At 69.6% G+C, this 57,671-nt stretch carries 49 protein-coding genes and 5 pseudogenes (1 of these 54 running past the window's edge); 29 read left to right on the forward strand and 25 right to left on the reverse strand.

All coding sequences use genetic code 11. The features are described 5' to 3' along the window. Positions 1-412: 412 nt before the first annotated feature. The 8 genes and pseudogenes from ACQP17_RS00005 (at position 413) to ACQP17_RS00040 (ending at position 9,703) form a co-directional block, all read left to right on the forward strand. Positions 413-727 carry a hypothetical protein gene (locus tag ACQP17_RS00005; protein ID WP_433854280.1) on the forward strand — a complete coding sequence of 105 codons (315 nt, stop codon included), beginning with the start codon at positions 413-415 and terminating at the stop codon, positions 725-727. 254 nt (positions 728-981) lie between these two features. Further along, positions 982-3,671: pseudogene (locus ACQP17_RS00010) on the forward strand (Helicase associated domain protein). A 294-nt stretch (positions 3,672-3,965) separates the two neighbouring features. Continuing rightward, the gene (locus ACQP17_RS00015; RefSeq protein WP_433859795.1) at positions 3,966-5,162 is read left to right on the forward strand and encodes an IS701 family transposase; all 1,197 of its coding nucleotides are present in this window, start codon (positions 3,966-3,968) and stop codon (positions 5,160-5,162) included. A gap of 613 nt (positions 5,163-5,775) precedes the next feature. Then, on the forward strand, positions 5,776-6,300 hold the full coding sequence (locus tag ACQP17_RS00020; RefSeq protein WP_433854281.1) for a hypothetical protein: 525 nt from the start codon (positions 5,776-5,778) through the stop codon (positions 6,298-6,300). A gap of 827 nt (positions 6,301-7,127) precedes the next feature. Then, positions 7,128-7,634 (forward strand): nuclear transport factor 2 family protein, encoded by a 507-nt coding sequence (locus ACQP17_RS00025; RefSeq protein ID WP_433854282.1) that lies wholly within the window; start codon positions 7,128-7,130, stop codon positions 7,632-7,634. A 620-nt stretch (positions 7,635-8,254) separates the two neighbouring features. After that, complete coding sequence (locus tag ACQP17_RS00030; protein ID WP_433854283.1) at positions 8,255-8,851, forward strand: Vgb family protein; 597 nt, start codon at positions 8,255-8,257, stop codon at positions 8,849-8,851. A 50-nt stretch (positions 8,852-8,901) separates the two neighbouring features. Further along, positions 8,902-9,564, forward strand: a complete 663-nt coding sequence (locus tag ACQP17_RS00035) for a hypothetical protein (protein ID WP_433854284.1) — start codon at positions 8,902-8,904, stop codon at positions 9,562-9,564. Continuing rightward, on the forward strand, positions 9,560-9,703 hold the full coding sequence (locus tag ACQP17_RS00040) for a helicase associated domain-containing protein (RefSeq protein ID WP_433859796.1): 144 nt from the start codon (positions 9,560-9,562) through the stop codon (positions 9,701-9,703). The genes ACQP17_RS00035 and ACQP17_RS00040 overlap by 5 nt, the downstream gene beginning before the upstream one ends. A 901-nt stretch (positions 9,704-10,604) precedes the next feature. On the opposite strand, the gene ACQP17_RS00045 is transcribed toward ACQP17_RS00040, so the two are convergent. From ACQP17_RS00045 to ACQP17_RS00060, 4 genes and pseudogenes are all read right to left on the reverse strand, one after another. Next, positions 10,605-10,856, reverse strand: a complete 252-nt coding sequence (locus ACQP17_RS00045; protein WP_433854285.1) for a hypothetical protein — start codon at positions 10,854-10,856, stop codon at positions 10,605-10,607. Between the two features lie 394 nt (positions 10,857-11,250). Continuing rightward, positions 11,251-12,072: pseudogene (locus ACQP17_RS00050) on the reverse strand (winged helix-turn-helix domain-containing protein); the annotation flags it as partial. 168 nt (positions 12,073-12,240) lie between these two features. After that, positions 12,241-12,567: a winged helix-turn-helix domain-containing protein gene (locus tag ACQP17_RS00055; protein WP_433854286.1), complete on the reverse strand. Its 327-nt coding sequence runs from the start codon at positions 12,565-12,567 to the stop codon at positions 12,241-12,243. Further along, entirely contained in the window at positions 12,554-13,069 is a 516-nt protein-coding gene (locus ACQP17_RS00060) for a hypothetical protein (RefSeq protein ID WP_433854287.1), read from the reverse strand. Before ACQP17_RS00060 ends, ACQP17_RS00055 begins: the two co-directional genes overlap by 14 nt. A gap of 290 nt (positions 13,070-13,359) precedes the next feature. On the opposite strand from ACQP17_RS00060, the gene ACQP17_RS00065 reads away from it, so the two are divergent. Next, positions 13,360-13,635 carry a hypothetical protein gene (locus tag ACQP17_RS00065; RefSeq protein WP_433854288.1) on the forward strand — a complete coding sequence of 92 codons (276 nt, stop codon included), beginning with the start codon at positions 13,360-13,362 and terminating at the stop codon, positions 13,633-13,635. Between the two features lie 150 nt (positions 13,636-13,785). Here the strand turns inward: ACQP17_RS00065 and ACQP17_RS00070 are convergent. Continuing rightward, a pseudogene (locus tag ACQP17_RS00070) lies at positions 13,786-13,905 on the reverse strand (IS701 family transposase); the annotation flags it as partial. Between the two features lie 331 nt (positions 13,906-14,236). On the opposite strand from ACQP17_RS00070, the gene ACQP17_RS00075 reads away from it, so the two are divergent. Further along, the gene (locus ACQP17_RS00075) at positions 14,237-15,070 is read left to right on the forward strand and encodes a PIG-L family deacetylase (protein ID WP_433854289.1); all 834 of its coding nucleotides are present in this window, start codon (positions 14,237-14,239) and stop codon (positions 15,068-15,070) included. Between the two features lie 269 nt (positions 15,071-15,339). Here the strand turns inward: ACQP17_RS00075 and ACQP17_RS00080 are convergent. Then, positions 15,340-15,462, reverse strand: a pseudogene (locus tag ACQP17_RS00080) (DNA-binding response regulator); the annotation flags it as partial. Positions 15,463-16,241: 779 nt separating this feature from the next. Here ACQP17_RS00080 and ACQP17_RS00085 point away from each other — a divergent pair. Then, positions 16,242-16,793 (forward strand): RICIN domain-containing protein, encoded by a 552-nt coding sequence (locus tag ACQP17_RS00085; protein WP_433854290.1) that lies wholly within the window; start codon positions 16,242-16,244, stop codon positions 16,791-16,793. Between the two features lie 824 nt (positions 16,794-17,617). Here the strand turns inward: ACQP17_RS00085 and ACQP17_RS00090 are convergent. Genes ACQP17_RS00090 through ACQP17_RS00100 form a run of 3 tightly spaced genes read right to left on the reverse strand, consistent with a single transcriptional unit; the run spans position 17,618 to position 20,567 of the window. Then, positions 17,618-18,412, reverse strand: a complete 795-nt coding sequence (locus tag ACQP17_RS00090) for an ABC transporter ATP-binding protein (protein WP_433854291.1) — start codon at positions 18,410-18,412, stop codon at positions 17,618-17,620. 5 nt (positions 18,413-18,417) lie between these two features. Then, complete coding sequence (locus tag ACQP17_RS00095; protein WP_433854292.1) at positions 18,418-19,485, reverse strand: FecCD family ABC transporter permease; 1,068 nt, start codon at positions 19,483-19,485, stop codon at positions 18,418-18,420. Then, positions 19,482-20,567, reverse strand: coding sequence for a FecCD family ABC transporter permease (locus tag ACQP17_RS00100; protein WP_433854293.1), 1,086 nt, complete (start codon positions 20,565-20,567; stop codon positions 19,482-19,484). The genes ACQP17_RS00095 and ACQP17_RS00100 overlap by 4 nt, the downstream gene beginning before the upstream one ends. 160 nt (positions 20,568-20,727) lie before the next feature. On the opposite strand from ACQP17_RS00100, the gene ACQP17_RS00105 reads away from it, so the two are divergent. The 7 genes from ACQP17_RS00105 (at position 20,728) to ACQP17_RS00135 (ending at position 30,296) form a co-directional block, all read left to right on the forward strand. Beyond that, on the forward strand, positions 20,728-21,708 hold the full coding sequence (locus ACQP17_RS00105; protein WP_433854294.1) for an ABC transporter substrate-binding protein: 981 nt from the start codon (positions 20,728-20,730) through the stop codon (positions 21,706-21,708). After that, positions 21,705-22,502, forward strand: coding sequence for a 2,3-dihydro-2,3-dihydroxybenzoate dehydrogenase (locus ACQP17_RS00110; protein WP_433854295.1), 798 nt, complete (start codon positions 21,705-21,707; stop codon positions 22,500-22,502). The genes ACQP17_RS00105 and ACQP17_RS00110 overlap by 4 nt, the downstream gene beginning before the upstream one ends. 106 nt (positions 22,503-22,608) lie before the next feature. Then, positions 22,609-23,823 (forward strand): isochorismate synthase, encoded by a 1,215-nt coding sequence (locus ACQP17_RS00115; protein WP_433854296.1) that lies wholly within the window; start codon positions 22,609-22,611, stop codon positions 23,821-23,823. Next, complete coding sequence (locus tag ACQP17_RS00120) at positions 23,820-25,478, forward strand: (2,3-dihydroxybenzoyl)adenylate synthase (protein WP_433854297.1); 1,659 nt, start codon at positions 23,820-23,822, stop codon at positions 25,476-25,478. Before ACQP17_RS00115 ends, ACQP17_RS00120 begins: the two co-directional genes overlap by 4 nt. 13 nt (positions 25,479-25,491) lie before the next feature. Then, the gene (locus ACQP17_RS00125) at positions 25,492-26,124 is read left to right on the forward strand and encodes an isochorismatase family protein (RefSeq protein WP_433854298.1); all 633 of its coding nucleotides are present in this window, start codon (positions 25,492-25,494) and stop codon (positions 26,122-26,124) included. A 6-nt stretch (positions 26,125-26,130) separates the two neighbouring features. Further along, entirely contained in the window at positions 26,131-26,361 is a 231-nt protein-coding gene (locus ACQP17_RS00130; protein WP_433854299.1) for a phosphopantetheine-binding protein, read from the forward strand. After that, the gene (locus tag ACQP17_RS00135; RefSeq protein WP_433854300.1) at positions 26,358-30,296 is read left to right on the forward strand and encodes an amino acid adenylation domain-containing protein; all 3,939 of its coding nucleotides are present in this window, start codon (positions 26,358-26,360) and stop codon (positions 30,294-30,296) included. Before ACQP17_RS00130 ends, ACQP17_RS00135 begins: the two co-directional genes overlap by 4 nt. Before the next feature lie 121 nt (positions 30,297-30,417). Here the strand turns inward: ACQP17_RS00135 and fes are convergent, their stop codons facing one another. After that, a complete protein-coding gene (gene fes, locus ACQP17_RS00140) occupies positions 30,418-31,677 on the reverse strand; it encodes an enterochelin esterase (protein WP_433854301.1) in 1,260 nt (419 codons plus the stop codon). Between the two features lie 238 nt (positions 31,678-31,915). On the opposite strand from fes, the gene ACQP17_RS00145 reads away from it, so the two are divergent. The 6 genes and pseudogenes from ACQP17_RS00145 to ACQP17_RS00170 all read left to right on the forward strand — a co-directional run bounded on the left by ACQP17_RS00145 (position 31,916) and on the right by ACQP17_RS00170 (position 39,488). Next, positions 31,916-32,971 (forward strand): YncE family protein, encoded by a 1,056-nt coding sequence (locus tag ACQP17_RS00145; RefSeq protein WP_433854302.1) that lies wholly within the window; start codon positions 31,916-31,918, stop codon positions 32,969-32,971. A 328-nt stretch (positions 32,972-33,299) separates the two neighbouring features. After that, a pseudogene (locus ACQP17_RS00150) lies at positions 33,300-34,867 on the forward strand (RHS repeat-associated core domain-containing protein); the annotation flags it as partial. Between the two features lie 842 nt (positions 34,868-35,709). Further along, positions 35,710-36,030 (forward strand): hypothetical protein, encoded by a 321-nt coding sequence (locus ACQP17_RS00155; RefSeq protein WP_433854303.1) that lies wholly within the window; start codon positions 35,710-35,712, stop codon positions 36,028-36,030. 383 nt (positions 36,031-36,413) lie between these two features. Next, entirely contained in the window at positions 36,414-36,851 is a 438-nt protein-coding gene (locus ACQP17_RS00160) for an amidase family protein (protein WP_433854304.1), read from the forward strand. Positions 36,852-37,363: 512 nt separating this feature from the next. Next, complete coding sequence (locus tag ACQP17_RS00165) at positions 37,364-38,509, forward strand: ABC transporter substrate-binding protein (RefSeq protein ID WP_433854305.1); 1,146 nt, start codon at positions 37,364-37,366, stop codon at positions 38,507-38,509. 226 nt (positions 38,510-38,735) lie between these two features. Then, entirely contained in the window at positions 38,736-39,488 is a 753-nt protein-coding gene (locus tag ACQP17_RS00170) for a nucleotidyltransferase domain-containing protein (RefSeq protein WP_433854306.1), read from the forward strand. A 160-nt stretch (positions 39,489-39,648) separates the two neighbouring features. Here ACQP17_RS00170 and ACQP17_RS00175 read toward each other — a convergent pair whose 3' ends face one another. From ACQP17_RS00175 to ACQP17_RS00185, 3 genes are all read right to left on the reverse strand, one after another. After that, a complete protein-coding gene (locus ACQP17_RS00175; RefSeq protein WP_433854307.1) occupies positions 39,649-40,614 on the reverse strand; it encodes a GNAT family N-acetyltransferase in 966 nt (321 codons plus the stop codon). A 91-nt stretch (positions 40,615-40,705) separates the two neighbouring features. Then, a complete protein-coding gene (locus ACQP17_RS00180; protein ID WP_433854308.1) occupies positions 40,706-41,161 on the reverse strand; it encodes a PaaI family thioesterase in 456 nt (151 codons plus the stop codon). A gap of 105 nt (positions 41,162-41,266) precedes the next feature. Continuing rightward, positions 41,267-41,884 carry a LysE family translocator gene (locus ACQP17_RS00185; RefSeq protein ID WP_433854309.1) on the reverse strand — a complete coding sequence of 206 codons (618 nt, stop codon included), beginning with the start codon at positions 41,882-41,884 and terminating at the stop codon, positions 41,267-41,269. Positions 41,885-41,995: 111 nt separating this feature from the next. On the opposite strand from ACQP17_RS00185, the gene ACQP17_RS00190 reads away from it, so the two are divergent. Further along, on the forward strand, positions 41,996-42,448 hold the full coding sequence (locus ACQP17_RS00190) for an Lrp/AsnC family transcriptional regulator (RefSeq protein WP_189099464.1): 453 nt from the start codon (positions 41,996-41,998) through the stop codon (positions 42,446-42,448). A gap of 86 nt (positions 42,449-42,534) precedes the next feature. On the opposite strand, the gene ACQP17_RS00195 is transcribed toward ACQP17_RS00190, so the two are convergent. The 9 genes from ACQP17_RS00195 to ACQP17_RS00235 form a co-directional block, all read right to left on the reverse strand. Further along, positions 42,535-43,410, reverse strand: a complete 876-nt coding sequence (locus ACQP17_RS00195) for a geranyl diphosphate 2-C-methyltransferase (protein ID WP_433854310.1) — start codon at positions 43,408-43,410, stop codon at positions 42,535-42,537. Between the two features lie 35 nt (positions 43,411-43,445). Further along, on the reverse strand, positions 43,446-44,504 hold the full coding sequence (locus tag ACQP17_RS00200) for a family 2 encapsulin nanocompartment cargo protein terpene cyclase (RefSeq protein ID WP_433854311.1): 1,059 nt from the start codon (positions 44,502-44,504) through the stop codon (positions 43,446-43,448). A 15-nt stretch (positions 44,505-44,519) separates the two neighbouring features. Next, positions 44,520-45,962 (reverse strand): family 2B encapsulin nanocompartment shell protein, encoded by a 1,443-nt coding sequence (locus ACQP17_RS00205; protein ID WP_433854312.1) that lies wholly within the window; start codon positions 45,960-45,962, stop codon positions 44,520-44,522. A gap of 559 nt (positions 45,963-46,521) precedes the next feature. After that, positions 46,522-47,529: a DUF1259 domain-containing protein gene (locus ACQP17_RS00210; protein ID WP_433854313.1), complete on the reverse strand. Its 1,008-nt coding sequence runs from the start codon at positions 47,527-47,529 to the stop codon at positions 46,522-46,524. A 451-nt stretch (positions 47,530-47,980) separates the two neighbouring features. Continuing rightward, the gene (locus tag ACQP17_RS00215) at positions 47,981-48,181 is read right to left on the reverse strand and encodes a DUF1918 domain-containing protein (protein WP_433854314.1); all 201 of its coding nucleotides are present in this window, start codon (positions 48,179-48,181) and stop codon (positions 47,981-47,983) included. 300 nt (positions 48,182-48,481) lie between these two features. Continuing rightward, positions 48,482-48,754, reverse strand: a complete 273-nt coding sequence (locus ACQP17_RS00220; protein WP_433854315.1) for a hypothetical protein — start codon at positions 48,752-48,754, stop codon at positions 48,482-48,484. Between the two features lie 603 nt (positions 48,755-49,357). Continuing rightward, on the reverse strand, positions 49,358-49,603 hold the full coding sequence (locus ACQP17_RS00225; protein ID WP_433854316.1) for a hypothetical protein: 246 nt from the start codon (positions 49,601-49,603) through the stop codon (positions 49,358-49,360). A 212-nt stretch (positions 49,604-49,815) separates the two neighbouring features. After that, complete coding sequence (locus tag ACQP17_RS00230; RefSeq protein ID WP_433854317.1) at positions 49,816-50,298, reverse strand: lamin tail domain-containing protein; 483 nt, start codon at positions 50,296-50,298, stop codon at positions 49,816-49,818. 534 nt (positions 50,299-50,832) lie between these two features. Next, positions 50,833-51,774, reverse strand: a complete 942-nt coding sequence (locus tag ACQP17_RS00235; RefSeq protein WP_433854318.1) for a cation diffusion facilitator family transporter — start codon at positions 51,772-51,774, stop codon at positions 50,833-50,835. A gap of 331 nt (positions 51,775-52,105) precedes the next feature. Between ACQP17_RS00235 and ACQP17_RS00240 the strand changes: the two genes are divergently transcribed. After that, entirely contained in the window at positions 52,106-52,516 is a 411-nt protein-coding gene (locus ACQP17_RS00240) for an ATP-binding protein (RefSeq protein WP_433854319.1), read from the forward strand. Positions 52,517-52,713: 197 nt separating this feature from the next. After that, positions 52,714-53,577, forward strand: coding sequence for an RNA polymerase sigma factor SigF (locus ACQP17_RS00245; RefSeq protein ID WP_433859797.1), 864 nt, complete (start codon positions 52,714-52,716; stop codon positions 53,575-53,577). A gap of 164 nt (positions 53,578-53,741) precedes the next feature. Here ACQP17_RS00245 and ACQP17_RS00250 read toward each other — a convergent pair whose 3' ends face one another. The 3 genes from ACQP17_RS00250 to ACQP17_RS00260 form a co-directional block, all read right to left on the reverse strand. Continuing rightward, on the reverse strand, positions 53,742-54,179 hold the full coding sequence (locus tag ACQP17_RS00250; RefSeq protein WP_433854320.1) for an ATP-binding protein: 438 nt from the start codon (positions 54,177-54,179) through the stop codon (positions 53,742-53,744). 105 nt (positions 54,180-54,284) lie between these two features. Beyond that, the gene (locus tag ACQP17_RS00255; RefSeq protein WP_329154587.1) at positions 54,285-54,458 is read right to left on the reverse strand and encodes a CsbD family protein; all 174 of its coding nucleotides are present in this window, start codon (positions 54,456-54,458) and stop codon (positions 54,285-54,287) included. Positions 54,459-54,548: 90 nt separating this feature from the next. Further along, complete coding sequence (locus ACQP17_RS00260) at positions 54,549-54,719, reverse strand: hydrophobic protein (RefSeq protein ID WP_189099500.1); 171 nt, start codon at positions 54,717-54,719, stop codon at positions 54,549-54,551. A gap of 316 nt (positions 54,720-55,035) precedes the next feature. Here ACQP17_RS00260 and glgX point away from each other — a divergent pair, with 316 nt between their 5' ends. Together glgX and ACQP17_RS00270 are read left to right on the forward strand one after the other, a co-directional pair. Next, positions 55,036-57,177 (forward strand): glycogen debranching protein GlgX, encoded by a 2,142-nt coding sequence (gene glgX / locus ACQP17_RS00265; RefSeq protein ID WP_433854321.1) that lies wholly within the window; start codon positions 55,036-55,038, stop codon positions 57,175-57,177. A gap of 116 nt (positions 57,178-57,293) precedes the next feature. Continuing rightward, positions 57,294-57,671, forward strand: partial view of a glycoside hydrolase family 15 protein gene (locus ACQP17_RS00270; protein WP_433854322.1) — the 5' end (the start) only. It continues 1,521 nt past the right edge of the window; only the first 378 of its 1,899 coding nucleotides appear in the window; it begins with the start codon at positions 57,294-57,296; the stop codon falls past the right edge of the window.

The raw sequence follows: 57,671 nt of genomic DNA on the forward strand, positions 1-57,671 counted from the left end.
TACCACAACGCTGCGCGCTATGCAAGCGAACACCCCCCCTTCGCGGGGTGTTCCGCTCACGCTCCGCGTGAGCGGAGGCGGCCGGCTGCGCCGGCCGCTCAACCTGCTCGCTGCGCGAGCAGGTTGACGTCGAGTCCGCTGCGCTCCCTCGACGGGCCCGGATTCTCCGGGCCGTCCGGGGATTCCGCTACGCTCCACCCCCGTCCAAGCAGGGTCGCTCCGCTCCCCCGCCAACGGGCCTTCCAGCTACGCCTCCAGACCCTCGGGCCCGCTGACGCGGGCCAGGCTGGCTACGAAGAGGGCGTGTCGCTCGTTCGTGGCAGAGTCTGGTGCATCAACTGATACACCATGTACCGTTGGCGGAAGTAGGGCACACCCTATTCGTTGCTGGAGCGGCAGGGAGGATATGCGCGTGTGGAGTGCTGAGGACGTGGCGCGGGATCAGGTCAGGCGTCAGGCGAACGGGCTGGGTGTCGCGGCTCTTGCCGAGAAGGTCACCGAGGCAGACCGCCGCCGGCAGGAGACGGCGCGGGATGCCCGACTGGGCGTGTCCGCTGCGTTCGAGGACGTGGAGCGCCTGGCCGAGACGTGGGCGGCCAAGTCCGTGCACCGCTGCGCGTCATTCCTCCCGCTCCCGGGCCCACACCGCACCCTGGACGTCTCCCTCCGGGGCGTAGACAGGCCAGCCGGCCTGCGCCACCACGTCCCTGACGCGCCGCCACTCTGAAGGAAGCTGCGCGGCCGAGGTGCGGCGGCGGGAGGCGGCGGATGAACTGCGCACGCAGGTCTGGCTGTCGGCTGCGCCCAGCCGGCTCATCCGGGCGGCGGCCGCGCGGGCCGGCATTCAGCCCGACGAGGTGTCGGCGCAGTTGGCGGAGCGGGTGGCCGTAAGCGAGGACGGCACCGTTTCGGTTCCGTCCTTCACTCCGTGCCGATGAGTTCTCATATCCCCTCGGAAAACGAGTTAGCGGAGGTCCTTCAATGACGGGCATTAACCTTCGGCCCCATCAGGTGGAGCAGAAAGCGAGTTTCCGGAAGTGGGCGGGATTTCCCGCACGTTCTTCGGTGCCCGCTCAGGGGCGCCGGGGCACCCTCGTGTCCGCGACCGGATCGGGCAAGACGTTCACCGCCGCCGTGTCCACGCTGGAGTGCTTCCCGGACGGGCGGATCCTGGTCATGGTGCCGACCCTGGACCTGCTGGTGCAGACCGTCCAGGCGTGGCGCCTGGTGGGCCACCGCTCCTCCATGGTCGCGGTGTGCTCGTTGGAGAAGGACGAGGTTCTGGAGCGGCTGGGGGTGCGCACCACCACCAACCCGATTCAGCTCGCCGTGTGGGCGGGGGCAGGGCCGGTGGTCGTGTTCGCCACGTACGCCTCTCTGGTGGACCGCGAGGACGTCGAGGCACCCGAGGGGCCAGCGTAAGGTGCGCGGGCCGCTGGAGGCCGCCTTGGCGGGCGGAGAGCGCCTGTACGGCCAGCAGATGGCGGGCTTCGACCTCGCGATCGTGGATGAGGCCCACGGAACCGCCGGCGATCTCGGTCGTCCTTGGGCGGCGATCCACGACAACAAGCGCATCCCCGCGGACTTCCGGCTCTACCTCACTGCCACCCCGCGCATCCTGGGCGCGGCTCAGCCGCAGAAGGGCGGCGGCCAGGAAGTGGAGATCGCGAGCATGGCCAGCGACCCGGCCGGGACGTACGGCGAGTGGCTGCCTGGGGCCGAACTCGGGCTCTCGGAGGCGATCGAGCGCGAAATTCTCGCCGGCTTCGAGATCGACGTCCTGGAGATCCGTGACCCCTCCCCCGTGCTCGGGCTCTCGGAGGAGGCGTTGCGCGGCCGGCGCCTGGCGCTGCTGCAGACGGCGCTGCTGGAGCACTCCGCCCGGTGGAACCTGCGCACCGTCATGACGTTTCACCAGCGGGTCGAGGAAGCCGCCGCGTTCGCGGAGAAGCTTCCGGAGACGGCGGCAGAGCTGTACACCACGGAGGCCGACGACGAGGTCCTGGCGCAGGCCGAACAGATGCCGGCCTCGTCCATCGACGCCACGCTCTACGAGCTGGACGCCGGACGGCACGTCCCGCCGCACCGGGTGTGGTCGGCCTAGCTGTGCGGCGACCACCTCGTGGCCGAACGGCGCGAGGTTCTACGGCAGTTCGCGAACGGCCTGAACGCGGCCGGTCACCGGGTCAACCGCGCCTTCCTCGCCTCCGTGCGCGTGCTCGGGGAAGGCGTCGACATCACCGGCGAGCGGGGCGTGGAGGCGATCTGCTTCGCCGACACCCGCGGCTCCCAGGTGGAGATCGTGCAGAACATCGGCCGGGCACTGCGCCTCAACCGCGACGGCAGCACGAAGGTGGCCCGGATCATCGTGCCCGTCTTCCTGGAGCCCGACGAAGACCCGACCAACATGGTCGCCAGCGCCAGCTACCGCCCCCTCGTCGCCGTGCTCCAGGGCCTGCGCTCGCACGACGAGCGCCTGGTGGAACAGCTCGCCTCCCGCGCCCTCACCCGCAGCCGGCACGAGCGCAAGGTGCACGTCCAGCGCGACGAACAAGGCCGGATCACCGGCGCCGGCGGAGGAGAGGGGGACGGCGAGGACCAGGAGCAGGACGACACGCAGGCCGCCATGGAGTCGGCGCTGCTGCACTTCTCCTCCCCCCGCGACGCGGCCACGATCGCCGCGTTCCTGCACACCCGCGTCTACCGGCCGGAATCGCTGGTGTGGCTGGAGGGATACCAGGCCCTGCTCCGCTGGAGAGCGGAGAACGAGATCACCGGCCTGCACGCCGTCCCCTACGACACCGAGACCGAAGTCGGCGTGACGAAGGACTTCCCGCTCGGGCGGTGGGTCCACCAGCAGCGCAAAGCCCTGCGGGCCGGCGAGCTGGAGCCGCGGCGCAAGACCCTGCTGGACGCGCCGGAAGCCGGAATGGTCTGGGAACCCGGCGAGGAAGCCTGGGAGAACAAACTCGCCGCGCTGCGCTCCTATCAGCGGGCCACCGGACACCTCGCTCCACGTCAGGACGCGGTGTGGGGTGAGGGCGAGACGATGGCGCCCATCGGGCAGCACATGGCCAACCTCCGCCGAAAAGGCGGCCTCGGCAAGGACACGGAGCGGGCCACCGTACGCGCCCAGCAGCTGGCCGCCATCGACCCCGACTGGAACTGCCCCTGGCCACTCGACTGGCAACGCCACCACCGTGTCCTAGCGGACCTGGTCGACGCCGACGGAGTGCTGCCGGCCATCCCGCCCGGAGTGCTCTTCGACGGCGACGACCTCGGAATATGGCTCCAGCGGCAGAAGGATCCGGCTACCTGGGCGCGGCTGTCCACCGAGCAGCAGCAGCGGCTGACCGCACTGGGCGTACGCAGCGCTGAGCCCCCAGCTCCCGCCCCCGCGCCGAAGCGCGCGACAAAGAAGCCCCGGCAAAGCTCAACAGGCGTTCCAGCGCGGCCTTACGGCCCTCGCACAGTGGGTCGAGCGGGAAGGCGATCGGCCAGTGCCCCGCGGGCACAGCGAAGAGATCACCATTGACGGCGAGGGCGGCGGCGAGGCGGAGCCGACGGTCGTAAAGCTCGGCGTATGGGTATCCAACACCAAGAGCAGACGCAGCAAACTCACCCCCGACCAGCGCCAGCAGCTGGCCGAGCTGGGCATCGAATGGGCATGAAAGCGCCGTCGCGAGGCGGGTTCCCTCGTCGGCGCTCTTGCCGGCTCACGTAGCCGACGCCGGGCGGTGCTGTCTCGAAAAGTGCCGGAACTGGCGGGCAAGGCCGGGCGGTGTGGGAGACCAGACGCTACGGGCCGCAGGAAGCTGGCCCTGTCGGCTAGTACTCCAGTTGTAGTTCGCTATCGCTGCTGGTCAGGGCCGTGTTCCTGAGTGTACTCGGCTGACGTTGCATCAGGTTGCTGGAGTTCGTGACCTCGCGTGCGGCGGGCCGTTGTGCTTGTCGTGCAAGATGATGTGCAGCCCGATGTCTGGTCCGCGGAGCTGGAAGAAGTACTCGTGCGGGTTGGCCACCGGTTCGGTCGGATGGATCTGCGGCGGCGAATGCGCGCCTATGTGCATGGTCTGATCGGCCCGGTGGGCCGCAAGAACAGCTGGCAGCTGGCCGAACACGCCGGCTTCCGCACTCCCGCGGGTCTGCAGCACCTGTTGAGCCGGGCCTGCTGGGATCCCGACGAGATACGCGATGACCTGCAGGAATACGTCGCCGAGAGACTCGGGGACCCCGCTGGAGTACTGATCATCGACGACACGGGGTTCCTCAAGAAGGGCATGGTCTCAGCCGGAGTGCAGCGCCAGTACTCCGGCACGGCGGGCCGCACCGAGAACTGCCAGATCGGCGTCTTCGCCGCCTACACCTCGCCCAAAGGCCGGGCCCTGGTGGACCGGGAGCTGTATCTGCCCAAGTCCTGGATATCCGACCGGGATCGCTGCCGGGCGGCACGGATCCCCGACGAGCGGGAGTTCGCCACCAAGGGCGACCTGGCCAAGGCCATGGTGATGCGGGCACTGGCTTCACCGCTGCCCATCGCCTGGGTGACCGCGGACTCCGCCTACGGCCAGGAATGGCGGATGCGCCGCATGCTGGAGGAGGCCGGCGTCGGCTACGTCCTGGCCGTGCCGAAGTCCCAGCACGTCCACGCCCTGGGCCGCATCGACTTGGCCATCGCCCAGGCACCCGATGACGCCTGGGAGCGCCACTCCTGCGGCAACGGCGCGAAAGGCCCGCGCGCCTACGACTGGGTCGCAGCCCAACTGCCCGCCATCGACGACTTCGACGGCGATCAGCCCACCCACCAACGCTGGGTCCTGGCCCGCCGCAGCCTGGCCCGCCCGGACGAGATCGCCTACTACCTCGCCTACGCGCCCAAGGGCACCGCCGTCGCCGAGCTCGTGCGCATCGCCGGGACCCGCTGGGCGATCGAGGAAGCCTTCCAGGCCGCAAAGAACGAGTGCGGCCTCGACCAGTACGAGGTCCGCCGTTATCCGGGCTGGTACCAGCACATCACCCTGGCCATGCTCGCTCATGCCTTCCTCGCCGCCATGGCATCAGCGGCAGCCGAAAAGGGGGCGGCAGAAACGGTTCCGGCACTCTTGCACCGCTCGCCGTGGCAGAAATCCGGCGACTCATGGCAGTTGGCCGTCCATCGCTGACGCACCTTCAGCGCGCCGGCCACGCGCTGAGCTGGTCCCGCTGGCGCCGCCGTCACCAAGCCATCGCCAGACGCTGCCACTATCGCCGCCGCACGCGAGGTCACGAACTCCAGCAACCTGATGCAACGTCAGCCGGGTACACTCAGGAACACGGCCCTGACCAGCAGCGATAGCGAACTGCAACTGGAGTATTAGCCGTGCGGTGTGCGGCCGGTCGGGAGCGTGGGCAGAGCCGGGTTGGGATGGTGGGGTGCGATCCTCGGTCCGCAGCCCACCTCCGATCGGAAGAGCGAGAAATCCGAACCACGTCATTCCGGCGTGGTCCGTCACTCGTGGATCAGCTGCGCAGCCGGTGACAGTTTTCAGTCATTCTGGCTTTGGTTGAAATCGCGGCTAACTCACCCGGTGATTCAGGTGGGTAATGACCCTCTTTGGTGTTCTCCGACTGTTGACACGCCCCAAGGGCGGTGCGAGGGTGACGCCCGGCTGCAAGGCGTAGAAGCGGCACAAGTCGCCCCCTTGCAGGAGGAGGACTCTCATGAGAGTTGTTCCGCGGTTACTGTCACTACCACGTGTTCGGCCGGCCGTGGCATTGGCTGTGGGGGTGAGTGCAGTGACGCTGATGGCGCCGTCCTCGGCATCAGCGGCTGCAAGCGGCTCATGGACGTACGTCAGCCAGCAGGAGTGCACATTCAACAAGGCCGAGACGAACAGGTCTTCACCGGAACGAGCTGTCGCCTTCGGAAAGGCACAGGTGCAAGCCTGGAAGAGCGCCGCGTCGGGCAACTGTCGTCAAGTGAATCAGAGGCCTGCTGGCTTTCTGATGGCGTCCGCGGATCTCTATAAGTGGAACGACCAGCTTCGAGGCTGGCAACTGTGCCGCACATCCGGGCGTGTGACGAACAGCGCGGCCGCCAGCCAACTGGAAGCGACCGTCCGACTCGCCGCTGACGCCATGCCGTGCGGCAACGGCTGGTACGGCACGGTAGCCGGCGGATGGCAGTTCAGTGCGGTCAATCGGGCGTGGGTGGGGGGCACGGTCTGGTCCGGCTCTCAGCTCTTCACCGCGGATCCGCAGCCGGACGCTCCTGCGCCACCGGCCTGGAGCGGCGCTGACGGCATTATCGCGAGGGCGTGAGCGCCGGCTCGGCAGCCGTCGCACGTAGCGAAAGCGCCCGCTCAGGTTCCCGGCCGATGCGTCCAGCGGTCGAGAGCCCCGCGCACCGCCCTACCCCACGGTGACGCGCAGAGGGCCTGGAATCGTCGAATTGACGGTTCCAGGCCCTCACGCATGCCGCCCTGTCAGCGGTTGAGCTCCCCGAGTCGTGGTCGGGCAAATCCACCCATCGTCGGCGCGTCAGTCGCGGCGCCGGGCCCATCGTGCGTTCGGGAGAGTGATCAGCGGGCGAACAGCAGGCAATGCACCGCCGCCAGACCCACCACCTCCGCGGTGGCTCTCCCTGCCCCCGATACCTTGCCGACGTCCTGCGCCGCCTTGCCGGCTCCCTTGCCCACATCCTCCACGGCTCAGCTCGTGCCCTCCCCCACTTCTTCATCGGCCTTGCCGGCGCCCTTGCCCGCACTTTCCGGGTCACTGCTCCGACGCGCTCCCCCGGCTCGCCGACCCAGGGGCTCGGGGGAAGCCGGCCCCCTCGCGGGGGCCATCACGATGGACGGTCGTCCTGCGACGCCCGTTGAGCTGTGACCCGGACAAGTACCAGGCAGACAAGACGGCTGAAGTAGCGGTAAGTTACTCATACCAGGTGATTCATTCCGTGTGCGGGGTTGCCTCGCAGTGGGCACTCCTGAAGGCATGTCACCCAGCAGTACCTCTGAAGGCAGGTACTCCGCGATGCCTCACGAGCCGCATGGCACAGCGGCGTGCCGCCGCCGGTAGCGCATGGGCCGGATCGCCACCGTTAGCCGAAGAACCGGCTTCTTCCGAAGAGAAAACAGGTAATCCTCATGACTACGACGAAGACGAGAACTCGTTTCACGGTCGCGTCGACTCTGCTGGCCTTGTCCCTGAGCTCCTTAGCCGGGACCGCTGTTGCCCAGACATCCCCCGATCACCTCAGGGGTGCAACGGCGGCTCAGGCCTCGGAGGCGACGACCCGGGCCACGGAGGGGGTCTGGAAACGCCACATCGAAGCCTGGGACCATCACGACTTGGACGCCATCGTGCGCGACTACAACAAAGACGCGGTGCTCGTCCTGAACAACCAGACGTACGTGGGCAAGGCCGAGATTCGTAAGGTGTTCGAGCGACTCTTCGAGATCTTCGGCCAAGGCGAGAACCACATCGATACGCCCACCATCAAGGAACGCATCGTGTACATCACCTGGCACTTCGCGCCCAGCGGTCGCCAGGCCGTCTTCGGCACCGACTCCTTCGTGATCGAGGACGACGCCATTTCCTATCAGACCATCGCCTCGCCCCTCTACGAGACATACCCCGTGGCGGCCCCCTGACGGGACACACCGCCCGTCAACGAAGGCGTGCCCTGGCGGTCGACGAAGCGGTCCCATGTCCCGGCCTTCGCCTTCGGCGCCCTGCCTCATGCCGCCGTACGTGAGCGACTGGGAATGTGCGGAGCCAGTCGTGCGGTTCCCGCGGGCCGGGACCCGTCCACGCGACGTCGTTGGGTGAGTGCGCGTTGGTGCCGGTCTCCCAGGGGACTTGACGCGTACGAGGGCCTGGAAACCGTCGTTTTCCAGGCCCTCACGCATGACGTTGTTTCAGGAGTTGACCCCACGGCCCGGCCAGGCGCTCCGGAAGGTCCGCGGCAACCGTCAGCGGCATACGGAGGTGTGCAGCGTTGTGACACCGGCACAAAGGCGCTGCGCCGGTCGGGTGAACGTACTTCTGAAGGGTTGGTTGGCTGTCGTTCCGGACGCTTAATGGACTCGAATCGGTGGGCTGCCCATCCCTCCTGGAGGCGTGACCCCACCATGCGAACGTTCGGACCGTTCGTGCGGCGCAGTGGTCCTTCCGGGAGCGAGCAGTGTGACGTCGATGTGGTCTGGCGTCGTCCTGCTTCGGCCACATGGGGGAGGCCTGCCCGAGAACGTAGCGAGAGGCTCCCTTGGTCATGAACACAGACGTTCCACGACAGTTGACGCCGGAGGACTCGACTCCGCCCGTCAACCCCAGGATCCCCGCCGGCACCGGCCCGTTTGCCATGGCCACGGAACCGAACGGTAAACTCTACATCGCTAACACCGGCTCGAACGACGTGACGGTGATCGACAGTTCCGACAACACCGTCACCACCACCGTGCCAGCCGGCACCGGCCCGAGCGCGGTGGCGGTGGCACCCAACGGCAACGTCTACATCACCAACACCGGCTCGAACGACGTGACGGTGATCGACAGTTCCGACAACACCGTCACCACCACCGTGCCAGCCGGCACCGGCCCGAGCGCGGTGGCGGTGGCACCCAACGGCAACGTCTACATCACCAACACCGGCTCGAACGACGTGACGGTGATCGACAGTTCCGACAACACCGTCACCACCACCTTGGCAGCCGGCACCGGCCCGTATGCGGTGAAGGTGGCACCCAACGGCAACGTCTACGTCTCCAACTTCGCCTCGAACGACGTCAGTGTCTTTCTGCCCACTGCCACCCACGCCGCCGGCGTCGCGCCCCCTGCCGATGGCGACTCCGAGCAGCAGGCACCCTGACGGATGGGAGCTGCAGCTCGGCATCCGCCTACAAGCCCGTCCAGAAGGCCGTGCAGGGCCAGGAGAGCCGGGGCGAGGGGAACGGGTCCGGCAGGCCGTCGGCGTCCGCGCGGAAGCTGCTGAAGTTCAGCACGCCGCGCGACCCAGCGCAGCTGGCGGCGTTCATCAACCTGCGGGTGCTCAACCCCGAGCATGAGCACTGGCGGCGCGGGGTGGAGGCCGCCGTCATCTTCGCGCGCGAGCAGAACGCGCGGGCCGCCGCCCGGAAGGCTGCCGAGATCGAGCAGCGGCGTGCCGAGGGCCTGCCAGTGGAGTCGTCGGCCGGGGCGCTGGCGGCCGAGCGGCGTAAGCAGCTGGAGGACATCGACCCGTCCTGGTGCCCGGCCTGGCCGGTGGAGTGGCAGCGCGCCTTCCACCTCGTCCGGCTCCACCTGGAGGAGGGCGGCGGCGAGCTGCCGAGCGAGCCCGGCGACGTCCTGCACCAGGGCGAGGCCCTCGGACGGTGGGTGCGCTCGGTCCGGTTGGGTTGGGACAACCTGACGACCGTGCAGCAGTGGATGTGTGAGCAGGTCCTCGGGATCGAGCCCGTGGCCGAGGACGAGAAGCCGCCCCCGCGCCGTACGCAGGCCGACAAGTGGGCCATGAACTACAAAGGCCGCCAAGCAGTTCTACGAGCGCGAGGGACACCTTCGGGTACCGCGCAAGCACATTGAGACGATCCTGGTCGACGAGGACCAGGAGGAGCGGGAACTCCGGCTCGGGGCATGGACCAGCAACCAGCGCAGCCGGGCCGCGACACTGCCCCCGGAACGGGTAGAGCAACTGTCCGCGATCGGAATGCGGTGGTCCTGATGATGAGCATCGTCGTCACCGCGGACCCGCACTCGTGGTCGCTCTCTGCTCGGATGGCCGTTTCGGGTTCACGCACGAGAGCCTGGCCATCGAGGTCAACCGGATCAGTGACCGGATCTTCAGGCGCCCGGAACAGTGCACTGACCGGGAGGTGCGCCGGTGGATCTCCGGCGCGGTGCGATGGCCGACCGGGCGCTGCCTTCTCCCCTTGACCGAGATCTTTGAACGGCCGCCCGAGGCTTTGGGATTCGTACCGCACGGCAAGGCGAGCCGTCTGCCCGTCCCGCCGCGGCATCCGTGTTCATGTTCCTGGCAGCGCTGCTGGTCTGCGTACTGATCATCGGGCTCTCCGGCGGCTACCTGGCTGCCCAGGCGTGGCTGGCGGCAGAGGCGATGCTGCTGCGCTGCGCACTGATCGCCGGCACATTCCCGGGGCCCGGCCGGGCGTGGCTGTGGTCGCGCTGCGCCGCGATCGTCCGCGGCCTGGCCCTCCCCCGAGCGCCGCCTGCGGCTGCTTGCCCCATGGCGGGACCACCCGGCCCGGCAGGGCCTGTCGGTACACCGCCGATTCCGCCCTTGCCAAACCGACATCTGGCCGACCCAGCCGGCCCCACATACGAAGACTGCTCGCTACGCCCTCCTGGCGGCTTCCGAGGCAGGGAAACGTGTTTCGGTGACGGCTCCTCACGAGTATCGCAGGAGCCGCCACCGAGCAGCGCAAACCTCATGCACAAGACGGTGACGGAGCTGAACCGAAGGTGCTGACGCCAGCGCGTGACGGGTGACTGACACCACCTTGGATGTTGTGCAGCTCCCCGACCGGCCCGAGTCAATACTCTCCCTTCACCCCACGTCGGCCATTACCCCATCACCACCCGGATGTGCACGCACAGTGGCTCGACTAACGGTTGCTATAACCGTTGTTGATGGCCGAGGAGACGGCTGCGTTCAACACGTTCTCCGTCCCGAAGCCGCCCATGTTCGTGTAGTCGGAATCCGGGTGTGCGTTCAGCAGCCCCTGTCCCAGGGCACCCCACCCCGACTGCGCTCCCTGATCGGCGAGTTGCTGAACAAAGGCTGCCGACTCATGACCCGACTCAGTGCTGCCACCATCAGTGTCCGAAGCAAATGCCGGGCCTGCCGTCGCGAGCATCCCTCCACATAGCACTGCCGTCACCAAGCTGCGGCGCATGGTTACCTTCAACGGAATGTCCAATCTCTCTGTTCGGATTGCCACCACTCCAATTCCCCACAAAAACAAATAGATTACGCCAGACACATCGCACTGAAAACTTCCCTAGAGTGCGCTCACAAATGGAACTGGTGGCCGTGTACATGTACCGTAGCCTCGCCAACGCCCATCCCACGTCCTTGCAGACTTGCGCTCAACACAGCGTTGGCTAAACCCATCGGCGAGTCCACATGTTCACGCCCTGCCACAGTTACCCGACGCCCTGTTCCATCCTGGTCTGGCAGCCACCGCTACCACTCATGACAGCCCATCAGTGGACTCGTGATGATGGTGCCTGTATCCGGCTAATGGCTTCGGCGAACTCTCGCTGGACGGCGGCTTTGTGGACGATAAAGTTGTCCCGGCCCAGCGCGATCGGGCTGCCGAGCTGCTGGTGGGCTGCGATCAGCAGGTCCCCGTAGTCGCGCCAGGAGAAGCTTTCGCGTCCGTCACGGCGGCCGTCGCCCCGGCGCGGCCGGTAGATCAGCCGCGCCCGGTGGCCGGGTTTGTAGCAGGTCAGCGCCGCGACGGAGATCCGTCTGGCGGGAGCGTCCGCGGACCCGCACCACAGGGGTCCGGCCGCGCTGGGACCAGCTCTTCGCCTGCGGCGGCGTCATGGAGAAGCCGGCTGCGTCCTCGAAGACGAGCCATGACCCACGGGCCGCCGCGAGCCTTCCGCGCAGGGCCAGGTCTCCTCACCCAGCCGGCCACGACCTCGTCGTCCTGTTCCACGGCCCGGCGGGCGGGAACCGGGCAGGACCAGCCGATACGCACCAGCAGCTTGCGCACACCCCGGACCGTGTAGGTCAGATGGAAGCGTCAGCCGATCACCGTCTTCACACGGCCCAGGGGCCAGCGCTGGTCCTCCCAGGCGTGCGCAGCCAGCCCCTCGGCCAGCTCCGCCTCCAGCCGCGCGAACTGCTTCTCGCTCAGCCTCGGCAACGACGCCGGCCCCTGCGACCGCAAACCTCGTCCCACACCTGCCGCCACCGCTGCACCGACCGGACGCTGACCCGCAGGTCCTTGGCGATCACCGAGCTCGCCTCGCCCTGGGCGAACCTCCCGGCCGCCATGAGCCGTAACTCCTCGCGGAACTGCTGCCGTTCGGCAGTCAGCCCGCCCCCTGTGGATACCGCATGCCCCCGGTAATACCGCACGGGGGGCAACCCGTCAGCCCCTACAACGGTAGCGGCTCGCACGAATGGGCGTCGATGCCGCGGTGGTGTGACCTTCGCTTGGGTCGGCGGTCACCTTTCACGGCTACCTGGGCCTGATGGCAGGGCCCAGGCAGCCGTGGAAGGTGAGCTTACGGTGGCTGATGCGGTGTCAGGCGTTTGGAGGCCTGATCAGCGATGTGTTGGAGAGCGCGGATGTGGTGGTTCAGTGTTTGCAGACCTGCCCTCGTGATGTTGATCCAGGTGCGGGGTCGTTTCCCCACGTAGCCCTTCTTCACTTCGACGTACTGGCTCTTTTCCAGCAAGCTGACCTGCTTGGACAGGGCCGAGTCGGAAATTCCTACGCCATCGCGGACGAAGCTGAATTCTGGCCACTTGCTGTTCGCCAACAGGGCCACGATGGACAGCCGGGTGGGGTCAGTGAGCAGAGGCGTCAGGCTGCATTCAGGCTCGGGCATTTCGGTCCATCTTCCTCGCTGCCCACCGCTGGCCCACCAGGCTAACTCCCACCCAGGCGAGAGCCAGCACCCCGAAGAGAACCGTGGCGGGGACTGGCGGTTCGGACTGCGCCTTGTTTCCGCCCTGGGTGCTCTCGAGCATGCCGATGAAACTGACCGCTGCGAGGGTGACAGTAAGTCCCCAGACCACTATCAGCAGGGCCTTCGAGCGCGTGCTCCCGCGGTGGCCGGTACCCAGTACCGCAGAGCGAGGCGTCACGGGAAGGCGCAGCAGCACTTGGCCCTTTCGTGTACGCCCCACTCCCGCGACCAGCAGGGCTACGACGCCTGTCGAGAAGAAGTAGGTACTAGCCCACTGCGGTGCGAGATCTTCGACCAAGCCCATTCCCACCAGCATGGCGGCAGCGGCATACCACGTCCAGCTCCCGAAGTAGCTAGCCCAGGTGTAGCCCCGTGCACGCTCGATCTCCTGCAGGGTTGAATCCGTCTTATATGCTGACATGGCAACTACCTCTCAAAGAAATACTTTCTCTCAGGAAAGTACATCCGGGTGGTTGACATCGCAAACCGGGATAGATGCAGGTAGCTGGGGCACGGGGGCACCCACCCACACCAGCTTGCCCATGGCTGGCCCCGTAGCCCGCCGGCGACCGCCGCCACTCCGGGAAGACCACCCGGCCCTGCCTCACCATGAACCGTTCCGGGTTCGGTAGAGACTCGGCTCCGTTAAAGGGTCGAGTCATGGCACGCCCCACTTCCTATCCCGCTGAGCTGTGCAAACGAGCGGTCCGCATGGTCGCCGAAGTCCGCGGTGACCACCCGGATGAGTCGGCCGCGTTGAGGGCGGTGGCCCAGAAACTCGACATCGGCCCGGCCGAGGCTCTGCGGAACTGGGGCAAGCGGGACGAGATCGACTCAGGGCAGCGTCCGGGGATGACCGCGGAGGAGTCCGCGCAGATCAAGGCGATGAAGAAAAAGATCGCCGAGTTGAAACGGGCCAACGACATCTTGAAGGCTGCGGCGTCATTCTTCGCGGCCAAACTCGACCGGCCACACACACGCTCGTAGCGTTCATCGACGAGCAAAAGGACCACTTCGGCGGGGTCGAGCCGATCGGCCGCGTGCTGGCCGCACACGACTGCAAGATCGCCTTCTCAACCTGCTACGCCCACCACGAACGGCAGGCCGCTCCCGCGGCCCCACCCTTCGCGACACCGAGAAGCCGGTGTCGTCCACGATGAGCACGGCCTGACGGTCGCCGAAGTTCTCGACGACGTAGTCACGCACACCGGCCAGGACCTCGTCGGCTTCCCCTTCGATCCGGTTCAGGAGCCGGGAGCCAGCTCCATGCACGACCAGACAGTCATGCGCGCACTGACCGCCTACAGCCACCAGGGTCCGGGTGGTGGTGTGGTCGACAGGGCTTACGGCCGGGCGGAATGCGGGCGGGTGCTCGCAGCGGTACTCGGCGGCCGCTCCTTCCGGCCCGGTTACGCGGCTTCGCCCTTGGGGAATCGCCGTCCCTCCCCCGCTGTTGCATCGACCGAGGGAACGGCGTCGCACGACGGTGGGAACAAGATCATCCGACCCCACAGGATCCGAGCCACCGGGATCGCGGTACACCCGCCGCGTACTCAGACCAGGATGTATTCCGCAGGAGGACTTGTTCATGACAGACCGGCCCTTGACGCTCATGGCAGTGCACGCCCACCCCGACGACGAGGCCACCGGAACAGGAGGGGTCCTGGCGCGGTACGCGGCGGAGGGCATCCGTACGGTTCTCGTGACGTGTACCGACGGCGGGTGCGGTGACGGACCGGGGGGTACCAAGCCGGGCGAGCCCGGGCACGATCCGGCGGCCGTCGCCCTGATGCGCCGTCACGAACTCCAGGCGAGCTGTGAAGCCCTGAAGATCAGCGATCTGGAAATGCTGGACTACGCCGACTCCGGGATGATCGGCTGGCCGAGCAACGACGCCCCCGGATCCTTCTGGCAGACCCCCGTGGAGGAAGGCGCCGCCCGGCTCGCGGACCTCATGCGTCACTACGAACCCGATGTGGTCGTCACCTATGACGAGAACGGCTTCTACGGCCACCCCGACCACATCCAGGCCAACCGCATCACGATGGCGGCGCTGGAGATGACCACGCTGACACCCAAGGTGTACTGGACGACGATGCCCCGTTCGATGATGCAGCGGTTCGGGGAGACCATGCGCGAGTTTCAGGAGGACATGCCGGAGCCGGATCCTGCCGAGGCCGCCGCGATGGCCGAGATCGGCCTCCCCGACGACGAGATCACCACGTGGGTGGACACCACCGCATTCAGCGGTCAGAAGTTCGACGCGCTGGCCGCGCACGCCAGTCAGGGCGAGAACATCTTCTTCCTCAAGATGGGCAAGGAGAAGTTCGGTGAGTTGATGGGCATGGAGACCTTCGTGCGTGTCCGGGACACCACCGGCGCGGCCGTACCCGAGAGTGATCTCTTCGCCGGACTGCGCTGATCCGACCGTCCGACCGGGGGCCGAGAACTCGTCGGCCGTACGGCCGGACCGAGCGCGTCATACTCCCGGAGGCTTGTCCGCGCCGGTTCCGCTCCGGCAGCCCGCGACCGCCCGGCAATTGGGCAGGTGGTCGCGGGCTGCCTGCATGGATATGCGCCGTCGTCAACGCCCCTGGTCGCTTTCGGCACATGCCGCCCCGTCGACTGCCGGCTGCAAGCCCGGGGGCGGACGGCGACAGGCTTCCCCATGAGGCCGGGACGCCCTCGGCGAGGCAGAGCGACGAGGCCCCTCTCGTAGGCGGTGATGACGAGCTGGACCCGGTCCCGGGCGCCCAGTTTGGTGAGCAGCCGTGACACGTGCGACTTGGCGGTGGCCACCGTGGTGAAGAGTTCGCGACGGCTGGACTCCGCCCGCCGGTCCGGGGCGGGGTTCGCCATGAAGGTCCCGCCATGTGATCCGCCAGGGCCTTGCGGCACAGGGGACAGACATTCGGGGCTGAAGGAGCGCCTGCGGTGTCGCGCGCGCTCCGCCTGCTCATCCGCCGAGCCACGAATCGCCATTGCTGGAACGGTTGCCCCGCCATTCGGCGCCTCAAGTGATCTATTTGCCCATGACCTTGGAAGCCGTATGGCAACCGTTCAGGGAACGTGTGGGCGGGTCGCGCAGGTTTCCCACGGGACGGTTACTTCCGGCCTCTTTTGTACGTGTCCGTGCCGATGCGCTGATGTGAGGTCTACTCTGCTGCCTGCTCTGCCGCGCTGGGTGGCGGAGTGACCCGGTTGCTCCGGGGTGGGGGAACATCATGGGTGATCGAGGATGTTCGCGGCTGCGGCAGCTTTGGCGACCGCAGGAACGGCACACGGCGGGCCGGCCATACCCCGCACCACGAAAGTGACGCCGGCGTCGTAATTCCCGATGGGGGAAAGTCACTTCAAGGACGCCGTGCCCCATCGGGAATATCGGGGAACGCATACCCATGCCGATCGTGGTGGGGTCCGGACACGGACACCGTCATGATCTCGGCGAACGAGGCAAGGGCGCAGTGGTGTGCGCACAGCGGCTGTGAGCCATCAGAACTGGACGTCCCGCTAAAGGGCTTGCGAGCCGGGAATTCCGGTTCCGCGCCGTCCGTGCGCGGGGTCGCCCCGGACGCCACAGCCGGGATGGTTACGTGCTGCCGCTGACCGGCGGCAGCACGCAAGACCTGCTCACCTTCAAGTGGAAAGTGGAGTTTCCCATGTCCAAACGACGCGCTCTGCTCGCGTTCGTCACCGCCGCGCTGACGTTGCCGGGCATCGCCCTGGCCGGCACCCCGGCGCAGGCCGCGGGTTTCAACCCGATCAGCATCTGGAACTCAAGTCACTGCCTCGACAATGCCACCGAGAACGCCGCGAAGCTTCAGATGTGGAAGTGCACCGGTGGGCCTGAGCAGAAGTGGCTCTTGGAGTTCCTCCCGGGCAGCATGTACCGCCTCGTCAACCAGAACACGGGACGCTGCATTTCCGGGGCGGCCGCCGCACATCCGGGTCTCTGGATGGACGAGTGCAGCCTCCTCCCCGACCGCCAGAAGTGGCGGGTCTTCTACGAGGAGCCCAGGGGGCTGTTCAAGGTGTGGCAGAACGTGTCCGACGGGCTGTGCATGACGACCCGCAGCGTAGCCGACGGCACCCAGCCGCAGACCACTGCCTGCAACCCCTCCGCTGCGTATGAGAGATGGCACTAGCAGCCGCGCATCTGCATCTCGGCCGGTGGGAGCCACGGATGCACACCTTCGCACTGCGTCCGCTCGCCCTTGACGACACCTCATGCCGATACCCGGGATCGGGCAGGCCGAAGGCGTGGGTGTCGTCTCGGGTGGAGTCCGGGTTCCGCTGCTCCCGACCTGGCCGTTTTCTCGCGGCGTGAAATGCCGTCACGCAATCGATCTTGCAACCTGTGGGTCGAACGGAGCTGCGGGCCAGGCGTGGCGATGCGCGTCGTATCGCCACGCGACCGGAGGGCGCGCCGATTCGGAACCGACTCCGCACCGTACGGTGCCGGCCGATTTCCGGTTGAGAGCTCCACGCGCCGAAAGCCTCCGTCTCCTCCCTGGAGTGGAGCGAGTTCATACGTATGATGTCCTGTGTGAGAGGCAACGAAGGCTGAACGTCCGCAGTGTGCAGGGGAGATGGGGCGCTGGTGCGCGAAGGACGCAGCAGAGGAGAGGACGCACCGGGCGGCGCGCATCAGGGGACGACCAAGGAAAGGCCGTTACGCAGTGCGCATGCTGAGATGCGGGTGCGGATCCGTATGTTCTACAACCTCGGCGGGACAAAAGAATGCGGTCACGTGCAAACCAAGAAGCGGAAGCAGTGAGTCCGTGGAATCCGTCGCGTTGCCACCACTGCGTCCGACGGATCCAAACCGAGCGAGCCGACCGGCGCTGGTGAAGGAATTCGCCGTGGACGGGACCCGCAACACCGGACTGGCCCGCGGGTGTTGCGAAGACGCGACCGAGGGCCCCCGCTCCCGCACCGGCCAGCAGCCGCGTCCCGGCGGGCCGCGCGCTCAGTGCGCCGTGCGGGCGCGGGGGACGACGACCGGTGAGGCGTTGCCGGGGGCCCGGAGGATGTCGGCGTCCACGGCGTAGAGCTCCTTGACGAGGGCCTCGTCCACGGTGTCGTGGGGGCTTCCCTGGGCGATGATGCGGCCGTCCTTCATGGCGATGACGGTGTCGGAGTAGCGGGCGGCGGCGGCCAGGTCGTGCTGGACCATCACGATCGTGCGGCCGGTGGCGGCGACGTCCCGGACGAGTGCGAGGACGTCGACGACATGGCCCAGGTCGAGGGCGCTGGTGGGTTCGTCGAGGAGGACGACGGGGGTGTGCTGGGCGAGGACCATCGCGAGCCAGCAGCGCTGGCGCTGGCCGCCGGAGAGCCGGTCGAGGCGTTCGGCCGCGAGGTCCTGGGTGCCGGTGGCCTCCAGCGCCTCGCGTACCGCTTGTTCGTCCGCGCGTGACCACTGGCGCAGCAGGCCCTGGTGGGGGTGGCGGCCGTAGCGGACGAGGCCGGCGACGGTGACGGCCTCGGGGGCGCGCGGCGTCTGGGGCAGCAGGGCGACGCGGCGCGCGGCCTGGCGCCGGTTCAGCTGCCAGATGTCGGCGTCGCCGGCCCGGACCGTGCCGGAGTCGGGCCGGTGGAGCCGGGCGACGGCGCGCAGCAGGGTCGACTTGCCGCAGCCGTTGGGGCCGACGATGGAGGCGACCTGTCCCGCCGGAACGGTGAGTGCGGCGTCCTTGACGACGGCCCGGCCCGGGTATCCGGCGGTCAGCCCGTGCACGTCGAGCCCGGTGGTGGTGGTCATGCTGGTCATGCCTTTCCGGTGTTCCGGTCCGCGCGGAAGAGGACCCAGAGGAGGAAGGGGCCGCCGAGGACGCTGGTGACGACGCCGACGGGGAGTTCGACGGGGGCGGCGACGCGGCCCAGCGCGTCGGCCGCGACGATGAGTGCGGCGCCGGTCAGCGCGGAGCCGAGGATCGGGACGCGGGTGGGGCCGCTGAGCCGCTGGGCGAGGATCGGGGCGCTCAGGGCGACGAACGAGATGGGCCCGCCGACGCCGACCGCGAGCCCGGCGAGGGCGACGGCGACGGCGAGCGCGGCGGCCCGCACGCGCCGCAGGTCCACGCCGAGGCAGGCGGCCATGTCGTCGTCGAAGCGCAGGAGTTGGAGTCGGTGGCCGACGGCCAGGGCGAGCGGCAGCAGGAGCGTCAGGGCGATCAGAAGGGGGGTGCCGACGCCCCAGTCGCGGCCGTTGAGGCTTCCCACCGCCCAGAGGAACACGCCGCCCGCGGTGTTGTCGTTCTCGCGGGACATGACGAGGTCGCTCACCGCTCCGAGGAACGTGGAGACGCCGATGCCGACCACGAGGACGCGGTAGCCGCGGCTGCCGGCGCCGCCCGCGCACAGCACGACGAGGACGGCGGCGGCGACGGCGCCGAGCGGGCCGAGCCACCAGTCGCCGACCATGCCCGTCGCGGACCCGGCCGCGGTGGCGACGACGGCGGCGGTGGCGCCTTCGTTGACGCCGACGAGGTCGGGGGTGGCGAGCCGGTTGCCGGCGAGCGTCTGGGTGAGGCAGCCGGAGACGCCGAGGGCGGCGCCGACCATGAGGCCGACGAGGACGCGCGGCAGCCGGAAGTCCCGCACGATCATGGTGGTCCCGGGGTCGCCGCCGCCCAGCAGCCCGGAGAGGGTCTGGGGCAGGCTCATGCCCGTCGAACTCGCCATGACGGCGAGGGCGGTGAGCGCGAGCAGGAGCGGGACGAGGAGGGCGGCGGCGAGCGCGCTGCGGCGCGGGAAGAGCCACGAGAGGGTGCCGGTGCGCAGCACCGTGCTGTCGGGCGGGGTAGGCGCCGGAGCGGTCGGGGAGGCGGTCACGTCGAGGCTCCTGCGGTGGACAGGCGGGACGAGCGGGCTATCCAGACGAGCAGCGGGCCGCCCACCATGGCGAGCAGCACGCTCACCGGGGTCTCCCAGGGGCGGATGACGACCCGGGCCAGGATGTCGGCGAGGATCATGATGTCGGCCGCGATCAGTGCGGAGAGCGCGAGTTGGACCGCGATGCGCGCCCCGGCCAGCGTCCTGGCGGCGTAGGGGGCGAGCAGGCCGAGGAAGGCGATGGGGCCGGCAACCGCGACCGCGCAGCCGGCCAGCAGCGAGACGGCCGCCGCGACGACCAGGCGGACCAGGCCGGGACGGTGGCCCAGCGAGCGGGCGCTGTCGTCGCCGAGGCCGAGTGCGGACAGCGGGCGGGCGCATCCGAAGGCGAGGAGCAGGCCGAGGGCGGCCACCGGCAGGAGCGGGAGGAGGTCGGTGCTCTCGACTCCGGCGAGCGAACCGATGGTCCAGTAGCGGTAGGTGTCGAACGTCGATCGGGTGCCGAGCAGTACGTACGAGGTCAGCCCGTGGAAGGTGGCGCCGAGCGCGGAGCCGGCGAGGACCAGCCGCAGCGGCGAGCCGGCGGTCCGCCCGGAGGCGGCGAAGAGCAGAACGACGGCGCTCGCGGCGATGCCGCCCAGCAGGGCGCACAGCAGCAGGGCGGAGGAGGACGTCGCCCCGAAGAAGGTCAGCCCGAGGACCACCGCGAAGGCGGCGCCGGAGTTGACGCCGAGCAGGCCGGTCTCGGCGAGCGGGTTGCGGGTGGCGGCCTGCAACAGGCAGCCGGCGGTGCCGAGGCAGACGCCGACGAGGACGGCGGCGAGGGTGCGCGGGAGCCGTACGTCCGACACGGCGAGCCGCAGTTGGGCGTCGGCGCGCGCGGCGGGGTCGCCGCTGAGGTAGTCCCAGGCGCGGGCGGCGGAGCTGGAGCCGGTGCCGATGAGCAGCGAGAGCAGCGCCAGCGCCAACAGCAGGACGACGAGGACGACGGCCGCCCGGAGAGCGGGGCGCGAGGGGGACGGGGCGCGCCCGGGACAACCGGAATCCTCAGTTGTCAGCCAATCTCCTTGCGTATTAGACATATGGTTAGCCTAACCTAAGTCCACGCGGCTTCGGTCGGGTGAAGTCCACGGCACCGCCATGCCCGAAAGCGGCAGTTCCGCCGCTCTGCGCACTCCCCGCACCGCACCGAAGCCCGTCCTGCCGGATCAGCTCTGCGTCGAACAACGGAGATTTCACGTCATGTTGCTGTTCTCATCCCGTCGCGCCGCCCGCCCCGTCGTGGCGACCGCCTTCCTCGCCGCCTGCGCGCTGACCGTCTCCGCCTGCGGCTCCCCCGAACAGCAGGCCGGCGCCGCGGACGCGCCGGACACGGCAGGATCCGCCCGGCTGACCGACGCGACCGGCACGGAGGTCAAGGTGCCGGCCGCGCCCCGGCGGGTCGTGGCCCTCAGCGAGATGGACCTGGACTCGGCGCTCGCGCTCGGCGTCAAGCCGGTGGGCCTGACCGCGGGCCGCGGCCAGCACGGCGCCCCCGCGTACCTCGCCGACGAGGCCAAGGGCATACCCGTCGTCGGGGCGGTGACCGGACCCGACATCGAGAAGGTCATACGGTCCAGACCCGACGTCATCCTCGCCGGGCAGACGGCCGACGCGCAGGTGCTCGCGCAGCTGCGGAAGATCGCCCCGACCGTCGTCACGATCGACCGGAACAAGGACTGGAAGAAGTCCCTCACCCTCACCGGCAAGGCGCTCGGCAAGGCCGACCGGGCCGGGAAGTTCCTCGCCACGTACGACACCGAGGTCGCCGCGCTGAAGAAGGACCTCGGCGCGCGGGCCACCTCGAAGGTGTCCGTCGCCCGCTACTCGGCCAAGGGCACGGCCGTGATGCAGCAGGGCGTGTTCATCAGCGACATCCTGAAGGACCTGGGCTTCCGGCGGCCGGGGGTGCAGAACCAGAAGGGCGAGGGCCACTCGACGCCGATCAGCGACGAGAACCTCCAGCAGATCGACGGCGACTGGCTGTTCCTCGGCACCCTCTCCACCACCGGCCCGGACGCAGGCCTCCTCGACAAGCTGGCCGACAAGCCCGCCTACCGGCAGCTGGGGGCCGTGCGCGACAAGCATGTGACCATGATCGACGGGTCCAAGTGGACGAGCCTGGGCGGCGCCGAGGCCGCCGTCTCGACGCTCGACGACATCCGCAAGGCCATGGTCAAGTGAGCGCCGAGCAGGAACTCTCCGGACGGCTCGCCCTGGTGACGGGGGCGGGCCGGGGCATCGGCGAGGCGGTGGCGCGGGCGCTGGTCGCACAGGGCGCCCATGTCGTCGCCACCGATCTGGCCCCCGAGAGCGTCGAGCAGCTCGCCGGGGAGTGCCCCGGGCGCGTCACGGCCCGCGCCCTCGACGTCACGGACTCCGCGGCCGTCGAAGCCCTCGTCGCCTGGGCCGAGGACGCGCTCGGCCCCCTCGACATCGTCGTCAACGTCGCCGGAATCCTGCGCGGTTCGCAGGTCGTGGAGCTGACCGACGAGGACTGGGCGGCCACCTTCGCCGTCAATACGAGCGGTGTGCTGCACACCTCGCGGGCCGCCGCCCGCCGGATGGCCGGGCGCGGCGGCGGCAGCATCGTCACCGTCGCCTCCAACGCGGCCGGGATTCCCCGCGCGGGCATGTCCGCCTACGCCGCCTCGAAGGCCGCGGCCGTGATGTTCACCAAGTGCCTGGGCCTGGAAGTCGCCGCGCGGGGCGTGCGCTGCAACACCGTGTCGCCCGGCTCGACCCTCACGGACATGCAGCGCGCGATGTGGGCCGGCGCCGGCCCCACGGACGAAGCGGCCGCCGCGCGGCGCGTCATCGAAGGGGACCTGACGGCGCATCGCACCGGCATCCCGCTCGGCCGGATCGCCGATCCGGCCGACATCGCCGAGGCCGTCGTCTTCCTGGTCTCCGACCGCGCCCGCCACATCACCATGCACGATCTGTACGTCGACGGCGGAGCGACGCTGCGGGCCTGAACCGTCCCGCTCCACCGCCGTTCGACCGGAGCGACGCCGCGGGGCCGAAACGCCCCCTCCGCTCCCCCGCTCCCGACTCCGGCTCGTGCCCTCTCTGGAGACCCCCATGTCTGCCTCACTGTACGAACCCACCGCTCCCCTCCCGGACCCCGCCGTGACCCCGCTGCTCGTCCCCGGCGAGGCCACCGCCCTGCTCGACGACTACCGCCCCGGCGAGGACCGTTTCCTCGCCACGCCCGGCCGGACGCTGCTCGCCCGCGGCACCGCCGCCACCGTGCCGCACGGCTCCCGGCCGGTGGCCCAGCGGGTGCGGGAGCTGCTCGGCGCGCGGCGGCGGGCGGGCGACCCGGCGCCGGTCGTCGTCGGCTCGCTGCCCTTCGCGCCGGACGCCCCGCCCGCACTCGCCGTCCCGCGATCCGTGCGCTGGGCGCCGCCGCTGCACCAGGACCCGCTGATCGCGCTGCCCGTGCCGGACGACGAGGACACCGGCTGGCAGGTGCGGGAGGTGCCGTCGGCCGAGCGGTACGGCGAGGCCGTCGCCGCCGCGGTCGCGCGCCTGCGGGCCGAGGAGTTCGACAAGGTCGTCCTCGCCCGGACGCTGGAGCTGACGGCACCGCGGGAGCCGGATCTGCCCGCCATGCTGCGGCGGCTGGCGCGCCGCGACCCGTCCGGCTACACCTTCGCCGTCCCCAGCGGCGCGGGCCGGACCCTGATCGGGGCCAGTCCCGAGCTGCTCGTCGCCCGCCGCGCCGGCCGGCTCACCGCCAACCCGCTGGCCGGGTCCGCGCCGCGCAGCGGCGACCTGGCCGAGGACGTCCGGCGCGCGGCCGCGCTGCTGGAGTCGCCGAAGGACCTCCATGAACACGCCGTCGTCGTCGATGCCGTCCGTGCGGCGCTGGCGCCGTACTGCGTGCGCCTGGACGTGCCCGAGCGGCCGACGCTGGTGCGTACCGCGGCCCTGTGGCACCTGTCGACGACCGTCACCGGTGAGCTGGCCGACCCGGCCGTGACCGCCCTGGAGCTGGCGGGCGCGATGCATCCGACGCCCGCCGTGTGCGGCACCCCCACCGGCGTGGCGCGCAGCGTCATCGCCGCCTCGGAGCCCTTCGACCGGGGCCCGTACACCGGCATGGTCGGCTGGCAGGACGCGGACGGCGACGGCGAGTGGGTCGTGACGATCCGCTGCGCCGAGGCGGCGGGCCGCATGCTGCGGCTGTTCGCCGGCGCCGGTGTGGTGGCCGCCTCCACCCCGCAGGCCGAGACCGCCGAGACCGCCGCCAAGTTCCGTACCTTCCTCAGCGCCGTGGGAGCCGCACTGTGAGCACCGGAGCGCAAACCCCCGCCACCACGCCGGGCCTGGACGCCCCCACCTGGCCCGCCGAGTTCGCCGCGCGCTACCGCGCCGCCGGCTACTGGCGCGGGGAGACCCTCGGGGGGATGCTGCGCGAGCGGGCCGCCGCACACCCCGACCGCCTCGCCCTCGTCGATCCGGCGCCCGAGCGGCGCACCTGGACCTACCGGGAGCTGGACGAGCGCGCCGACCGGCTGGCGGCCGGGTTCGCCGCGCGCGGGATCGCCCGGGGCGACCGGGTCGTCCTGCAACTGCCCAACGTCGGTGAGTTCCTCGAAGTGGCCTTCGCGCTGTTCCGGATCGGCGCACTGCCCGTCTACGCGCTGCCCGCGCACCGGGCGACGGAGATCGGCTACTTCTGCTCCTTCACCGGAGCCGTCGCCTACGTCATCCCCGACCGGCACGCGGGCTTCGACCACCGCGCCCTCGCCGCGGAGGTCAAGGAGCGGACGCCGAGCCTGCGGCACGTGTTCGTCGTCGGGGACCCCGGGGAGCACACCGCGCTGTCCGACGTGCCCCGCGACCCGGCCGGGGCGCCCGGCCGGCCCGAACCGCACGAGCTGGCGTTCCTCCAGCTGTCGGGCGGCACGACGGGCGTACCGAAGCTCATCCCGCGCACCCACGACGACTACCTGTACTCGGTGCGGGGCTCCAACGACCTCTGCGGAGTCGACGCCGGCACGCGGTACCTGGTCGTCCTGCCCGCCGCGCACAACTTCCCGATGAGTTCGCCCGGCTGGCTCGGTGCGCTGTACGCCGGAGGCACCGTCGTGCTGTGTCCGGGGACCGATCCGGCGACGACGTTCCCGCTGATCGAGCGGGAGCGGATCACCCTGACGGGCCTGGTGCCGCCGCTCGCCCTGGTGTGGACCCAGGCCGCGGCGGCCGGCGGGCACGACCTGTCGAGCCTGGCGGCGGTGCTCGTGGGCGGCGCCAAATACAGCGAGGCGGCGGCCCGCCGGCTGGAGCCCGCCCTGGGCTGCCGCCTCCAGCAGGTCTTCGGCATGGCCGAGGGCCTGGTCAACTACACCCGGCTCGACGACGATCCGGAGACCGTGGTCACCACGCAAGGGCGGCCGATCTCCCCGGCTGACGAGATCCGGATCGTGGACGACGCGGGACGCGAGGTGCCCGAGGGCGAGTCCGGCCAGTTGCTCACCCGCGGGCCGTACACCATCCGCGGCTACTGGCGAGCGCCGGAACACCAGGCGACGGCCTTCACCGAGGACGGCTTCTACCGCACCGGCGACCTCGTGCGCCGCACCCCCTCGGGCCACCTCGTCGTCGAGGGCCGGGCGAAGGACCAGATCAACCGGGGCGGGGAGAAGGTGGCGCCGGAGGAGGTCGAGAACGTCATCCTCGCCCACCCCTCCGTGCACGATGTCTCCGTCGTGGCCGTCGCGGACGACTACCTGGGCGAGCGCACCCTCGCCTACGTCATCCTGCGCGCGGACGCCGCCCCGCTGAAGGGCGTCGCCGTCAAGCGCTTCGTCCGCGAGCGGGGGCTCGCCGCGTACAAGGTCCCCGACCTCGTCGAGTTCGTCGACGCCTTCCCGCAGACCGGGATCGGCAAGGTCAGCAAGAAGGGCCTGCGGTCCGCCGCGGCCGCCACCGAGCAGCACTGAAAGGCCCGTTGTCATGGCACTTCCCGCCATCGCCCCCTATCCCCTGCCGGCCGTGGACGAGCTGCCGGCGAACCGTGTCGCCTGGACGGCGGACCCGGCGCGCGCCGTGCTGCTCGTGCACGATCTGCAACACCACTTCCTGAGCGCCTTCCCGCCCGGCGAGCAGCCCCTGACCGGCCTGCTCGACAACACGGCACACCTGCTGAAGCGGTGCCGGAGCCTCGGCGTGCCGGTCGTCTACTCGGCCCAGCGCGGCGGGCAGACGCCCGCGGAACGCGGGCTCCAGCTGGACTTCTGGGGCCCCGGCGTCGCGGACGACCCGCAGGCCCTCGCCGTGCCCGGCGCCGTGGCGCCCCAGGACGGTGACACGGTCCTGACCAAGTGGAAGTACAGCGCGTTCGTCCGCACCGAACTCGAGGCGATGCTGCGGGAGTCCGGCCGTGACCAGCTCGTGGTCATCGGGGTGTACGCGCACATCGGCGTGCTCATGAGCGCGTGCGACGCGTGGATGCGGGACATCCAGGCGTTCGTCGTCGCCGATGCCGTCGCCGACTTCTCCCGCGACGACCACGACATGGCGCTGCGCTGGGCCGCGGGCCGCTGTGCGGTCGTCACCACCACCGACGCGCTCTTCACGGAGGTCTGAACCGCCATGTCCCTCACCCTGGAACAGATCCGCATCGATGTCGCCGACTCCCTCGGCGAGGATCCCGCGGACATCCCCCTCGACGAGAACCTCGTCGACTACGGGCTGGACTCCGTCCGGATCATGACGCTCGTCGAGCGCTGGCGCCGTGACCACGGGGTCGTGGCCGCCTTCGTGGACCTCGCCGAGCGCCCCGCCATCGAGGCCTGGGCCCCGCTGCTGGGGGTCACCCCGTGACGGCCTTGCTCACCGGCGGCACCCCGCCCCGCCCCGCCACCACGGACGGCGAACTACCGCTGACCGCCGCGCAGTTGGGGATGTGGTACGCGCAGGCCCTCGATCCGGCCGGCCCCGCGCAGAACACCGCGGAGTGCCTGGAGATCGACGGGCCGCTCGACCCGGACCTCTTCGCCCGGGCGCTGCGGGTGGTGACCGCCGAGGCGGACGCCCTGCGGGTCCGCCTCGAGGACACCCCCGACGGCCCGCGGCAGTACCTGCGGGACGAGGTCGCACTCCCGCTGACCGTGCACGAGCTGCACGCCGAGGACGACCCGGCGGCGGCCGAACGGTGGATGCGCGCCGATCTCGCCGAGCCCGTCGACCTGTCGGCCGCTTTGCCCTTCCGGCACGCCCTGTTCCGCGTCGGCGAGGAGCGGTGGCTGTGGTACCAGCGCATCCACCACGTCGTCATGGACGGCTTCGGCTACTCCCTCCTCGTCCGCCGCACCGCCGAGGTCTACACGGCGCTCGTCCACGGCGAGGCACCCCCACCGCGCACCTTCGGCACCCTCGCCGACCTGGTCGGCCAGGACACGGACTACCGCGCCTCGGCGGACTGCACCACCGACCGCGCCCACTGGTCGTCGGCCTTCGCCGACCGGCCCGAGGCCCCGCGGCTGGCCGGACGCGACGCCCTGCCCTCGCGCACCTTCCGCCGCCGCACCTCGCACCTGCCGCCGGAGACCACCGAGGCGGTGCGCGCGCTCGCCGCCCGGCTCCGGGCGACCTGGCCCGAGGTACTGATCGCCGCCAAGGCCCTCTACACCTCCCGCGCGACGGCACACTGCGAGGTCGTCCTGGGCCTGCCGATGATGGGCCGGATGGGTTCGGCCGCCCTGCGCGTGCCCGGCATGGTCATGAACGTGCTGCCGCTGCGGCTGACCGTCACCCCCGACGCCACGTTCGCCGAGCTGGTCCGGCAGGTGGTGCTGGGCATCCGGCAGGCCCGCCGGCACCAGCGCTACCGCTACGAGGACATCCGCCGCGATCTGGGACTGCTCGGCGAGGGCCGGGCCTTGGTCGGCCCGCTGGTGAACATCATGCCGTTCGACTACGGCGTGGACTTCGCGGGCGCCCCGTCCCGCGCCCGGAACCTGTCCGCGGGCCCGGTCGACGATCTCACCGTCAACGTCTACGACCGCGCCGACGGCCGCGGCCTGCGCATCGACCACGACGGGAACCCGGCCCTGTACGAGGACCCGGATCTCGCCGCCCATCAGGAGCGCTTCCTGCACCTGCTGGACCGCCTCGCGACCGATGACCCGCACACGCCGCTCGCCGCGCACGGCATCGCCACGCCCGCCGAACACGCGCTGGTGGTCGACGAGTTCAACCGTACGGACCGCCCGCTGCCGCCCACGACCCTCGTCGGGCCCATCGAGGCGCGGGCCATCCGCAGCCCCGGCGCGACGGCACTGGTGTACGGCGACACCTCGCTCACCTACGCCGAGCTGAGCGCCCGCGCCAACCGGCTGGCCCGGCATCTGAAGACGCTCGGCGCCCGGCCCGGCGCGGTGGTCGCGGTCTCGCTGCCGCGCTCGGCGGACCTCGTCATCGCCCTGCTCGCCGTGGTGAAGGCCGGAGCCGCGTATCTGCCGCTCGACCCGGACTATCCGGCCGAGCGGATCGCCTACATGCTGGACGACGCGGCACCGGTGTGCGCCGTCACCGACCGCGCGGGACGGCTGCCGGCCGGCACCACGACGCCGCTCGTCACCCTGGACGGGCTCGATCTGACCGCCTACCCGAAGACCGACCCGGGCCGGGCGCTGACTCCCGCCCACCCCGCATACGTCATCTACACCTCCGGCTCCACCGGCCGCCCGAAGGGAGTGGTGGTCTCGCACGGGGCGATCGACAACCGGCTGCGCTGGATGCAGGACACCTACCGGCTGACGGCGGACGACCGGGTCCTGCAGAAGACCCCGTCGTCGTTCGACGTCTCGGTGTGGGAGTTCTTCTGGCCGCTGCGCGAGGGCGCGGCGCTGGTCGTGGCCGAGCCGGGCGGCCACAAGGACCCGGTCTACCTGGCCCGCCTCATCCGCGAACGGGCCGTGACCACCTGCCACTTCGTGCCGTCGATGCTCCAGGTGTTCCTGGCCGGCGCGGACCCGGCCGGCTGCGGGACGCTGCGCCGGGTGTTCTGCAGCGGCGAGGCACTGCCCCGGGACACCGCGCGCGCCTTCGCACGGGCGCTGCCAGGGGTCGGGCTGCACAACCTGTACGGCCCGACGGAGGCCGCCGTCGACGTCAGCCACCACACCTGCGCGCCGGACGGCACGGGAGCGGTGCCGATCGGACAGCCGGTGTGGAACACCCGCCTGTATGTCCTGGACGCGGCGCTCCGGCCGTGCCCACCGGGCGTCCCCGGCGAGCTGTACCTCGCCGGCCGGCAGCTCGCCGACGGCTACCTGCACCGCCCCGGCCTCACCGCCGCCCGGTTCGTCGCCGACCCGTTCGGCCCGCCTGGCAGCCGGATGTACCGCACGGGCGACCTCGCGCGCTGGACGCCGCGGGGCGAGGTCGAGTACCTCGGCCGCACCGACCACCAGGTGAAGCTGCGCGGCCAGCGCATCGAACTCGGCGAGATCGAGGCCGCGCTGGCGGCACACGACGGGGTGGACGGCGCCTGCGCGCTGGTGCACACCGACGCCGCGGGCGAACAACGGCTCGTCGGCTACGTCACGGGCGACCCGGACCCCGCAGCCGTCCGCACCGGGCTCGCGCGCGTCCTGCCGGAGCACATGGTGCCCGCGGCGGTGCTCGCCCTCGACTCCTTCCCGCTGACCCCGAACGGCAAGCTGGACCGCCGGGCCCTGCCCGCCCCGGTCTTCACCGGCGGCGCGCGCACCCGGCGCCCGGCCGGCCCCCGGGAAGAAGCACTGACCCGGCTCTTCGCCGAGGTCCTCGGACTCGCGTCGGTCGGCCCCGACGACGCGTTCTTCGATCTGGGCGGCACCTCTCTGCTGGCCGTCCGCCTGGTGGCGCGCGTCCGCGAGGCGTTCGGCACCGAGCTGACGATGGGGTCGCTCTTCGAGGCCCCGACGCCCGCGGCACTCGCCGCCCGCCTCGACGCCTGCGGCCCGGCCGCCGGGGACGCCCTCGACGTCGTACTCCCCCTGCGCGCCGCGACCGGGCACGGAGGACCCGGCAAGCCCCCGCTGTTCGCCTTCCACCCCGCCGGCGGCATCGCCTGGTGCTACGCCGGACTGTCCGCCCGCCTGGGCCCCGACCAGCCCCTCTACGCCATCCAGGCCCGTGGCCTGCTCCGTGACGAACCGCTGCCGCGCACGCTGGAGGAGCAGGCCGCCGACTACGTCCGTCACCTCCGCACCATCCAGCCGCACGGCCCGTACCGGCTGCTGGGCTGGTCCGTCGGCGGCGTCCTCGCGCACTCCGTCGCCGTCCTCCTCCAGGAAGAGGGCGAGGAGGTCGCACTCCTGGCGCTGCTCGACGCGTTCCCGGCAGAGCAGTGGCGCGGGCGGTCCGCGCCGGAGGAGGGCGACGCGCTCACCGCCGTGCTGCGCATGGCGGGCTTCGACCGCACCGGCGAACGCACCCGCGACGACGTCCTGGCCACCCTCCGCCGGGCCGGCAGTCCACTGGCCGGCCTGTCGGACCACACCCTGTCGAAGATCGTGGACATCGTGCCCAACCACGCCCGCATGATGCGCGAGCACGGGCACCGCCCCTTCACCGGCGATCTGCTGTTCTTCACGGCCGCCGCCCCGCGCGCCGAGGACTGGCTCACCCGCGAGGCATGGCACCCGCACGTGACGGGCGCCATCGCCAACCTCGACCTGGACTGCACCCATCCACAGCTGATGCGGGACCGCCAACTCGACGAGATCGCGGCCGTGTTGGCGAGCCGACTGAAGGAGCTGGACGTATGACCACCGCGGGCCGGTAGCCGGTTCGGGGCCTGCCCCGGGGTCCTCTTTCGACTCCGGGCCAGGCCCCGTAGAAGGCGTGGGCCGGCCGGGGCATCCCATAAGGCACGATCCGAGAGGTGTCTCACCCGTGCGCGAGCAGCCCCACCAGCCCGTCGACCAGTTCGGTGCGCCAGCACAGATAGTCGTGCCCGCCGTTGAACTCGCGGTAGACCGCGTCGTCGTACCCCGCGGCCGCGAGGGTCTCCCGCAGCCGCCGGGCGGCGGGCAGGGCCACCCATTCCTGCTCGCCGAAGGAGAGCCAGAACCGCACGGGCAGCCGCGGCGCCTCGGCCAGCCGGCCGGTCAGCCACTCCGCTCCGGGCCCGTCCGGCCACCAGAACGAGCCCGACTGGGCCAGGACGTTGCCGAAACGGTGCGGCGCCGCGAACGCCGCGTACGCGGCGGTGAGACCACCGAGGCTCTGACCGGCGATCACGGTGCGCGCGGGGTCGTCGGTGAGCGGCAGCCGCGCGGCCGCCCATGGCAGCAGCTCCTCGTCGAGGAAGGCGACGAACTCGGGACGGCACGTCAGCTCCGACCACCGGGTGGCGGCGTCCACCGAGTCGGGCAAGATGACGGCGAGCGGCGGGATCCGGCCGTCGGCGATGAGATTGTCGAGGAGGTGCGCGATGCCCAGCCGCGGCTGCCAGTGCTCACCGTCGAGCAGCACGAGAACGGGCAACTCCGCAGGCTCCACTTGGGTCACGGCGGGCCGGTAGAGCCAGACGCGCCGTCGGCCACCGAGATGCGCGCTCGCCACCTCGTACTCCCCGACCGTCCCCCGTGCGACGTCCGGCCGCGGCTCCCAGTCCACCCCGCCCGGCGCCCCGGCCAGACCGGCGTACGGCACCGGCTCGCCACCCCAACGGCGTGGCAGGGAAAGGGTGTTGTACGGGTCGGGGCGACGCTGACTCCGCAGCCACTGCCAGTACCCGGCACCGCCCGGCGCGGGACCACCTCCCTCATCCACGAAGAGGTCGTACGTGCCGCGCCAGTCGCGGCGCAGACGCACCGCCCAGTGCCAGATATCGGTGCCGGGCACCCGCTCCATGAGGTTGCCCTCGGGCGCCCGCGGGTCGCCCAGCTTGTTCGGCAACACCTGCACGGCACGCGTCCCGGGCCCGCCGCGCCACAGGTACCGCACGGCCGCGTGCTCGGCGCTGCCCTCGGGGTCGGGCAGGACGAGCGGAGTGCCGCGGCGACGGACATCGGCCCAGAACCCCTCGACATCCCCAGGCAGGGGCGGCATCAAGCCCGGCTCCACGAGGCGGGGCACCGGACGGGGGCGCGCCAGCCGGGGAGGGTGACGGGGAGTGTCCTCAGGAGGCACGGACGCGGACATACGACGGGACTCCGAATACGAGAAGGGCCAACTTAGGGTGACCTTACCTCCCACCCCGCATCGACCGCACCCCCTACCACCACCACCCCACTCCCGCACCCGAGTCGACGACCCCCTCCCGACCAAGACAGTTGCACCCAACCCCGCACAACAGAACACCCCGCAACTTAGGTAAGGCTAAGCTAACCACCATCACGTGCGCTCCCAAGGGCGCCCTCCCCAAGGAGACTGACGCAGCATGACCACACCCACCCGCCGCACCCACCGCACCGCCGCGATCACCGTGGCCCTCGCCACGTGCAGCACCCTGACCCTCACCGGCACCGCGACCGCGGACGCCGGCCACTCCCCCGCCCGGACCGCGGACTCCGCACCCGTCGCGAAGGGCCTCTACCAGTCCGCTTACTCCGAGCGGAACCACGTCCTGTGGGCGACCTCCGCCGTCGGGCGTCCGCCCATCACCAACTCCCGCCTGCTGAAGGTCGATCCGCGCACACTCAAGACCGAGGCGTCCTACGCCCCGCCGGTCACCAACGCGCAGACCGGCGCCGTCGAGGCGGTCTACGGCGTCGCCGTCGACGACGAGCACAACACCGTCTGGACGACGAACACCGGCAACGACTCGCTCGCCGTCTACAGCCAGCGCACCGGCAAGCACCTCACCACCCTGCCCGGCGTGAAGCACGCCCGGGAGGTCGTGGTCGACGAGAAGCACCACCTGGCATGGGCGAGCGGCTTCGGCGACGGCAGCATCGTCGCCTTCGACACCCGCACCTACAAGGAGAAGAAGCGCACCACGATCCAGGGCGCCAGCCCGGCCGGCATCACCGTGAACGAGCGCACCGGTACGGCCTACGCCACCGACCTCGCCCACGACCGCATCATCGAGATCGCCCCGCGCACCAAGAGCCCACGCCTCATCCCGGCGGGCGACGCCCCGATCTCCCTCGCGCTCTCCCGCGACGGCCGCACCGCCTACACCGCCGACCAGGCCGCCGGCACCGTTTCGGTCATCGACCTGCGCAAGGGCGCCGTCACGAAGACCGTACCGACCGGGGCGGGCACCCTGTCCGTCGACGTCGACCGACGCTCGGGCCGCGTCATAGCAGCCAACCGCACGGCCGCCACCGTCACGGTCGTGGACCCCCGCAAGGGCACCGTCGTCACCACCGCGCCCACCGCCGCCAACCCCAACCACGTCGAGGTCACCCACGGCACGGCCTACGTCACCACCAAGTCCGCCTCCGGCCCCGAGGGCCAGGACCTCCTGCACCGCCTCCGCCTCGGCCGCTGAGCGCCGTCATCGACCGAGGGGGCAACGCCTGCTCGCACGGGTTCCGGCCGGACGGAAAGCGCAGCGCGGAGGGGGCGTCGATGCGCAACCGACGATCTCGCTGAGGCTGCAGTGGCGGGTTCTCGCCTCGAATGCGGCGTGAAGTCGTACAACCTCGGGGCGTGGTGACCGGCATCACCTGACACCTTCGGGCGGAATGACAGTTCCATGGCATGAGTCCGTTTTATGTAGCTACTCAGGCGAACGCGCTTGCGTATACGTTCCCGCTCACAACTTCTTCATGAAATCTTCATATTCGTGGGCGGGGGAACAGGAATGCGGGTCTCGGTGCGCCGACGGCGCCGTGCTGGCCACCGTCTACGACGGCCTCGGTCGCAAAACGGAACTGCACGACAAGACACCCGTCGGGCCGCTGCGCGCCAAGTGGGTCTATGACACCGTCACCAAGGCCAAGGGGCAGCTCGCCGAATCCACCCGCTACATAGACGGCAAGGCCTATACCCAACAGGTCACCCAGTACGACCCCGTCTACCGTCCGCAGCGCACCGCCACCATCATCCCGGACTCCGAAGGGGCGCTGGCCGGCACCTACGCAGAGTCAACCAACTTCTATCCCAACGGTCAGCCGATGGGGCGCGGCACGGCAGCGGCGGGCAACCTGCCTGCCCAGGTGTGGAACTGCGAGTACGCAGACAACACCCTGCGCACGACCGCGGTCCACAACTCCGGTATCCGCTCCGATGCGACATACACGCTTACTGGCCAGCCCCTGACCTACAAGATCGTCGGAAGCGGCAAACCCACCCAGGTCACCAACACCTACGAGTGGGGCACCCAGCGCCTGTCCAATTCCCGCGTTGACCGCCAGGACGTCGCAGGCGTCGACAAGTCCACCACCTACGGCTACGACCCGGCCGGCAACATCACGTCCCTCTCCGACGTCTCCGCACCGGCACCGACACCCAGTGCTTCACCTACGACCACCTCCGCCGACTCACCGACGCATGGACTCAGGATGAGAAGACCTGCGCCGGCCAACCCACCGGCTCCCTGATCTCCGGCCCGGCCCCCTACTGGCAGTCATACGGCTACGACACGGCGGGAAACCGCACCACCCTCACCCAGCACGACCCCACCGGCGACGCGGCCAAGGACACCAAGAGCACCTACACGTACCCCAAGCCCGGCACGCCCCACCCCCACACCGTCACCTCCGTCGATACCACCGGCCCGACCGGCACCAGCACCTCCACCTACGGCTACGACCCCACCGGCAACACCACCACCCGCACCCTCCACGGCGACAAGCAGACCCTCACCTGGGACGTCGAAGGCCATCTCACCAAGGTCACCGAACCCGCCGGCGACAAGGGCACCAAAACCACCGCCTACGTCTACGACGCCGACGGCAACCGCCTGATCACCCGCACGGGCGACCGGACCACCCTCACCCTCGGCGACCACACCGAACTCACCCTCGACAAGGGCGCCGACAAACCCAAAGCCACCCGCTACATCCCCCTCGGCAGCGGCAACCAGGCCGTTCTCGCCGACGACGGCACCTACACCGTCACCCTCGCCGACCACCACGGCACCGGCCAACTCGCCATCGACGCAGCCGACCAAACCCTCACCCAGCGCCGCAGCCTCCCCTTCGGCGGCCCCCGCGGCACCAAGCCCACCAACTGGCCCGGCTCCAAGGGCTACATCGGCGGCACCGACGACACCGCCGACACCGGCCTCACCCACCTCGGCGCCCGCGAATACGACCCGGACACCGGACGCTTCCTGTCCGTCGATCCCATCATGGACCCGGCCGACCCCCAACAGATCAACGGCTACACCTACAGCAACAACAACCCGCTGACGTTCAGCGACCCCACCGGCCAGTTGTTCGCAGACCCCGACGGCTCAGGACGCGGCACCGGCGTCGTCCACAACCGCCACGGCGGCATGCGCCTCTCCGGCTCCAGGGACTACATCCCGGGCCCCGGAGCCTGTATCCAGCCCTACTGCCACCGGCCCTACAACGGCCCCATCTACCAGAGCGCGGGACAGCGGGCAGCCGCACAGTACATGTGTGGCTGCGAGCGGCCCGAAAAATTCGTCAACCAGGAAATTCCGCAAATCCCTTATCTGTTCCCTGCCGAGAGCCCCTTCGGGATGATGGAACGCGGGAATTGGCGGGGAGTCATCTCCTTCACCATAGAGGGAAGCAAGTGTAAACCCGACGACGATATGTGCAACAACATGCACTACGGCGTCATGCCAATCTTTCCAGGAGAAGCTGGCGGCCTGCCCAATTCGCAATTGCCGCGCCTCCCTGCGGCAGGATTTTCGGGCGCAGCAGATTTCGCGAAATTTGGATCCACTCTCAGATCAGGACTGCAGGAGCTGGGGCATGGCGACGTAACTCCGGTTCTACAAGGTAGCTCTGTAACTGGAAAGAGCTTCAAGACGGGACAGGATTTCGGAGCGCAAAGTGATTTCGACGTTGCTTTGGTGAGCCCTGAACTACTAAGCCAGGCAAAGCGAGCAGGCGTTTCAATGCGCTCACGCGGTACACGTACAGGCCCGCTCCGGGCTAACGATCTGCGCAAGCCCCGCCTCGGCGACTTCCGCGAGAATATGATGGATTCAGTAGGAGGGCGAGAGGTGAACTTCATGATCTACGATTCTCTGGAGAGCGCCACAAGCCGAGCGCCAAGCATCGTCATCCCCTGAGCAGAGGAGGCAACATGCCTGATCGCTTCATCGTGTACGGTTTCCAAGGTGATGAACTCAGCGACGCTGAACGACTGATCGCGGGAGCTCTAGAAATAGTGTTCACTGCACGGGAGAGTTCTTTCAGGGGAGGAAAATATCTCATCCACCGCGGGCCCGACCGTCTCGAGATCACCATTGAGTCGAACTTCGCCGACGATGAAGGCGTGCTCTCCGTTCCGGAATTTCCCCGGTGCTTGACGCTCATCTTCGTCGGCCACGCAACCTCAGAAGTAGAGCACAGACTGAACAGTGTGGGTGAAATTGAAATGCTCCGCACCGAGTTGATTGAATAGCCGTGCCGCCCCTCACGAAATTCGACACCTACACAGTGGCGATGGGGCTACCGACGCAGCCGATCGGGGCCCCGCTGATGCGGCCGCCGACCGACGCGAGCATGAAGGTCAGTGGGCTCCAGGTGCGGATCTCAAGATGCGCGGGGTGGACGCCGGGATGGATGCGGCCGGTCTCCAGGAGTCAATGTGTCAACTCATGCGCACCGCGCTGCCCATGGCGGCTCATGCACAAGTTGTCAATGATCCGACTGGGCCTGCAGCAGGCCCAGTCGGGTGCCTGATGCAGGCGGTGCTGCCGCGGGCACGGCCTGCGGTGCCCGTGTGTGACCGCCAAGCGGCGTGGCGCATCCTTCGTTCAGTGCTGCACTACCGCCGAGCCCGAGATGCTGGCGAGCTACGCGTGGGGACGCCGGGTGAGCGGTGCGGAGTTCGTGCACGCCCTCGGGGTGCGCAACCGGGTCGCCCGGTCGATCGGCGCGCACTTCGACCGTCACGACGTACTGCTGACACCCACCCTCCCCGAGCTCCCCGTGGCCATAGGCACCTACCGGCGTGGTGCGGAGGGCGCGGACGGCTTGGGCTGGCTGGCGCACCTGTTCCACAGGTCCCCGTCCACCGCCGTCTTCAACGTCGCCGGCACCCCCGGCATGTCGGTCCCGCTGGCGACCGATCCGGCCACCGGCATGCCCCTCGGCCTCCAGTTCGCCGCCGGCTACGGGCGTGAGGACGTGCTGTTCCGTCTCGCCGGGCAACTGGAGCGGGCCGCTCCTTGGGCACAACGCACGCACCCCGTCTGGGCCGGCGCGCTCCCGGCCGCCTGAATCCTTCCGTTGCCCCGTTCTGCCGGAAATGGGAGGAGCCCGCAGCGCCGTCGCGCGTGCCGCGAAGGGGTCACCGCCTACAGGGCCCCTTCCGGACGGTGGGGTCCAAAGCGACACGAATAGGTCATCCGGTCGCGGCGTTCCGCGGTCTCATCGGCGGTCCTGCCGGAGGGGTCTTGACAGACCCCTCCGGCAGCTGGAGTGTTCCCGCGCCGCCCCCCACCATGGCCACGTTCGCGCCGCCACACCTTCCCTCTTGCGTCGAGTTGTGGGGAAAGTGTGCAGTACGGCCAGCCGGGGCGAGGGGCCGTGGTAACCCCTGCGAGCTGCGATTGTGAGGGAATCGGAGCTAATAGTTTGACCATTGTTTACCTGTTGCACACCATAGTTGGGCCTACTGAGGCCCAACTTGTTCGGACACGTCGTCGGACAGGTGCTCACCCCCCACGTGCATCCCCTGTGTGGCCCCGCATGAATCCCTTCAACCCTCTGTGCGTACCCCTGGAGAGTCCGTGACCGTGCCCCTGCCGAGGACCGCCGTCCTCACCGGCGTCCTCACCGTCGCCACCGCACTCACCCTCAGCGCCTGTGGCGCTCCCGACGCGTCGAGCGGCGGGAAGAATGCGGCCACCGCGACCACGGCCGAGACCTTCGGCGGCATGGACGCCCTGGCCAAGGCGGCCAAGCAGGAGGGCACCGTGCATGCGATCGCGCTGCCCCGCGACTGGGCCAATTACGGCGCCCTGATCGACGGCTTCAAGAAGAAGTACGGCATCAAGGTCGACGTCGAGAACCCGAGCGGCTCCAGCCAGGACGAGATCAACGCGGTCACCTCGCGCAAGGGCAAGGACACCGCTCCCGACGTCCTCGACCTCGGCAGCTCCTTCGCGCAGAGCGCCGCCCAGGACGGTCTGCTCGCGCCTTACATGGTCGCCGGTTTCGCCGACGTCCCCGACGCCCAGCGGGACTCGATCGGCCGCTGGGCGAACGACTACGGCGGCTACATCTCCTTCGGCTGCGACGCCAAGCGCGTGCACACCTGCCCGACCAGCTTCAAGGACCTGCTCGAGCCGCAGTACAAGGGCCTGGTCGCGCTCAACGGCAGCCCCACCAAGTCGGGTTCGGCCTTCGGCGCCGTGTACGCGGCCGCCCTCGCCAACGGCGGCTCCTTCGACGACATCCAGCCCGGCATCGACTTCTTCGCCAAGCTGAAGCGGATCGGCAACTTCACGACCCTCGACTCCACCCCGGCCACCGTCGCGAAGGGCAAGACCCCGATCAGCATCGACTGGGACTACCTCAACGCCGGGTACACCGACGAGTTCAAGTCCAAGGGCCGCGACTGGACGGTCGCGGTCCCCACGGACGGCAAGTTCTCCCAGTACTACTCGCAGGCCATCAACAAGGACGCGTCGCACCCCGCGGCCGCGCGCCTGTGGCTGGAGTACCTCTACAGCACCGAGGGCCAGAACATCAGACTCAAGGGGTACGCCCGCCCGGCTCTGATGGCCGCCATGAAGAAGGCCGGCACCCTCGACAAGTCCGCCGCCTCGAAGCTGCCGAAGGTCTCCGGCACGCCGACCTTCCCGACGGAGACCCAGCAGAGCAACGCCAAGGGCGTCATCGCCCAGAGCTGGGGCCAGCCCTCTTCCGGCTGACCGCGACGCCCATCAGGGCCGACGGGGTGCCCGCCCACGTTCTCTCAGGCGGCGGGCACCCGGGCCCTTCTCCGGCTGAGGGCCGCGGACGGCGACCCGTGTACCTCCTGCGATCCTGACCGGCAGGAGATCCGCATCCGGGTGCTCGGCGAGTCGGTGAGGACCTCCCGCTGCCGGACCGCATGCCCCTGGAGGTCACGCCCTCGGGGTGGCACGATGAGCGCCCATGAATGATCAAGAAGCCGCGCTTTCTCAGGCCGGTCGCCTCGTGGGCGAACTGTTCCCGCAGGCACTCGGGGCCGTTCTCGGCGGATCAGCCGCCCGCGGCAACTCGACTCCGACGAGTGACCTCGACATCGGAATCCTTCTCCCGGACCGCGCGGAAAGCGGGCGAGAGGTGATCCGATACGAAGGCCGCCTCGTCGAGCTGTTCCTCAACTCGGTCGGTGACGTGCCCGAGTTCTTCAAGTGGGATCGGGCACGCCGCAGGGCGACAGTGGTCTTCGTCTACGCCCAGGGGGTGACGTTGACGGATCCTCATGGGCACGTGGCCCGGACTCGTCAACGGGCACAAGAGGCCCTCGCCATGGGGCCACCGCCGCTGACAGCTGAGCAGTGGCGCCATGGACGCTATGTCCTGACGTGCTACCTGGACGACCTGGCCGACACCGCCACCTCACCGGTGAACCGCTCTGAGCAGCTCGTCGTCGCTGACCACGTACTGCGCGAAGCGGCCGAGCTCGTCACCGCTCACCACGGTGCCTGGACGGGGATCGGCAAGTGGCTGCCCCGTCGGCTCCTTGCCGCTGACCCGGTGCTGGGGAACGCCCTGCTGGCGGGACATCAAGCCGTGGCAGAACGTGCCGACCCCATGCCGCTGTCAGCCGCGGCGGAACAACTACTGGAGCTGGTGGGCGGGCCGCTGCGCGAGGGGTATTCCCATCGCTGGCAGGCCCGGCCGACCGGTGCTCAACGGTAGGGGTTGCAGCCGCCGAGGCGGGGCCATCAGCTTGCGCACCGTCTCCTCGATCGGTCCGAGGCAGCAGTGGCCTGCCCGACCGCCGTGTCCTGCCGGGCATCGCGGGCCGGCCGCACCCGATCGATGTCGATGAGCGCCGCCACGGACTCACCGTCTCCCCTCACTCCAGCACCCGGGCGTACGTCACAAACTCACGCTCCATCGTGAAGCCCATCCGTTCGTAGAGCCCCAGGGCCCCGGTCGGGTTGGTGGCGTCGACGAGCAGTTCCGCCTTGTCGTACTTCTGCTTGCCGGCCTCGGCCAGGGTACGCGCCAGCAGGGCGCGGGCCGCGCCGCGTCCCCGGTGGGATTGGCGGGTGCCCAGGTGGCCGATCGTGCATGCGCGGTCGCCCGTGGCGGCGTGGTCGGCGACGTACTCGTCGGCGAGGAGGTATGCCGCGACGCTGCCGTCGGCGTCGAGCAGCAGGGAGGAGAGACCGGCGCGGAACGAGCGGGCGCCGGTGAACCAGGTGTCCCAGTCCGTTCGGTCCGTCTCGGTGTGATTCCAGTGATCGCGGAACGCGTCGTTGTGCGCATGCAGGGTCGCTTCGTCGAGGGCCGGGTCGAAGGACGTCAGGCGCAGGCCGTCCGGCATCTTCAGCGCGGGCAGCCGGTCCGCGTGCAGGTCGTGCGTCATGCTGAACCAGTAGCGGCGGGGCGTGAAGCCGGTGTGCCGGGCCAGCGCGGCGAACCCCGCGTTGTCGGCCAGGCCGTCGATCAGCAGTTCCGCCGGTGTGCCGGGGTGGCGCTCGGACCGGATGGCCGCCGCGCGGCCACGCATCCAGTCGACCAGCCGGGTGCCGATCCCCTGCCGACGCCACTCCGGATGGACGGCGGCGGCGGTGTCGAAGCGGGCGATGTCCCGTACCCGCTCCGGCTCGTACACCATGGCGTACGCCACCAGCCGTGAACCCTGCCGGAGGGCGAGGGTGTGCTGCGCCAGGTCCACCTTGGGGTCGGTGAGTTGCTGCAGGACGTCCGTCTCGTCCTCGTGCAGGCCCGTTCCGTCGACGCGTTCGACCCCGGCGCGCAGGGTCGCGAGGTCCCGGGCGTCGGCCGTGGTGAGCGGACTGAGGTGAAGAGTCATCCCGTGAACGGTACAAAGGGATCAAAGGGTGCGTCGAAGGGTTTTCGGCGAGTTCTGGCAGGCGCGCGCCCCGAGCCGACCGCCGTCCGCTTCACCGCTCGGGCCGGTTCACCCGGATCAGGGTCTGCTGCCCGTTCGCGACGAGCTCTCGCCGGCCGTCCCGGACACCGAACACCTCCAGCCGGCACACGGTCAGGGTGCGTCCGGATTTCAGGACCGTTCCGACGGCCTCGATGTGGTCGCCGACGGCGGGCGCGAGAAGGTTGATCTTGTACTCGACGGTGAGCACCTCGGCGTCGTCGGGGAACAAGGTGTACGCGGCATAGCCGCCGGCGCTGTCCGCGATCGCGCTGGTGGCGCCGGCGTGGAAGTAGCCGTGCTGCTGGGTCACTTCGGGGCGGCCCGGGAGGGCGATGTGGACGCGGCCGGGCGCGATCCGTGTGAGCCGGGCGCCGAGATGGGACATCAGCCCCTGACGGCCGAAGCTCTCCCTGACGCGCGCTTCCGTCTCGGGACTCGCCTGCTCCTGCGGGGTCCGGTCCTCCATGTGCTCTCCTTCGACGGGCGTCGTCATCGTTTCGGCGGACGGGACCGCGTGCGAACGGGGCTGTGTACGGACGCCGACCGTGTAGGGACGGGTCAGGCAGGTTGGTCAGCCTGCCAGGCGTTCCACCAGAAGGAACCCGCCGATGACGATCATCATGGCTCCGGAGACGCGGGTGACCGCCCGGGCGGCGGCGGGCCGGGTCGCCAGAACGGTGCGCGCCAGGACGCCGACCGAGAGGTAGACGACGGCGCAGGCGGCCATGTGGAGCGTGCCCAGCAGGCCGGTCTGCGCGGCGACCGGCCAGCCCGCCGCCGGATGGATGAACTGCGGGAAGAGGGAGAAGTAGAGCAGCAGCCCTTTGGGGTTCAGGCCGCTGATCCCGACTCCCTTGAGCATGATCTGCGCACGGGAGGACTCCATGGGCGATGCGGAGGCCGTCAGGGTGGTGGGCTGCCGGAGCACGCCGACGCCGAGCCACACCAGGTAGACGGCGCCGGCGACGGTCAGCGCGGTGAGCAGCGTGGGTGAGCCGGCCACGATCACTACCAGGCCCGCGACGGCGAGCAGGGTGTATCCCGCGTATCCGGCTATCAGCCCGGCGACCGCGGGGACGACCGACCGGCCCCGCAGGCCCGCCGCGATCGCATAGGCCCAGTCCGCGCCCGGTGTGAACACCAGCAGGAGGTCCACTGCCAGAAATGCCGCCAGCGTGGTCGTGTCCATGGATCGTTCCCTCTCGCATTGTGCTTTTCGAGAGGAAGACTAGGTGGGATCTGCCCGAAAGTGTTCCTTCATTTACTCCATGATCGCGTGATCTGAGGGAGAATCTTTCCCATGGACGCCATGGACCGCAAAATTCTTACCGAGCTACAGCTGGACGGCCGCCTCACCGTCACCGAACTGGCCGCCCGGGTGCAGCTCAGCGTCTCGCCGTGCCACCGCCGCCTGCGCGACCTCGAGCGCGAGGGAGCCATCCGCGGCTACCGCGCCGTCGTGGACCCGGCGGCCCTGGGCCTCACCTTCGAAGCGCTCGTCTTCGCCACCCTGCGCTGGGAGGACCGTGACACCGTGACCTCCTTCGAAGAGGCCGTGGCCGCCGTCCCCCACGTGCTCCAGGCCCAGCGGCTCTTCGGCGAACCCGACTACCTGCTGCGCGTCGCCACCACCGACCTGGCCGCCTTCCAGCAGCTCTACGACCAGCAGTTGGCCAGGCTCCCGGGCGTGCAGCGCCTGACCTCGACCCTCGTCATGAAGCACGTCGTCGACGACCGGCCGCTGCCCGAGTAGCCCGTGGCGGACGGTCGTTCCTCGGTGATCCGGCCGACACGAGCGTGGGGCCGCGCCCAAAGTGGCGCGGCCCCGTGCGGGTGGTCTCAGACCCGGTCGGCGACGATCAGCAGGTACTGGAAGCTGCCGTTGCGGTAGGCGTTCAGGAAGGTGTCCTCGATGCCGGTGACCAGGTGGTCGGCCTGCTTGCGCAGTTCCCAGTACGGAAGCGCCGCCTGGGTCAGGTCCTGGACGTGGGTGGGGACGAGGCGGTTGCGGGCCATCGCGCGGAAGTACGCCGAGCGGGGGTGGATGTCGCAGATGTAGTGGGCGTTGATGAGGGACACCTCGCGCGAGGCGCGGCCGTAGGTGTCGTTGTAGCAGCCGGTGATGGTCACATAGCGTCCGCCGCGGCGCAGCAGCCGGGCGTGTTCGGCGAAGAGCAGGTCGAGTTCGACGTACATGGTCGACTCGTTGTTCCACGAGGCCGCGTACGCACCGGAGGTGAAGCCGGTGTCGAGCATGTTGCGGTGGTGGTAGCGCACCTTGTCGTCGATACCGCGCTTGCGGGCCTGCTGGTTGGCGAAGTCGGCCTGCTTGGCGGAGATGGTCACTCCGTCGGCGTGGCAGCCGTAGCGCAGGTTCGCCACGACGCTGCCGCCGCCGCGTCCGCATCCGGCGTCGAAGACCCGGTCGCCGGGCGAGAGCTGGCCGAGGTGGGAGGCGAGGAGTTGGGCCTGGGCCTCTTCCAGCCGGTGCAGTTCGCCGGTGAGGCGTTCGCGGCGCCGGCCCGGGTCCGGCTCGTCCAGCACGGTCCGGTCGGCGTCCCCGATGCCGTAGTGGTGGTGGTAGAGGTCGTCGATCTTTCCGAGTTCGAGGTTGACCGGGTTTTCCTCGGCGTTCCAGTAGTCCGCGACGCGGGTCTGGTACGTGGACTGGGTCGGCACCGGGATGCGGGCGGTGTCGGCGTGCACGGTGGTCAACGTGGCTCCTTGCTGGTGTGGTGCGTGGGCTCGATTTACCAGTAGTCGGGCAGTTGGTAGCGCTCGGTGTTGGTGGCGTGCCACTCGTGGTTGCCGGAGACCCAGTCGGTCAGCCCCCGCACATACCTCTCGATGAGGGGCGAGGTGGCGGACAGCGGGGCGGATTCCGTCTCGAACGCTTCCATGATCTGGTTGTGGATGTCGACGCTCTTGAGGTAAGCGGCCTTCAGACCGTTCTTGTCGTTGGCGGCGACCACTTGGGGGAGGTTGAGGTGGGTGGGGTCGCTGGCCAGTTCCCTGGTGAAGGAGTACAGGTCATTGACGATGGTCGTGGCGTTGCAGGCCAGGCTGGTGATCCGCTGGATCTCGGGGCGGGCATAGAGGGCCTCGGGCAGTTCGTAGCCGTCCACGGCGTCCACGATGGACAGGCAGGGGCGGAAGTTGTTGAACTGCCGCATCACCAGGTACTCCCAGACCTGCGGCGCGTGCCGGGTCTCCGCCCAGGAGGCCTCGGCGAGATAGCCGAGGTGCAGCCGGGCGATGTCGTGCACGAACCGGTCGGCCTGACTGGGCGTGGCGATGGCCGCGTAGTCTTTGAGGGCCCAGTGGTAGGAGCGCAGCGGGCCATCGCTCTGCACCCCGCGGCGCCACTGGTCCTCCAGTTCGGCGGTGCCGTGAAAGGGGTCGAGAGCTGATTGCGCCATGATCAGCCGGCCGCCCAGCCCGCGGTGCGCGCCGCCCTTGCCCTCGTCCTCCTCGCAGTAGCAGTTGTCGACGATGTTCTCGGCCAGCAGCAACTTGCCCGCGACGGTGAGGCGTTCGAGGTCGGCGGCCCCGGGGTGCTGCAGGACGACCGCCCGGCCGAACTGGAACTGGGTGAAGTCCCCGCTCCACCGCGCGGGGAAGAGGTCCAGCTGTCGGGCCCAGGCCTCCAGCCGCCTGTCGATCTCCTCGGCCTTGGCGGGGTCGGCGGGCGCGGCAGGACGGAACCTCAGACCGGGCACGGTGGTGCTGCGCCGGTTTCGCAGGCTACGGACGAGGTTCGGCGGGCCGGGCAGCGCATACGCGGAGGTGTCGTTCGGGGGCGTGCTCATGTACGTACTCCACTGTCACTCGGCGTTGCGGCCGATCTGGACGTTCTCCAGGACTCCGACCGCGTCGGGCACGAGGATGGCCGCCGAGTAGTAGGCGGTGACGAGGTACTTGATGACGGCGGCCTGGTCGATGCCCATGAACCGGACGTTGAGGCCGGGTTGGTACTCCTCGGGAATGCCGGTCTGGTGCAGGCCGACGACTCCCTGGTCCGCTTCCCCGGTGCGCAGCGCGAGGATGCTGGTGGTGTGGGCCTCGCTGATCGGGATCTTGCCGCACGGGAAGATCGGGACGCCGCGCCACGCGGGCACGTCGTGCCCGTCGACGCTCGCCGTGCCCGGCACCAGACCGCGCTTGTTGCACTGGCGGAAGAAGGCGGCGATCGCCTTCGGGTGCGCCAGGAACATGCGCGTCTTGCGGCGCATGGACAGCAGCTCGTCCATGTCGTCGGGGGTGGGCGCGCCGGTGTAGGTGCTGATGCGCTGGCCGTAGTCGGCGTTGTGCAGCAGCCCGAACTCGCGGTTGTTGACCAGCTCCCACTCCTGGCGTTCGCGGACCTCCTCCACGGTCAGCCGGAGCTGCTGCCGGGTCTGGTCCATGGGCTCGTTGTAGAGGTCGGCGACCCGGCTGTGGACCCGCAACACGGTCTGTGTCAGGGAGAGTTCGTACTCGCGGGGTGCCAGGTCGTAGTCGACGAAGCCGCCGGACAGTGTCGGTTCGCCGACGTGTCCCGCCGCCACCGGCACCTCCGCCTCGCCCTTGCGGTTCATGGGGCGCTGCTGCTGTTCGGCGTAGGCGGCGAGGTGTGCGGCCAGGGACGGCGCGCGGTCGGTGACCTCCCGGACCACGTCCCAGGGCAGGACCATCACCACACCCGCGGACTCCGCGCGGACCGAGCTCAACCACAGCGGGTCGGGCCGGCCGATCGCCTCGTCCCCCATCTGGTCGCCGTCCGTGACGACGCCGAGGACCTCTTCGTCGCCGTACTTGCCGGCCGCGTAACGGGCGAAGCGGCCGTGCACGACGAGGTAGGCCTCGGTGACCGGCTGCCCCTCTTCGAAGAGCGTCTGGCCGGCCCGGACCTCCCGGACACGGAAGCGGCCGGCGAGCTCCTTGAGCACCTCGATGTCGTCATAGCCGCGCAGGGCGGGCAGTTCGGTGAGGGTCTGCGGGATCACCGTGATGTCGTCGGCGCCATTGTGCTCGAACTGGACACGGCCCCGGCCGACGCGGAGTTGCAGCCGCCGGTTGACCCGGTAGGTTCCGCCCTTGACGTCCACCCAGGGCAGCATCTTCAGCAGCCACCGCGAGGTGATGGCCTGCATCTGGGGCTCGGACTTGGTGGTGGTCGCCAGGTGGCGCGCGGCCTGTGTGCTGAGGCTGGTGAGCGCGCCGTGCGGGGGTGGTGCGAGACCGGGCTCTTCGGCGGCGGAACCGGTGACGCTGTCCGCTACGGACACATTCCCTCCCGGGAGGTGAACAGAGGTGCAGGAAACGGCCGGTGGTGATCGAGGTGGCCGTGCGCAAGGACAGCCAAACAGCCAGGAGGGGCACACCGGTACGGCGTGAAGGGGGGCGGCCTCGCGACCAGAAGTCACAAACCCTTGATCGAAGCAGACGGCGCGCGGCAGCGCTCCCGTGCGCCCCGGCTCTGGCACCTGCTCCCTGCGCGCGCGGGCATATCGGAGGTCGGCGCGGGCCAGAGGCGGGGCACAACGGGACGCATCGGTAAGGCCGTTGTCATGTCACGCGCGCGGCGCGAGAGGGCGCGGCACTCGGCCCTGGACTCGATCTGGTGCACCACAACGGGCCAGGGGTCCATCCGTCGCCGGTGTCCGGACCCGTGCGAAGTCAGCCCGGACTCCGTGCCAGCGAACGTGCCCATCCGGACGGCCGGATGTCCTGGTCGGGGGCGTGGCTGGGCCGGACGAGACGAGGCGATCGTGCGACCTGCATGAGGACGACCCGCCGGCCCCGGCAGAGGGGGCCGTATCGGACGCCGCACTCAGCGGTGGCCGGTCAGCCCGCGGCTACGACGTTGGTGGCCGCCACCACGGGGCGCAGGGCGCGGGCGAGTTTGACGGCGTCGCCGACGGCCCAGAAGTGGGTGAAGAACAGACGGGGTTCGTCCGTCAGGCCGTGGTTGTGCAGTTCGACGAGTTGGGCCCCGGCGCGGCGCAGGCCCACCAGGACGTGCTGCACCTCCTTGGCGATCATGGCGCAGTCGCCGCTGATCGCGGCTCGTCCGCCACCCAGCGGCTGGATGTTGAACGCGCTGGTCGATCCCAGGCCCGGGGGCAGTACGAGACCGCCGTCGGTGATGGTTTCGCGCCGGACGAAGATGCACTTGTAGATGCCGTCGTCGGTGGAACCCTTCACGCCCAGCGCGGCGTCGATGCCGCCGGTGTCCAGGGCGACGGCCGTTGTCGGATCGGCCGGTCGCGGGGGCGGGGTGCCGGTGCAGTCGAATGCCGCGCGCAGGCCGCGGGCGATGGCCACCGGGTCATGGCCGTGTGCGTGCACGTGGATCCACCAGATGTCGGGTGTCTGGGCGAGCAGGTGCTTGTGGATCGCGGTCTGGGCGATCCCGTGCCGGTGGAGGGTATCGGTGAAGCTCTGCAGTTCGCGTTCGGTGACCACCACATCGCCCATCAACAGCGTGCTGCCGTCGGCGTAACGGACGAAGGACACGTGCGAGCCCAGGGCCAGGGACGGCTGGACGGTGATCTTTCGGGAGACCACGCGGAGGTCCCGGCGCGGGAAGCCGGTGTGGTACATCAGGTTTCGCTTCAGGTCGCCGGGCCCGCCCAGCGCGTGCGCCACCTTCGCCCAGTCCGACAGGGTGGTGGGCACCGGCTTGACCAGCCCCCGGAGGCTCGCCTCGGCCCTCCCCGTGGGCAGGGCGCGAGCGGGGCTCGGCGCTCCCGCCAGCACCGGCGCCAGGGCGGCCGCGGCCAGCACGCGCCGCCTCGACGTTCCGGCTCGCGGGTCGGTGTCCTGCTGTCGTGCGCGGTCTCCAGCGATCACGTGAGCACCTCCATGACGCGATGGAAGCACGGCTCATCTGAGACACCGTCATTGCCGCACTGCACGGGGGCCAGGTGGGCTAAGCAGTCGTCGCGAGGGGTGAAGCGGCCCGGTGCGGAGGGACGGATCGCGGTGGTCGCTCGCGGCCCGGCGGTACTCGGGGACGGGCGCGCAGCGCACTCCCCCGCCGGGATTTCTGCCACGTCGCGTGGCCCGGGCTGCAGTGATGGTGGGTGAAGCCGGGATTGCGGCCCCGCCGATCACGACGTCGTGCGGCCCGTTCGGGGCGTGGGTAGCGATGCGGCGGGTCGGCTGTGCCTCACGGCCGGCATGCAGCTGGGGAGGGCACGCGAGGGATGAGTGGAACCGGTCCGTGCGCAGCCAGTTGAGCCCGGGATGTCCCGGGCTCACCGGCTGAACTGACGCACAGCATCGATCGCGGCTCTCCCGGTCAGGAGAGGTTTGTTGCCGTGCGGCGGTCGATCACCGAGTCGGGTCCCGGCGTCATGATCGTCTCGTGACCGTCCTCGGCGCGCACGCGGTAGGGCGGTGTGCCATCCGGACCCAGCACCTCGATGATCTCCACGACGCGGTCCTGCTTCCCGACCACCCGACCATGGACCACAAGACGGTCCCCTTTGCTGGCATGCACTGTCGCGACTCCTCTCAGCACCACACATGGGGCCCACTGTCGGGCCCACGGGGCCGACTCAAGCACAGAGCGATGCGGAGATCACGCAGAATCACCACGCTTGTGCGGAGGCACTGTTTCCCCTGATGAGGGGGAAGGGGCCGGCAGGCGGGTGCGGTGCCGCAGCGGGTGGACTGGACAGTGAGTCACGGGCAGGTCCCGGGGCTGGGCTCCGGTGCCGAACGCCTGCCTCACGGGGCGCAGCGACCGCATCCGCACTTCGGCAAGCACCCTGGTTCGTGCTCGCCACCTCGCGAGGAGCTAGCCCACGCTCGTCAGGCGCGCGACGTTGGCTCGGTAGGCGGCGATTTCGTCTTCGGTGAGTGCCAGGCGGCCGGGGCCGGCCTGATGCGCGGGCAGCTCGGTGGCCTGGACCATGGCCCGGTACAGCGGGCCGGGAAGGTCCAGCAGCAGCTGGCCCTGTTCGGCAGTCTCGATCACCATCCACGAGCCCGTGCCGTTGCGGTCCTCGGCATCGGTGGGCTCGATGGTGCTGGCAGCTGTCACGGTCAGAATCGGAGGGACTTCACTCATGCCCCCTCCCTATCAACCAAGTGGCGCTGTGCCCAATCGACCCCCTCCCCGAGGTGCCAATGCAGGTGAACACCCCGTGCCGCATCAGGAGCTTGAGCGGTAGACGGGTGAGGAAGAGCACGGTGTCCGCGCCTGGGGGGCGGCCGGTGTGGCGTCGTGCACATATCGTTTGTCCGTCGCCGGGCGGGGCATATTCGTTCGATATCGGTCCTTGAGGGCCGAGCTGATCGGACGCCGCAACGGGCGCCCGCAGAGGGGGAATCGATGAAGTCGGAGCTTGCGCGCGTCGCCTATTTAGTGGGCCGGCTGCTGCGGGGGAGGTGGCCGTCGCGGCTCGATCCTGCCGAGGCGCACCACCGGCATGCCAACCGCGATGCCGTACTGATTCATCACTAGGTGCCGACACGACGCCTCTAGCCATATCGGCCTGGACCGCCTTCACGGACGGGCGACCGCCCACGGCGGTAGGTACGGGCGTACGCCTTGCATGATGCGTTCCGCGCGGGGGTCCCCGCCTCTCACGAGGCAGGGGCCCCTGTGCCGCATTCGGTGGGCTGAGGTCGGAAGCTGCGATCCCGCCCCGGACTTCGGCGTCGCGCGTGGTCATTGCCGGACCTCTTGGGGATCCGGCTCCCAGGTCTGCTGCTTGAGCGCCATCCGGGCCGCCGGGGCACGGCCGGGGATCGTCGCCCAGTACGGGTGTGTGGCGATCCGCACGGAGAGCCGCTGCAGTGTGCGGCGCAGCACGGTGGTCCGGGCGGGATTCTCCTCTTGGGAGAGCTGTCGGTAGGCGGTGTACCAGGCACGCTGTGCCTGGACGAGGTCATCCGGGAAAGCGTAGGAAGTCACGAGAAGATTGCATCACATGTTCGAATTACGGGGCAGCACACGGACGAGTGAAAGTCGGCCGGGGCGAGGCGGCCGCCGGCGGGCTCAAGGAAGCGAAGGGCCGGCGGGTGGTCGACGCCGGAACATGGCGGTGCGCCGCAGGACAGGAACCCTGCGGCGCACCGTGGTGGGTGGCCGGTGAGCGGCATCAACTCACCGGCCGGTCAAACCCCTCAGTGGCCGTGGCCACCGTGGCGGGCCCAGCTTTCGACATCGACGACCTGGCGGTGGGCGTTGCGCAGGGTGGCGGTGTCGGTGTTGTCCCAGACGTAGTTCCGGCGGTCCTGGTACAGGTCCCCGCGGGTGTTACGACCGATGCCGGTGTGGACACGCACCTGGCTGTGACCGTTCAGCCGGAAGTTACCGAAGCGGTAGGTGTTGCCGGAACGGTCCGACAGGGTCCAGCCGCGGAGGTTGACCGCCGCGCGGCCGGTGTTCTTCACCGTCACGTACTCGGCGTTCAGGCTCCGGTTGGAACGGTCATCCCGCCCGGGGCTGTCGTACTGGATCGCACCGAGGGCCACCGCGGAGTGGACGCGGTGCGGGGCCGGAGCGTGGTGGCCGTGACCGGCCGCGGCGGCCGGCAGAGCAGCGGCGGCAGCAAGAGCGACCGAGCCGACAACCGCTGCGGCGATGCGTGAAGCGTTACGGAGCACAAAAACCCCCTGGATACGGCGCCCATGGATGGGCCACCGGAAACCGGATACCCGGCCGGTTTGACCGGGCCCCCACACAGTGACCCCTCGTCACCCCTTGGCAGAAGAAATCCGGTTTGGTGTTACAAAACATGGACATATGCACAACCACGCCGCGCCAGGCGCGCACTCCCCCGCGCCCACCAGCACCAACACAACGCCCCTTACACCCATCCAGATCCCCCAAGGGGTTACCGCCGGTGTCGCTTACGGGGACGGAACCGTGATGCGATGCCCCCGCTTCGAACGGGGCGTAGAACAGGCCGGCGTACGGTGCGGCGCGCCCCTTCACCGTCACGCCGCGGCGTGCGACACGGGAGGGGCTTCGGCGACTGATGACCCGGGGCCGGGAGCCCTAGCGGTGATGGGCCGAGCGCTGACGGCCCGCGTACGGAGTCACGAAGGCGCTGAGTGAGGGCGGCGCCGTACGTCTCGGCGGGCGTGGCCGTCCCGGGAAGGTGCGGCGCCGGCCGGTGACGGGTCAGCTTCCGCAGGTCAGTGGCAGAGCTGCGCCTCGTGCTCCGCGTGGCCGGCGGGCTCCAGCTGGAAGGTGCAGTGCTTGACGTCGAAGCGGCGGCCGAGGCAGCCCTGCAGCGCGTGCAGCACCTTCTCGTGCCCCGCCTCGTCCAGGGCGTCCCGGGTCACGACCACGTGCGCGGAGAGCACCGGCATCCCCGAGGTGATCGTCCAGGCGTGCAGATCGTGCACGTCCGTCACGCCGGGGAGCGCCAGCATCCGGGCGCGGACCTCGGCCATGTCGACGCCCTTCGGGGCCGCCTCCAGCAGCACGTTCAGCGTCTCCCGCAGCAGCTTCCAGGTACGCGGCACGACCATCAGGCCGATGACCAGGGAGGCGATCGGGTCCGCGAGCTGCCAGCCGGTCGTGAGGATGACGGTGGCGGACACCAGCACCGCGACCGAGCCGAGCGCGTCCGCGAGCACCTCCAGGTAAGCCCCGCGCAGATTGAGGCTCTCCTTCTGTCCGCGCCTCAACAGGGACAGCGACACCATGTTGGCGGCCAGGCCGACCACGGCGAAGACGAGCGTGAGACCGCTCCGGGTCTCGGCCGGGTCGATGAACCGGCCGATGGCCTCGAAGAGCAGATAGCCGCCCACGACGAGGAGCAGCAGACAGTTGGCGAGTGCCGCGAGGACCTCGATTCGGGCGTACCCGAACGTGCGATGGGCCGTCGCCGGCCGGCCCGCGACAAGGATGGCCAGCAGCGCCATGGTGAGTCCGACCGCGTCCGTGGCCATGTGCGCCGCGTCGGCGAGGAGCGCGAGCGAGCCGGTCACCACACCGCCGACGATCTCCAGCGCCATCACGCCGAGCGTGAGGGCGAGCGCGATCCGGAGCCGGCCCTTGTGAGCCGCGGCCGCGGTACCGGTCGAGGGCTGCCCGTCGTGCGTGCGCCCGTGGTCGTGTCCAGCCCCCATGAAACTGCCTCCCGATGGTCGGCCCGGCCTCTCCCTTCCGTGCAGTGAACTACGGGTGGGGGGTATAGGGCAACACGGTACTGAACACCGTTGTCATGGGCGCTGACCTGCGGATATCTGGGTGCCACAGTTCGTGGGCCCCGGGATGGACGGCTGATCCCTGCGGCGGCCGGCCCGGCCCGGAGTCCGACCTCCGCGCCCGCGCCGGGTACCCGCCCGACCGGCGTCGTCGACCGTTCTCCTCACCCGTCCCGCTTTTCACTGCGGTCGTGCCGGGTAGGCGAGCTTGCGGAAGTCGGCGGACGAGGCGCCTCACGACGGGACCGAGCACATGTGGCAGACGATCACGAACGACAAGCACCAGCCCTACCTGACCCAGCACGTCTGTCGGCCTCAGCAGGCGGCGGACGCCCGCGATGTCACGAACGGCTTTCTCGCCGGGCTGCATCCGGCTCCGCCGCCGCCCACGGTGCAGGACCTGCTCCTGCTGGTCTCCGAGCTGGTCACCAATGCCCTGCGGCATGCGGGCGATGTCTCCGCGCTGCTGCTGACCGCGGACCGGCACAGCATCCAGGTCACCGTGGACGATCCCAGTCGGGCGCAACCGCAGGACCGCAGCCCCGATCTGACGGGGCGTTCGGGAGGCTTCGGCTGGCCCATGGTGCGTCGCCTGGCCCGCTCGGTCAGCGTCGAGCCGCGGCCCGGCGGCGGGAAGGCCATCCGGGTCACCCTCCCGCGCTGAGCCCGCGCCGGGGCCCGGGGCCGGAGCGACGTTCCGCGGCCTCCTCCTCGCCTCGGAGCAGATGATGGCTGCCCGGCACGGTCGTGCCGGGGCCGCACGGCATGAAGGGGTGTACCCCGCGATTTGCCGGGCAGGAGCCCCTTCGATCGGGGGCTCAGCGGTATGAAAAGGAGTCAGACATGGGCGTCGGCAGCACGATGGCGGACACCGCGCAGGACGCCGAGATCGCCGCCGAGAAGTGCGCAGTACCCGCTCAGCAGGCAGAACTCCCGTTCATCGAGTCTCCTGAGAACCTCGCTCCCGGCGATGCCCGTGAGATGTCCCGCTTGTTCTTCGAGCGGCTGGCGACGCTGGAAGAGGGCACCCACGAGTACCAGTACGCGCGTAACACCCTGATCGAGATGAACATTTCGCTGGTGCGCTATGCCGCCCGGCGCTTCCGCAACCGCGGCGATGACTTCGAGGACATCATGCAGGTCGGCATGATCGGCCTGATCAAGGCCATCGACCGCTACGACCTGTCCCGCGAGGTGGAGTTCACCACTCTGGCGGTGCCGTACATCACGGGCGAGATGAAGCGCTTCTTCCGGGACACGACGTGGGACGTGCGCGTCCCGCGGCGGCTTCAGGAACTGCGCGTCGACCTCGCCCGCGCCAACGAGCACCTCAGCAGCGAACTCGGCCGGGACCCGAAGGTCTCCGAACTCGCGGCGCACTTGAACATCACCGAGGAAGAGGTCGTCGAGGGGCAGGTCGCCGCCAATGGCTACAGCGCTTCCTCCATCGACGTCGCCATCAACGAGGACGGCAATGATGCCCCGCTCGCGGACCTGATCGGTTCGTGCGACGAGGACATGGATCTCTTCGAGGACCTGCACACCCTCAAGCCGCTCCTCGACGGGCTCGCCGATCGTGACCGGCAGATCCTGGAAATGCGTTTCGGGCAGGAGATGACGCAGGCCCAGATCGGCGAAGCGCTCGGCATCTCCCAGATGCATGTGTCCCGGCTGCTCAACCGCTGCCTGACACATCTGCGTACCGAGATGCTGGGCACGGAGTGATCCCGTCACGGTCTTCTTGGTCTTCACGGGTCTTCGTGATCTGACTGAAGTTTGATGTCTTGAGCTTGAGTGTGAACGCATGCGCGTGAAGGTGCATGTACGGACGTGAATGACGGCGTGCCCGGCCCCGATGCCTCCCGCATCGGGGCCGCAGTCGTCCGCGGTCAGTCATCCTCGGATCGACGGTTCCGGGGCTCGGCGTCGGGCAGGGTGAAGCAGGCCGTGACGGTCTTGCCGTGCCGGGTGGCGTGTGCGGTCCAGTCGTCGGAGACCGCGTCGATCAGGGCCAGGCCCCGCCCGCCGGTGCTGGTGGTATCGGGAGTACGCGGCACGGGCGATCCCGCTCCCGAGTCGTGCACGCTGACATGGAGGCATCGGCTGTCCCAGGTCAGGACCAGTTGGGCCGAGCTGTGGGCATGCCGGTGCGCGTTCGTGATCAGCTCGGAGACGGTCAGCAGGACGGCGTCGACCGTCTCGGGTGCCTCGCGCGTCCAGCCGAGCGATTCCAGATGCCGGCGCGCCCACTGCCGGCCCTCCCGCACGCCGCCCGATATCGGGAAGGTCTGCGCCCATCCCACCGCCCGCAAGGAACCATCCGACATAGCGCGCACCCCTTCCGCTTCGGCTCGCCCTTGATGGGCCCTGACATGACTGTGGTGTGCGGGGCCAAGGAGATTCGGCCCCGCACACCACAGGTGTCGCAAACGTCAGTCCTTGAAAGCGTCCTTGGCCTTTTCCTTGGCGCTGCGCAGGTCGCCCTTGGATTCCTTGGCCGAGCCTTCGGCCTCCATGCGTTCATTTCCCACGGCCCGCCCCACGTTCTTCTCGGCCTTTCCGGTGGCCTGCTCGGTCTTGGCCTTGGCCTTTTCTTCGGCGCTCATGGTGAATCCCTTCGTCAGCAGTTGTGTACGGTGCGGGCGGGAAGCCCGACGGTGATTCGAGTGCAGGGGTGTGTCCATTGCCGCCGGCTGTCACCAGCGATACCAGCGGCCTCGCTTGCCGCCGGCGCCTGCCGAGCGCATCACGAAGCCCAGCAGCCACACGGCGAGCACGATCACGGCCACGATCCACAGGGCCTTGAGTGCGAATCCGGCACCGAAAAGAAGCAGTGCCAGAAGAAGAACGAGAAGCAGGGGAACCATAGTTATCAACCTCCGGACAAGCGTGTGCCCGGGCTTTCTCCCGCCACACACTTTCATTTACGGGTTTCTTATGGGAGCGACGGGGCATCCGTAGCGGCTTCTCCCCGGCCGGCTCGCCGGCCTGCTCGCGGCGCTCTGCGGCGGACGGCCCGGACGGGCGGTCGGGCGGTCGGGAACCCGGCCGGTCCCGGCAGCGCCCACCAGGGCTGACCCACCGCCCCCGGGTTGTGGCGCTTCGGCCGGTGATCCAGGGGGCAGGGTGTGGTCGACGCTGCGTGATGCCGTGCTGTGCCATCCGGTCGGGAGGCTTGCGAACATGCAGATATGGCAGGACACCACGGAATCGGGGCGGTGGCCCGGGAGTGCCTCTCCGCTGGGGGCCACCTATGACGGGAGCGGAACGAACTTCGCGGTGTTCTCCGAGGTGGCGGACAAGGTCGAGTTGTGTCTGTTCGATGAAAGCGACCGCGAGGAACGCATCGAGCTGCGGGAGGTCGACGCGTTCGTCCATCACCTCTACCTCCCCGACATCGGTCCGGGGCAGCGCTACGGCTTCCGGGTGCACGGGCCCTTCCATCCGGCTCGTGGGCTCCGCTGCAATTCCCACAAGCTGCTGCTCGATCCGTATGCCAAGGCGATCGAGGGCCGGATCGAGTGGGACGAGTCCCTCTTCCCCTACCGCTTCGACGCCCCGCACCGCCGGAACAACGCGGACTCCGCGTCCGCCACGATGAAATCGGTGGTGATCAATCCCTACTTCGACTGGGGAAACGACCACCCTCCGCAGGTGCCGTACCACGAAACGGTGGTCTACGAGGCGCATGTGAAGGGCATGACCCGCACGCACCCGGCCATTCCCGAGGACATCCGGGGCACGTACGCCGCGCTGGCGCATCCGGTGATGCTGGACTACTTCACCGAACTGGGTGTCACCGCCGTTGAATTGATGCCCGTGCACCAGTTCATCGACGACCACACGCTCACGCAGCGGGGACTGGCGAACTACTGGGGCTACAACACCATCGGATTCTTCGCCCCCCACAACGCCTACTGCTCCTCGGGGCAGCGGGGCGAGCAGGTGCAGGAATTCCGGTACCTGGTCAAAAGCCTTCATCAGGCGGGCATCGAGGTCATTCTCGACGTGGTCTACAACCACACCGCGGAGGGAAATCACCTCGGCCCCACCCTGGCGTTCCGGGGTCTGGACAACGCGGCCTACTACCGGCTGTCCGACGACGATCCCCGGTATTACTGGGACACCACCGGCACCGGCAACAGCCTGCGGATGAACCATCCACACACCCTGCAGCTCATCATGGACTCGCTGCGGTACTGGGTGACGGAGATGCATGTGGACGGCTTCCGTTTCGACCTGGCCGCCACGCTGGCCCGTCAGTTCCACGGTGTCGACCGGCTGTCGTCGTTCTTCGACCTGGTCCAGCAGGACCCCGTCATCTCGCAGGTCAAGCTGATCGCCGAGCCCTGGGACGTCGGTGACGGCGGCTATCAGGTGGGCAACTTCCCGCCGCTCTGGACGGAGTGGAACGGGAAGTACCGGGACTGTGTGCGCGACTTCTGGCGCGGCGAGGGCGGCACGCTGGGGGAATTCGCCTCCCGGCTGACGGGCTCGTCGGACCTGTACCAGAGCGACGGGCGCCGGCCGCACGCCTCGGTCAACTTCGTCACCGCGCACGACGGATTCACCCTGCGCGATCTGGTCTCGTACAACGACAAGCACAACACGGCCAACGGTGAGGACAACCGCGACGGGGAAAGCCACAACCGCTCGTGGAACTGCGGTGCGGAGGGGCCGGCCGACGACCGGGACGTGCTGGCGCTGCGCGCCCGCCAGCAGCGGAATTTCCTGGCGACGCTGCTGCTCTCGCAAGGCGTTCCGATGCTCTCGCACGGGGACGAACTGGGCCGGACACAGCGCGGCAACAACAATGCGTACTGCCAGGACAACGGGGTCTCCTGGGTGGACTGGCCGGCGGTCGCCGAGGGCAGCGACATGCTGGAATTCACCCGGGAGTTGATCGCGCTGCGCCGGGAACACCCGGTGTTCCGGCGGCGGCGGTTCTTCCAGGGGGTGGCGGTGCGCGGCAGCCGGGACGGGCTGTCGGACATCGCCTGGTTCACGCCCGCGGGCCGGGAGATGACCGACGACGACTGGGAGGCGGGGTTCGCCAAGTCGCTCGTGGTCTTCCTCAACGGTCAGGCGATCTCCGAGCCGGATCCGCGCGGGCGGCGTATGCACGACGACTCGTTCCTGCTGCTGTTCAACGCCCATCACGAGCCGCTCGCGTTCACCGTGCCGGGCGGTGTGGGCGAGTGGTGGAGCGTGGTCGTGGACACGGCCATCCCGTATGTGGAGTACCGGTCGCTGATCAAGGCCGGCACGGCGGTGGAGGTGGAGGCCCGGGCGCTGCTGGTGTTGCGCGAGTCCCGCCAGGAGTAACGGCGGAGAGCCGCCGTGCCGGGCGCGGGCGACCCCGCCGCCGCAGGCCGTTTGTGTGTCCCCGCGCGGAGCAGGAGTCCGGTCGGCGTGCAGGGGCGAGGGAAGGCGGTCAGGCGATGTCGGACGGGCGCGGTACGGCGGAGAAGGCCGGCGAGGGGCGAGCGGGGCCGGACGGGGCATCGTCCGCGCGATATCTGCCCATCGCCGAGCACGGGCTGATCGGAGACCTGCGGACGGCGGCGCTGGTGGGGACGGACGGCCGGATCAACTGGTTCTGTGCGCCGCGCTTCGACTCACCGAGCATCTTCGGGGCGCTGCTGGACGCGGACGACGGCGGCTGCTGGGAGCTGGGGCCCGTGGGGGACGTGGCCAAGCACCAGCAGTACTACTTCCCCGACACCAACATCCTGATCACGCGGATGCTGACGGACCGCGGCATCGTCGAGGTCCAGGACTTCATGCCGGTGCTGGCGGAGGGCGACCGGCAGCACCGG

The sequence above is a fragment of the Streptomyces kronopolitis genome (genome assembly GCF_050953795.1).
GTDB lineage: Bacteria > Actinomycetota > Actinomycetes > Streptomycetales > Streptomycetaceae > Streptomyces > Streptomyces kronopolitis_A.

Excerpts from the sequence above, each read along its gene's own strand:
- ACQP17_RS00250 (WP_433854320.1), bottom strand. The coding sequence starts at position 54,179 with ATGTCGGATGGTTCCTTGCGGGCGGTGGGATGGGCGCAGACCTTCCCG.
- ACQP17_RS00115 (WP_433854296.1), top strand. The coding sequence starts at position 22,609 with ATGTCTGCCTCACTGTACGAACCCACCGCTCCCCTCCCGGACCCCGCC.
- ACQP17_RS00255 (WP_329154587.1), bottom strand. The coding sequence starts at position 54,458 with ATGAGCGCCGAAGAAAAGGCCAAGGCCAAGACCGAGCAGGCCACCGGA.
- ACQP17_RS00155 (WP_433854303.1), top strand. The coding sequence starts at position 35,710 with ATGCCTGATCGCTTCATCGTGTACGGTTTCCAAGGTGATGAACTCAGC.
- ACQP17_RS00245 (WP_433859797.1), top strand. The coding sequence starts at position 52,714 with ATGGCGGACACCGCGCAGGACGCCGAGATCGCCGCCGAGAAGTGCGCA.
- ACQP17_RS00145 (WP_433854302.1), top strand. The coding sequence starts at position 31,916 with ATGACCACACCCACCCGCCGCACCCACCGCACCGCCGCGATCACCGTG.
- ACQP17_RS00065 (WP_433854288.1), top strand. The coding sequence starts at position 13,360 with ATGGTCGCCGAAGTCCGCGGTGACCACCCGGATGAGTCGGCCGCGTTG.
- ACQP17_RS00185 (WP_433854309.1), bottom strand. The coding sequence starts at position 41,884 with ATGGACACGACCACGCTGGCGGCATTTCTGGCAGTGGACCTCCTGCTG.
- ACQP17_RS00125 (WP_433854298.1), top strand. The coding sequence starts at position 25,492 with ATGGCACTTCCCGCCATCGCCCCCTATCCCCTGCCGGCCGTGGACGAG.
- ACQP17_RS00025 (WP_433854282.1), top strand. The coding sequence starts at position 7,128 with ATGACTACGACGAAGACGAGAACTCGTTTCACGGTCGCGTCGACTCTG.
- ACQP17_RS00075 (WP_433854289.1), top strand. The coding sequence starts at position 14,237 with ATGACAGACCGGCCCTTGACGCTCATGGCAGTGCACGCCCACCCCGAC.
- ACQP17_RS00105 (WP_433854294.1), top strand. The coding sequence starts at position 20,728 with ATGTTGCTGTTCTCATCCCGTCGCGCCGCCCGCCCCGTCGTGGCGACC.
- ACQP17_RS00240 (WP_433854319.1), top strand. The coding sequence starts at position 52,106 with ATGTGGCAGACGATCACGAACGACAAGCACCAGCCCTACCTGACCCAG.
- ACQP17_RS00130 (WP_433854299.1), top strand. The coding sequence starts at position 26,131 with ATGTCCCTCACCCTGGAACAGATCCGCATCGATGTCGCCGACTCCCTC.
- ACQP17_RS00220 (WP_433854315.1), bottom strand. The coding sequence starts at position 48,754 with ATGAGTGAAGTCCCTCCGATTCTGACCGTGACAGCTGCCAGCACCATC.
- ACQP17_RS00235 (WP_433854318.1), bottom strand. The coding sequence starts at position 51,774 with ATGGGGGCTGGACACGACCACGGGCGCACGCACGACGGGCAGCCCTCG.
- fes (WP_433854301.1), bottom strand. The coding sequence starts at position 31,677 with ATGTCCGCGTCCGTGCCTCCTGAGGACACTCCCCGTCACCCTCCCCGG.
- ACQP17_RS00030 (WP_433854283.1), top strand. The coding sequence starts at position 8,255 with ATGAACACAGACGTTCCACGACAGTTGACGCCGGAGGACTCGACTCCG.
- glgX (WP_433854321.1), top strand. The coding sequence starts at position 55,036 with ATGCAGATATGGCAGGACACCACGGAATCGGGGCGGTGGCCCGGGAGT.
- ACQP17_RS00045 (WP_433854285.1), bottom strand. The coding sequence starts at position 10,856 with ATGCTCGCGACGGCAGGCCCGGCATTTGCTTCGGACACTGATGGTGGC.
- ACQP17_RS00170 (WP_433854306.1), top strand. The coding sequence starts at position 38,736 with ATGAATGATCAAGAAGCCGCGCTTTCTCAGGCCGGTCGCCTCGTGGGC.
- ACQP17_RS00180 (WP_433854308.1), bottom strand. The coding sequence starts at position 41,161 with ATGGAGGACCGGACCCCGCAGGAGCAGGCGAGTCCCGAGACGGAAGCG.
- ACQP17_RS00055 (WP_433854286.1), bottom strand. The coding sequence starts at position 12,567 with ATGCCCGAGCCTGAATGCAGCCTGACGCCTCTGCTCACTGACCCCACC.
- ACQP17_RS00175 (WP_433854307.1), bottom strand. The coding sequence starts at position 40,614 with ATGACTCTTCACCTCAGTCCGCTCACCACGGCCGACGCCCGGGACCTC.
- ACQP17_RS00190 (WP_189099464.1), top strand. The coding sequence starts at position 41,996 with ATGGACGCCATGGACCGCAAAATTCTTACCGAGCTACAGCTGGACGGC.
- ACQP17_RS00090 (WP_433854291.1), bottom strand. The coding sequence starts at position 18,412 with ATGACCACCACCACCGGGCTCGACGTGCACGGGCTGACCGCCGGATAC.
- ACQP17_RS00260 (WP_189099500.1), bottom strand. The coding sequence starts at position 54,719 with ATGGTTCCCCTGCTTCTCGTTCTTCTTCTGGCACTGCTTCTTTTCGGT.
- ACQP17_RS00060 (WP_433854287.1), bottom strand. The coding sequence starts at position 13,069 with ATGTCAGCATATAAGACGGATTCAACCCTGCAGGAGATCGAGCGTGCA.
- ACQP17_RS00160 (WP_433854304.1), top strand. The coding sequence starts at position 36,414 with ATGCTGGCGAGCTACGCGTGGGGACGCCGGGTGAGCGGTGCGGAGTTC.
- ACQP17_RS00100 (WP_433854293.1), bottom strand. The coding sequence starts at position 20,567 with ATGTCTAATACGCAAGGAGATTGGCTGACAACTGAGGATTCCGGTTGT.
- ACQP17_RS00200 (WP_433854311.1), bottom strand. The coding sequence starts at position 44,504 with ATGAGCACGCCCCCGAACGACACCTCCGCGTATGCGCTGCCCGGCCCG.